A 55311-nucleotide genomic window follows, 5' to 3' on the forward strand; every position below is an offset into this window, starting at 1 on the left:
TGTTCCAATTCTAAAATTTCCAAGGATTCATTTAGAATCACAGATGAGTTATTGTCAACTGTTTGGGAATTGTTGTATTTGTGGTTTATCACAAAAAATTCAACAACATCTTGAATAACATCATCAAACAACAGTGATACAACATAGGTACCAGACTCCCATGAATCATCAAGTATTACTGGTACAAAATAGTCACCACTTGCAGATGTTCGTAGATGAGATTCTAGAATTTCTCCAGAAGGAGTTGCAATATCAACATCTAAAACATTGTCATAAGAAAAATTTGGAATATTTCCAGTTAAAGTAATTTCTTTTGATTCATATTGTGAAATTTCTATTTCTAATTTAGTAGAAAAATTTACAACTTGATCAGAAAAAATCATTTCCAAATTCATGACTTCATCATTTGAGGAAAAAATTAACGATTCATCAAAAGTGAATGTTTTTGTATCCACAATGTCTTGTTTAACAAATGCATTAATTTCATATTCGGTATTCTCCCAAGACATATCTTTTTCATAATCATATAGCAAAATGTTATCATAAAAATTCCCATCAGATATTGGCAAATCAGACTCATAAATGATAGAATCATTCGTATTTATGATTAGTTTAATTTCTGAATCATTGGTTCGGACATCTCCATTAATTTTTAAAATTACATGTTGATCAAATTTTTCAAAACTTAGATCAAAGGAACCCTCTGATTCTTCAGCATACATGTGAGTTTCAGATAAACTAGATAAAACAACGTCATTTTCAATAATAAACGATGTAGAAAATTGCTGGTCCAAGTAATTTACGATAATTTGATATTCTCCAGGCATCCAAAATTTGTCAATTCCAATTATAGGAATTTCAAAATAATCAGTATGGCTATGATAAATTTTTCCAATATCTTCAATAGTGCCATCTGGATGATATAGTGAAAATTTTATTTCGTTACCAAATTGAGAACTAGCTAGATTTCCAGAGATCCAAATTGTTTCATCAGAATTGTTTTCTAAAACTAATTTATCGAAATCTAATTCAATAAAAGATTCAAGAGTCTCTGACATATTTGGATGAGTTTTTATTTCCTTAACAACAACATTGTCTCTGATAATTGTAAAAGATTTTGAATCTAAAATTTCATTTTCATACTTTAAATTTACAACATATTCACCGTGAGACCAATTTTTATCCAATCCAATTATAGAAAAAATAGAATTTTTGTTTGGAAATACTTTTACAGTTTGAAAAACTACATTATCAATCATGATTTCCAGTTTAGGGTAATAGACATAGTCAAAAATCTCCCCAGTTACTGAAAAATTTACCACACTTCCATCACCATATAACACAAATTCATTTTTTTCAAGAAAAATTTCTCCAGATGTTGCAAAAACACTTGGAACCATAACTCCAATCATGGCAACTGCCACTAGTGCAATAAGAAATACAGGTGTCAATAATAATAATATGATCATTGAGTGATTTATCGTTTGTGTTGTGATTGTTACATTTGAGAATTACAAATTATTTTCTGATTTTAAAAAACGAGCATTACATTGTCATATGTGATAGGGCGGAATGAGTTTTTTTCATTCTAAAAAAGACCAATTCTAGGTGTGAAATATTTAACTAAAGTATTTGTTGAGTTTCTAACATGGTTGCCAAGTCTCATGTATTGCATCATAGTGCTGAGATAGAATAACTCAGTGCCGAGATTTTGGCGTTGACTGATTTCTCAGCAACCATAGTAGTATGAGGAAATTAATAAAATTTGGAGATCATTCCCCAAAATAGGTCTGCCATAGTTTACGTATTGGTACTAGAATTGGTTCCTACTTACCATTGCAACACTAAATCACAAAATAATTACAACTCCACAACTAGAATTGGTTTTAATTCAAAACTAAAATTCAAAATCACAGCATCTCAGAGATATTACCACTGAGGCTCATCAGTCATTTGTAATTGCCCATCAATTACTTCAAATCCCATTATCTTTAGTGTGGTTTGTGCAGTTGGAGAATTCTTTTTTAGAATCTTTTTTGCCAAAATCATTCTATCATTGCGATTCATGTGCTGACCAATCTTGTATTTGCCATGTAGTGATGTAGGTGTCACCTTTATTACAGATACAGCATCCAATACACGCATATCAGATTTAAGCGGGTCATAGAATCCCTCAGGTTGGTATTTCCCCATTAATCCATTAAGTGCTAGTGTTTTTTCTTCTCTATCTGAAATAAAAGAAGCAACTCCCTTAATTACAACACTGATGTATAACGTATCAGCCAAAGCTGCGTTGTGAGGGTCCTCAAAGTATGAAGGCAGAAATTCCAATTCCCTATCTGCTTCAAACCCAACTTTATCATTATTAGAGATGTTATCTAATTTTTCACCTTTCACATGTGAATGCATATACACAGCATCATTTAGAAAAACAAAATTCATAGGAATGATTTGTGGAAAGCCATTTACATCAATACTAGAAATTCTACCAACATGTTCATCGTTAAGAAATTCTTTAATTTTTTCATATGATTTTATTTCAAGTGCACCAACGAGTTGCATGGATTAATTTTTTTAAAATTATATTATAAATGAAGATCAAATTCTATGAAAAAATACCTAAAATACAAGAAAGATTCAGAATTCTCATGGATGACCCATATCTAAATGAGTTGAGAGGAGAATTCAACAGTTATTCAAATCAATTAAAAAAATTAAAAAAGAAACTCCTTAAAACAAATTCAATAGAAGAACAAGAAAAAATTATCAAACAAATTGATTCTACTGCAAAAAAAATGGAAAACAATCAAAAACAATCTGTTAAAGTGACTAAATCAAGATTAAAAGAAAGAAAGAAAAAATCAAAAAGATAGAATTATTGAGAATCCATGTCTTCGGATAATTCCTTAATTTGTAATATCTTGCACCCAAATTCAGAGCATTCAGTCTTCATTTCTTTACTCATATTATATCATTACAAAAATAACCAAAAATGCACAACATTCTAAAAATTGACTTTATTGATTCAAACTTTTCATTAATGTAAATTGCTAAATTTAACACTAAATTGATTAAAATCAATGGAGTACAATGAAGAAACTGAAGAGGCCACAAATCAAGTAATCAACCTTTTAGAAGAATGGGGCTCACAATCCAAATTCATATGGTTTAGAGAATTACACAGAATTACAGATATCGATAAAGGGTTACTTCGAAACATTCTCAATGAGTTAAAAAAATCCAGAGAAATTAAAGAGATGCACGGTACCAATAACAGAATATTTTTTTGTCTTAGAAGGTATTATATCAAATGTAGAGACGTAGAATTCAGATTCAAAGGAAAAGAAATTATGTTAAGGGATGGAAGCAAAACGAAAATTATTCAAGGCTCAACAAATTCCACTGAAAGAACAAGAAAAAGATTGCTTAAACAAGCAACTAAAAGAAAATCAAAACAATCTGCAAAAAAGAAAAATCAACACAATTCTCGAAATCGCTAAAAGTCTTCAGATTGCCGCATCATAAATTTTGATTCAGCACGTTTAATTTTTTCAGATTCTGCAACATCTTCAGTCATATCAAATAGATGATGTAATTTCATGTCAGGAACCAATTCATCATTTTTTTCGTCATTCAAATCTATTTCAATATCAGATAAGATTTCTAAATTTTCATCTAAAATGTCAAGACATTTTTTTACAGTATCAGGTAAATCATCAGTCATTATAATACGTAAAAATTAACATTACAAATTATGTTATAATAGTTTAGAATTAACCGAATTTTTGCTTGTTTTTCTCTCGCAATACAGGCATTACATGACTTGCAAATTTATCAATTGAGCCAAAGTAATTCTTTCCCCAGAATCTAATTACAAAGTGATTAACACCAGCATCCATGAATCTCTCGAAAACTGGAATCATGTCTTCAGGAGTACCAACTGCAGTAGATGAACGTGCAATAGGATCTGGTATTTTGGTTGCAGCCTCTCTCATTTTGACAATCCAACTTTGGTCAGACATTGAATATTCTGTAAAGTATTTGACGAAATCAAATCCTTCAATTTCTTTTAATCCATGGACTCGTAAAATTTCAGGTTTAAACAAACTAACTTTAACAGCTTCTTTCATTTTTGCCCAAGAGGCTTCTGCATCATCAGAGAAATAGACATCAATGTCTAATGCCATTTGGAAATTATCCTTATCTTCTTGGGTTCTATTATTAGCATCCATTGAGACTTCAATTTGCTTTCTATGGTCTTCAAATAATTCAGGAGTATAACCAATTGGTAACCAACCGTCACCGAGTTTACCAGTTAATGCAAGTGTACGTTTACCACCTGATGCCATGTAAGTAGGTGGATGTGGCTTTCTAATTGGAGGTGCTTGTAAACATGCACCTTCAAGTTGATAGTATTTTCCAGCATAATCTACAGTATTATCAGGAGTAGAATGGTATAGTGTTTTAATAACTTCAATTTGTTCAGCCCATTTTGAGACTGGTTTTTCAAATGGAATACAAAATTCTTTTAGGTTTTGTGCCTCACCAGCACCAATGCCCAAAATTGCTCTACCTTTAGAGATTCTATCTAAGGTAATTGCAGCTAGTGCGATGTTTGACGGATGTCTTCTGATTGCATCAGTGACACAAGTTCCCAACTCAACATTGTTTGTAACTGCAGCAATAGCAGATAACATTACCCAAGGATCTAAAACAGTTGCATTTTTCCATTGTGGGACATTTGTATGGTCCATATAGAAAATTGAATCATATCCAGTTTTATCAGCAAGCATGCATGCAGTAAGGATCTGGTCTTCTGTGTATCCTGCTCTGGCTACATTTAGTCCATTTTGAATACCAAATTTGAGTTGTTTTGATGCCAAGTACATTTACAAAATCATATAACAATAAAAAGTTTGGCGAAGCTGCCAATTTCGTAGTTGTGTAAATAAAAGAAAAAAAGGTAAAAAATTAGAGATTGCCTGCTTTGATATCTTCAAGACATTTAACGACATCATCTTTTGATATTGGTATTGGATTTGGATCCAAGTGTCCTTTATCAGTCATGACGGTGTCAGCAGCTTCAGAAACATCAGTTTTGAGTTCTAATTTATCAAAACCAAGTTTGTCCATTGCTTCTTTGAATCTATCATAGAAGATTGATTTGTTATGTTTGTGTGCAACTGTAGTACAAGATGATAAGGAATAACCATGAGGTACACCTTCATTTGAGAAAACATAAGACAAAGCATGTCCCAATGTTGTTGAACAATTTCCGAATCCCATTCCAGATAACATTGATCCATATGGATAATTTTCTGGTTTGTCATTCATGATTGCATCATAAAGAATCTCAAATGCTTGTTTACAAAGAGTTCTAGTCAAGTCATTACCAAGTTTACTATCGTATCCTTCAGTAGCTTGAGCACATGCATCACAGACAGAATTTTTGATAACTTGTTCTGGAGTTCCATCCATAAAGTAGGAATCAACTACAGCCATGTCAGCTAAGAATCTGTCTTCACGTAACAATTTCTTTTTTCCATCAAATTTGAGAACACAATAAGTTGTCATTTCAGCTCCAGTTCCAAATGTTGTTGGAATTAGAATTTTCTCTTTATTCATTTCAGGTGCAGCATATTTTACTACATCCATAGAACTTCCACCACCCAGTCCGATTAAAACTGAAGGGTTTTTGTCTTTGAATTGAGAGATGACAGTATTGACATCATCAATTGATGGTTCAGGTTTTACTTGATCATACAACATATAATCCTGAATTCCCATTCTTGCCAACCATTTGTCAGACAATGCTGGCGGAACGGTTGTTACAACCAGGGCATTTTTTGGATATTCTGTTTCACCAAGTGCGTTTTCTCCAAAATTAATAACTTTTGGAATGCGTACTGTATGCATAAAAAAACACCATTGGTTTGTTTATTATATCTTACAGTAATGTAGATCATATGATTATTCAGAACTTTGAAGAATTAGCAATTACAGAAAAGAAAAAGGATTGTTTAGAAATTTTAGAATCGGGTCTTCAAGCAGCAAATCCTCACAACATATTACCAAACTATGTTACACCAAAAGAAATCAGATTAAATGGAAAAATCATAGATATTTCAAAATATTCAAACATTTACACAGTAGCATTTGGAAAAGCAGGAGATTCTATGACCAGAGCAATTAATTCAATAATTTCCATTAAAAGCGGCATCATAGTAATTCCAAAAGGTTCAAAAGCAAAAATCAAAGGTAAAAAATTTCAGATTTTTAATTCAAGTCACCCAAAACCAGATAAAACTAGTGTAAAAGCAGCAAAAGAAGTTATAAAATTTGTAGAAAATAAAAAAAATAATGAATTAATCATTTTTCTTGTCTCTGGAGGAGGGTCATCATTACTGGCAATGCCAGATGAAATTACATTAAATGATAAAGTCCATGTTACAGATGTATTGCTAAAATCAGGTGCGACAATTCAAGAGTTTAATTGTATTAGAAAACATCTTTCAAAAATTAAAGGTGGAAAATTATTACAAAATATGAAATGTGATGGAATAAGCTTGATTATGTCTGATGTTGAAGATGATGATTTATCATCAATTGCTTCAGGAACAACATACATGGATAATACAACTTATCAAGATGCAATGGACATCATAGAAAAATATAGATTGAAAAGAAAAATTCCCATCGAAGTTTTACAAGTATTAGGAAATGGCCTGCATGATCAAAAACCAGAAACTCCAAAAAAATCAAAAATTGAAAATTTTGTTATTGCAAATAACAATAATTGTTTAGAGTCAATGGAAAAAATAGCAAAATCAAAAGGATACAAAGTTACAAAAATCCAAAATTATGGAGACATCAAAACAGTGGTTAAAAAAATCTTAGAAAATATTTCTGAAGAACAAAAAACTTGTTTAATTTTTGGGGGAGAACCAACTGTAAAAGTATTAGGAAAAGGACAAGGAGGCAGAAACCAAGAATTAGTTTTAAGAATATTAAAAAATACACAAAAATTGAAAAAAATCACCATTGCGTCTATGGGAACTGATGGGATAGATGGAAATTCTAATTTTGCAGGGGCAATAATTGAAAACATCAAAATGGATTTGAATGTCATGAAAGAATTTTTAAAAAATAGTGATTCAGCAAGGTTTTTTCAAAAACAAAAAGGCAATATCAAAACAGGGTATACGCACACAAATTTAATGGACATAGGCATAATTTTGAAATAAATTTTCAACGCTGTCTTTCATAAAATTCCACAGGATGATCAAATTGACGATTGTAATCGACTTCTATCCAAAATTTTTCTTCATCGATTTCTTTGCCTTCAGAAATCCAGACATTTAGAATTTTTTGCATGAACATTTGAGTAGTGTTGTCAATTTGAGGTCTAACTCCAGTTTCATTTTCTATTCGATCTCGTTCTTGTTTGAATTTAGTCAGTAATTTTTTGAGATGTTTTCCATTGATATTTGCGGCTTTGTTTCTTTTAGCAATTTCTAAATCTTTTTTAAAATTGGATAAAAAACCCATATCTAAACTAGAATAGTTTTTTTAAAAAGATTTTCATAAAACAGTTTTTTTAAAAAATCATTCGATTAACCGATTATCTTCTTTAATTGTATTTAATACAAGATGGGTTAATGTATTTTCAACATTAGATATTGCAGATATTTTTTTGATGAAATCACTTAAAAATTCACGAGTTTTGAATTTTGCAATAATTATCATATCAGCATCTCCAGTAATATCATAAACTGCAATTACACTGTCATTTTTTGCAATTTCATTTTCAATATCTAACATTTTACCTTTGTTAGTTTTAATTTCAATTATTGCAGTAATATCAAATCCAAGTAATTCATGATTTAGGCGAACTGAATATCCTTTGATGATTTTTTCTTCTTCTAGTTTTTTTATCCTAGAAAGAATGGTTACAGTTGATACACCCAATCTATGAGATAATTGTCGTGCAGATTGTCTACCATCCACAGAGAGATGTTTCAAAATTTCAATGTCTTTATCATCCATATTAGATAATACATACAACAAACAAATATTTAACAATATGGTATGAATTTAAAAGAATTTCATTAAAAATTAAAAATTTGTCACTAAAATTAAATTAAAAATGATAATTAGTTAAATAGGTTAAAATGAATATCGTATTATGTTTGGAGTTGTAATTTAATGTCTACAGCATATGTTCTCATAAATTGTGATTTGGGTTCAGAAGAATTTGTTATTTCAGAGCTTAAGTCAATTGAGGGAGTAACTGAAGTTCATGGAACGTTTGGTGCATATGACATTCTTGCAAAAGTACAAGCAGAATTAGTTGAAAAATTAAGAGAAACAATCACATGGAAAATTAGAAAAATTGCCAAAATCAGATCAACATTAACACTAATGGGTATTGAAGGACAAGAATAATCAAACATTAGGAAATAATTATTAAATATAAATTCAAAAAAACAAATATTTTTTTATTATTTTACAATGATATCAAACAAAAATTAGGAAAAGCCATAAGATACTTTAAGTTTGATAATAGCCATATTTGACTATGAGCTATTGTGTAGAGTGCTTTGAAACTGCAGATGTCTGTTTCTGTGAATTGGAAAAAGTGATTCTTAGCGAATACGTAGACGGAATGAGAGAGTGTTCTGAACTGAAATGTTATTGTAAGAAACACATTCCCAAAAGGTGATTTTTTGGAGATCATTTCAAAATTCACCAATTGTTTAATTTGCGATACATCATTTGAAGAATGTATTTGTAAATGTAATTTTTGTAATGAAAGAGATTCTTGTGAATGTGTATTATTTGATTCCATGACAGGAGGATAAAGTTCAAAATAAGAATGTAAAAAGATCAGCCTTTTATTTTATTATTACATAGTATGTGATTAAGCCAACACAGTACCCATTGTCACAAATTCCCCATCGTGTTACTGGGGTAAGCCTACCTGCTACATTACGTAAAGGGTGTGATTAGTTGGCTTAGTTTTCCGTTGTTAAAAATTTAAAAAAAGAATGAATGAATTTTCATTTTTATCTAGAAATAATTTTAATATAATTTATGAGTAGTAAGTAGTTGAAAACTTCAGATAGGTAATAAGAATTGAATAAGATATTCACATTAATCAATTCTAATTATCTATCTAATGACGGTTCAAAATCATATTTTGTTTAAAATCAATTTTAAATATTTGTGAATAATTTTTTAATTATTTGAATAAAAATTAAGAAAAGAGATAGGACTAGTTAAATGTCATTTTGACAAATTATGGTTGGTAATGTCTACCAATCCATTGTTTGTTAGGACACTCTGATGGTGAAGGACAATACAACAAGGGAAACGTGGGAATATAGAAATTGAAAGAAAAACTGCGTTTTCCAATTCTTTATCACCATTTTTTTAAAATTTTGTAAAAAATTAAACAGATGTTAAGAAAAAAACAAGAGAATTTGAAATATCATAATCATGCACAATATGTAATGATGTTCCAAATTCAAGAATCATGTAAAAAGCGAAAATGTGGTTGTAAAGACCATGAAAACCAAAAAACTAGGCGTGGAAATATGAGAAAATAATTGTTAGAAAAACAATTTGATCCAAATTTTGTGTATAATGGGATTGTTCATTTTTACATGGATAAAAAAGGATATTCAAAGAAAAAGGCCAATGAAATAGCTCAAGCAATTGTCAAAAGAGAAATTCAAAGAAGAGTTTGTAAAAATGAATCATGTAAACATTTCTCTTATGACCACATTAGAAATGAGGAAGTTTGTCTAGTAGCAGATTGTAGATGCAGGGAATTCACTAAGTAAAATCATCTAAAGAATTTCTTACAAGTGGTTGAGCATTGATTCCCAACTTATTCAAATGTGCTGCAAATTCATCAACAAAACCATGAATAGTGTAAACTTGTTCTGCACCAGATTCAATCACCATATCTACAAGTTCATTAAAATCACAATGATCACTCATAGTAACTGAATAATCAGCACGTCGACCAAAAGAAAATTTTTTGGATTGTGCCCAACCACTGAAACCAATAGTTACTGCACCATATTTTGATTTCATTTCTTGGAGAAATTTATTTTTTGATGACAAAACAGGCGTAATCATTACCCAAGGCTTTTTTTCTAACAGACCATTTTTTTGAGCTTCAGAATGACCAAGGCAATCCTTTAAAGAGATTCCAAATTTTTGATGTAAAGTATTCATTTCTTTAATTGAGTCATGAACATAGAGAGGGTCCCAATTACCAAACATTTGTGTTAGAGTTTGAGATTTTCCAAGCTGATAGCCCATCAAAATTACAGGGATTCCCTTGGCATAAAGATCACCAATTAATTGATTTACCTGATTTTGAATTTCACCCATTTGAGGAAATGAAAATTCAGGCAATCCAAAAGTACATTCTGTAATCAGGGTCTTACATTTAGGAATCTTTGCAGCTTTTAGAAACCCCCTCTCACGAGTACAGATATCTCCAGTATAGAAAATATCATCAAACAACAATCCCTTAGAACCTAACACGTGTCCACTATCAATTAAAGAAAATCCATCAAGGGATTCAACGTGATTTTTCATGGTAAACCCACGGAGTCCAGAAATCTCATTTGTCTCAATTGAAGACAAAATGGTACCGCCATTTTTTGATGGCAAATGATCAGAATGAGCATGAGAAACAAAATTGATTCCATCCAAATCAGTTTTTTTGGGATCCAGGTAAACTGTTGCATTTTCAGTCTCACACAGAATCCCATTTTTTGTCATCCTGACTTTGCTAGGCAATAAAAGAAAAAATATTTGGATTTGATATAAATTGCAGGTTTGATCCATCATTGACTAGTTGCTAAATCTCGGAATTCTAATCTCAGGGCGTGGAAGCAATATGGAATCCATTTTAAAATCAATCAAAACAAAAAAAATTCCAATTAACCCAGCAGTTGTCATTTCAAACAAATCAGATGCAAAGGGTTTGTCAATTGCAAAAAAAATGGGAATAAGTGTGGAAGTAATTGAAAGTAAAAATTTCAAAGGAAGCAGAGCAGAATACGATAAAGAAATCATGAAAATGTTATCAAATTATAGAGTAACTCCAAGAAACGGACTAGTATGTCTAGCAGGATTTATGAGAATAATTAGTCCAGAATTTGTGAAAAAATATAAAAATAAAATTATCAATATACACCCAGCACTATTACCAGCATTTCCAGGATTAAATTCACAAAAACAGGCATTAGATTATGGTGCAAAGTATACAGGATGTACAGTTCATTTCGTCGATGCAGGAATGGATACAGGTCCAGTGATAATTCAGTCAGTTGTAGAAATTAAAGAAAAAGATACGGAGAAATCATTATCGAAAAAAATTCTAAAAGAAGAACACAGAATATATCCAGAAGCAGTAAATCTAATTGCTAGAAAAAAAATTAAAGTTTTAGGAAGAAAAACTCACATTTCTTAAGAATCAGGACCGCCAAAAAAATACAAAACTTTGAGTTCTCTTGAATTAGAATGAAAATGATGAGGAATTCCTTTTCCGACAAAAAATAATTTATCTTTTAAAACAGGATAGTCTTTATTTTTGATTCTCAAGAATCCATTACCTGAAATTACATAATACACTTCATCACTTGAATGTGGTGCTTGAGTGTCTTCTTCTCCAGATTGTAAAACTAAAAGACCTACAGCAAGACTATCTCGATTAATAAAAGTATGAAAATAAGAAGTGCTTTTTTCAATCTTCTTTAGATAAGAAGATAAATCAAAATCTAGTTTCAATTTTATTCAGCAGCTACTGTGTAGGTTTTTCTTTGAGGTGGTTCACTCATAAAAGCATGTCCAGCAGGATGAATTTTTTCATGTTCAGGACTATTATGCATTTTAATGAAAGTTTCTTTACTTTCATGTTCCACAATTATCCTATAACTTCCATCATTAGATTTTAGAAACTTTCTTGATACAAATCCAGGAAAACCTGACAATACCTTGTTTGATTCTGAAAACCAACTTTTGAAATCATCTTCTGCACCGTCTTTGAGTTGAACGTCTGCGATCATTACAAACATGTTAAAAATTAGAAAATAGCCATTTAATTTCTTTTCTAAGATTTTCACAAAATATTCCAAGAATTAAATATCAACAAATTGTAAAATGGTCATGACTGGAACCAAGATTGATGGAAAAATTATTGCTCAAACAGTTAAAGACAGAGTCAAAAAATCAACAGATGAATTAAAAAAAGATGGCATCAATCCTTGTTTAGCCACAGTTTTAGTCGGAAATAATGCAGCTTCTGCCACATATGTAAAAAATAAACATAAAGCATGTGACGAAGTAGGGATAATCACCAAAGATCACAAATTAGAGGAGAATACCACTCAACAGCAACTTAACAGCATTATTGATGAATTAAATCAAAATTCTTCAGTTCATGGAATTTTGGTTCAATTACCACTTCCGCAACATTTGAACGAATTTGAAACAACCTCACGAATTTCACCATTAAAAGATGTAGACGGCCTTACACCACATAATGCAGGATTATTAGCAATGAAAAAAGCAGTACTTGTTGCATGTACTCCATCAGGAGTTATGGAAATGTTTGATTATCACAATATTGAATTAGAAGGAAAAAACATAGTTTTGATTAACAGAAGCAACCTAGTTGGAAAACCACTATATCATTTGTTGTTAGAAAAAAATGCAACCGTAATCACATGTCATTCTAGAACAAAAGATATTGAAAAATTTTGTCAAGAAGCTGACATAATTATCACGGCAGTAGGAGATAGAACAAAATTCATTCTTACTCCAGAAATGATAAAAGAAGAATCAATTGTTATAGATGTGGCAATTTCAAGATTTGAAAATAAATTAGTCGGAGATTGTGATTATGAAAGAATTATTGAAAAGGCATCATTTGCCACTCCAGTTCCAGGAGGAGTAGGTCCAATGACAGTTGCAATGTTATTAAAAAACACAATTACTGCGGCATCACTTGGAACTCAAATTGGAAGACAATAATAAAAAATCTCTAAGAGAACTTCTTTTAGAAAGAAGAGACAACACATCTTTTGATTTATTAAAAATTGCAAGTAAAAAAATGCAGAAAAGAATTAACAAAGTATATGCATTCAAAGATGCTGAAAAAATAGGGCTCTATTATCCAATTGGAAGTGAGATTCTTACTCAAGACATAATTCAAGAATTGATCAGCAAAGGAAAAGAAGTGTTTTTGCCAAAAGTAATAGGAGAAAACATGGAGTTTAGAAAAATCGAAGATTTTGGGAGCCTAGAAATGGGCAAATTTGACATCATGGAACCTAAAGATGATTGTCCAGTGAATAATGAGTTAGATGTCATAGTAGTTCCAACAGTAGGAATTTCACCATCAGGGGTAAGATTAGGATACGGTCATGGATTTTATGATAAATTTTTAGAAAATAAAAACACCATAACAATTTCTCTAGTTTTAGAAAAACAGATCATCAAAAATATTCCAAAATCAGAACACGACATAAACATGGATTGGATAATTACTGAAGATAGAATGTTTCAAACTCAAAAATAAGATAAACCTTTTTTTCCAATATCAGTTCGACAAAATTTGTTAGACCAAGTAATTTTTTCAATTTCAGAATATGCATTACTAATTGCAGAATCCAAAGAATCACCTAATGAAGTGACTCCAAGAACACGTCCACCATTAGAAAAAATTTTTCCATCAGATTTTTTTGTTCCAGCATGAAAAACATTAGTACCATTAGAAATAGAATCGAATCCAGTTATTTCATCATTTTTTGGATAAGAGCCAGGATATCCATCAGAGGCTAAAACTACACATACAGCATATTGATCTTTCCAAGAAAGTAACGGCATTGAAGATAATTTTCCATCAACACTTGCAATAAAATAATCATACAAATCAAAATCCATTCTCATCGTAATTGGTTGACATTCAGGGTCACCCATCCTAACATTATATTCTAAAACATATGGTGTGTTATCTTTTATCATTATTCCCGCATACAAAAATCCCTTAAAAGAAATTCCTTCATTTTTCATTGCTTGGATTGTTTTTTCAATAACGTCTTTTTGAATGGTTTTTGCCAAAGCATCAGTTACTATAGGAGTTGGAGAATAAGCACCCATTCCGCCAGTGTTGGGACCTTTATCATCATCAAATACTCGTTTATGATCTTGACTAGATGCCATTGGAAGTGCCACATTTCCATCAGATAGAGCAATGTATGAGGCTTCAATTCCATCAATTCTTTCCTCAACAATTATTTTATTTCCAGCATCACCAAATGTCTTTTTTACCAAAATTGTTTCAATAGCAGAAATAGCATCATCAACATTATTACAAACAATAACACCTTTTCCAGCAGCTAGCCCATCAGCTTTTACTACAACATTGAAATCAACGGATTTCACATATTCGATGGCCTTTTGAGCATTATCAAATATTTCAAATTGGGCAGTAGGAATATTATTTCTCTTCATAAAATTTTTTGCCCAAATTTTACTGGATTCAAGTTGGGCAGCTGCTTGAGAAGGACCAAAAACTTTGAGATTCAATTGATTGAATTTATCTACAATTCCAGAAGCAAGAGGATCTTCAGGACCAACTACAGTAAAACAATTATTTTTTTGTGCAAATTCAGCTAAACCATCTAAATCATCAACATCTATTGGAACATTATTCTTAGTACCGCCATTTCCAGGAGCAGTGTAAACTGTTTCAACTTGATTACTTTGAGATAATTTCCAAGATAATGCATGTTCTCGACCACCAGAACCAACTACAAGTACATTTACCAATAAAAAATATCGATTACCCAATAATATAATCCAATTCTCAGGAAATCTGTTTATCTTTATAATGCCACAAACATATCAAAATCCAGATGGAATTAGATTCAAAATTTGATGCAAAGGCAATAGAATCAAAAATTAAAGAATATACAAAATCCATAGATGTTGAAAAACTAATTTTTGCTTCTGAGAAACCTGAAAAAATCAGATTCATTGAAGGACCACCTACAATGAACGGGATTCCGCATGCTGGCCATCTCAGAGGCAGAGTAATCAAAGATTTATGGTATAGATTTAACACATTACAAGGTAAAAAAATCGAATTCAATGGTGGCTGGGATACTCAAGGACTTCCTGTGGAATTACAAGTTGAAAAAGAATTAGGAGTTACAGGCGGTAAAACTGAGGCAATCAAAAAATTTGGAGTTGAAAAAATTGTTTCTGAATGTAAAAAAGTTGTAGAAAAATTCAACAAAACATGGGTTGAAGTTGATGATTCACTTGGAATGTCGTTTAATCATGAAAAAGCATATTGGACATTTAAAGACGAATTCATTGAAAGAGAATGGCAAGTTCTCAAAAATGCACATGAAAATAATATTTTGGAAGAAGACTTTACAGTAATTGCATATTGTCCAAGTTGTCAGACATCATTAAGTCATGCAGAAGTAAATCAAGGATATGAAGAAGTGAAGGATCCATCACTTTACTATAAAGTGAAATTAGTGAATGAAGATGTATTTTTGATAGTGTGGACTACAATGCCATTTACATTAGTTACAGATGCAATGGTGGGATTGAATCCTGATGAAGATTATGTTTATGTCAAAGTTGAAAATGAAACATGGGTAGTTGGAAAAACAAGATTAGAAGAATTCATGTTAGAAGTTAAAATTGAAAAGTATGAAATTCAAAAAACAATCAAAGGATCTGAGTTTGAAGGAAAAAAATACATTCATCCATTATTAGATTTAATCCCAGAATTAAATGAATGTTCAAAATTAGACAATTACCATATTGCAGTATCAGAGTCATTTGTAGATGCTAGTACGGGTAGTGGATTAGTGCACTTATCACCAGCAAACGGTGAAGAAGACATTAAAATTGCTAACAAACGAAAAGTGAAAATTTTTAGTCCAATTAATGATGAGGTAAAATTCACATCTCAAGCAGGAAAATATGAAGGAATGTTCGTCAGAGATGCAGATAGACCAATAGTTGAAGACCTAAAAGAATGCAATGCATTAGTGAGAATTGGAAAAATTAAACACAAATATCCACTTTGCTGGAGATCGCATCATCCAATTGTTTGGCTAGCAAGAAAAGGATGGTTTTACAAATTAGATAGGCTAGATAACAAAGCAATTGATGCAGCAAAAAGTGTAGAATACTTTTTTGAACAACCAAAAAACAGATTTTTAGGAATCATTAAGGAAAAACACCCATGGTGTATTTCACGAGAAAGAATATGGGGATGCCCATTACCTGTTTGGAGTTGTGAAGATTGTGGTGAAAAAAATTGGTTTTTTTCTAGAAAAGAAATTGTAGAATCAGCAGACAAATTACCAGACGGACCAAATTTTGAGTTACATAGACCTTGGATTGATAACATAACAATCAAATGTAAAAAATGTAATAGTGTAAAAACAAAAAGAGAAGAATATGTTTTAGATACATGGCATAACAGTGGTTCTGCACCATTTTCATCACTAACAAATGAAGAATATCAAAATGAAATTCCAGCACCATTTTTTACAGAAGGAATTGATCAAACAAGAGGATGGGCATACACATTACTAATTGAAAACGTAATTCTAAACAACAGTGCATCTCCACCATACAAATCATTTTTGTTCCAAGGGCATGTTCTTGATGAAAAAGGTGGAAAAATGAGTAAGAGTAAAGGCAATGTGTTAGAAGGAGCAGAACTCTTAGAAAAATATCCAGTAGATTTGATAAGATTTTACTTTATGTGGAAAGCAAGTCCAATTGAACCACTTAGTTTCAGTACAGATGAATTAATGTCCAGACCATATCAGGTTATCAATACATTATTCAACCTACATCTTTACTTTAAACAAAATAGTCAATATGATAATTTTGATAATTCAAATTCAATTGAATGGGCAAAAAATAATGGCACTTTAACATCTCCAGATATTTGGTTATTATCTAAACTTCAAAAATTAATTCAAAAAATTACAGAAAAAAATGAAACGTGTAAATTTCACGAAGGAGCAAAAGCAATAGATGACTTTATCATCAACAACCTTAGTCAAATTTACATTCCAATTACCAGAGGAGAATTATGGGATGAATCTGAAGAGAAAAAAGACAGACGTCTAGCAATTTATGCAGTATTACATGAAGTTCTCAAAATATTAGATATTTTGATACATCCATTTTGTCCATTTACAAGTGAATATCTCTACCAAACAGTGTTTGAAGGTAAACAAAGCATCCTATTGGATAAATGGCCAGAGTATCAAGAGTCATTAGTTAATGAAGAAATTGAAGAATCATTTGACATAATGAAAGACATAGTATCAATTTCATCAGCAGCCAGAATGAAAGGGAAGTTAAAAAGAAGATGGCCATTAAGTGAAGCACAAATTTGTGTTATGAAAAATCAAAAATCAAAATTAGAGACATTGTCAGATTTATTAAAATCGCAATTAAATGTAGAAAAATTCAACATAATAGAAATTGAAAAAGCAGAAGGCCTAGAACAATTTTTAAAATTAAAAGAACTAGGATTACCAATAAAACCCACAATAGAATTAGAAAGAAAAAGGATTGGTCCTAAAGCTAAACAACACATGGGAAAATTAGTAAACAAATTTTCTGAAACAAATGCAGATGAAATTATTTCATCATTACAAAAAGAGAACAAATATGATTTTAAAATAGAAGAAGAAATAATTTCTTTAGATAAAGAAGATTTTGTTGTAGATTTTGATGCAAATGAAAATTTTGCAGTTGCAAATAGAGATGAATTTACAGTATTCATTTCAACATCCAGAAATAAAGAAATGATGGCAAAAGGATTGGTAAAAGATGTTGCCAGAAGATTACAAACTCTCAGAAAAGAACGAGGATACAACCCAACAGATGTTTTAGAGGTAGCATCAATTTTAGAATTAGATGAAGAATCATTAGAAATGATTAAAGAAAAAAGCGAAGAATTAGCATTTTTAGTCAGAGTGAAAAAAGTAAATTTTGAAGAAACTTGTAAAAAATACAAACAAGATGATATTGACGGTCAAAAAATCAAAATCTCTGTTGAATGAGAGTTAATCAATATTTTTATGTGAACCATGCTTCCACAAAAAAATATCTGATTCAAAACCAAATGTTGTTGAAATTAACATTTTAAAACAAAACGGCTTGGATGTGGATGAATTAGTAAAGGAATTAATCAAAAATGCTGCCGTAGAATTTACAGTATACTATTACTTTACCAATCTCAGAGCACATTGTACAGGCATGGAAGGAGAAGGCCTGAAAGGAATTATTGAAGATATAAGATTGGAAGATCTTAGTCAATTGAATCATGTATCGAAAGAATTTACCAATTAGGGGGGTCTACCAAATGATGTCAACTGAATTCATCAAGATTTCAGGTTGTGAATTTTTACAACTTCCACCAAATCCAACAGATCATAAAGCAATTCTAGAAAAATTCCTCAAAGCAGAACAAAGTGCAATAGTCAATTGGGATAAAATTTGCAAAATGACATTAGGTAAAGATCCTACCACATACGATATTGTAAAAGACATTCTTGCTGAAGAAATCGAACATGAATCATGGTTTTTAGAATTAATCTATGGAAGACCATCAGTACACATGAGAAGAAAATATGCAGGTGAAAGACATCATACAAAAAAGCATTCTAGAGTATGGGATATAACATAATTGCCAAATCATTTTCTTTCTTTATTGAAAATTTGTGATTTCATTGAAGACAAATAGTTAAGATGATTTGTTTTATCACGGTTATATAGAAAAATCACATAATACAATCATGGTAAAACAGATTAGTCTTGATGCTTGGCAAATTCAACAATTATCAGATTTATTGAAAAAGGGATCAGATATTGTTGCAAAAACAAACAAACCAATCATTTTGTACAGACAAACTCTTGATGAGGAGGATGAATCTTATGAAGAAATTGTATGTAGTCTTACCAAAGGATTTGTTATTGAACAAATGGTCACCTCAGGAGGAATTCTTGTTCCAAGCTTTCATCAACAATTTGTTTTCAGAATTGAAGAATATCCACAAGAATTGTTAAGAAAAAGCAAAGATCGCTTTTTAGAAATGATTGATTTTCTTCAAGAGCAATTAAAATAGCCTCATAAGTATATAAAGACCGTAAAATCCATCACTCTTGCATGCAACTTTTAGAATTTCAAGCAAAAGAGCTTTTCAGAGAATATGGAATCAATTTGTTAAACAGCATCTCATCAACAAATATTGAAGAAGGTAGAAAACATGCTAAAGAATTAGGATATCCATTTGTAATTAAAATTCAAGTCCCCGTTGGAGGCAGAGGTAAAGCAGGAGGAATTCAAAAATGTCAAAATGATGATGAATTTGAATTAAAATATCCACAAGTAATGGATTTAGAAATTAAAGGAGAAAAAGCCAGAGCAATCCTCTTAGAAAAAATGGCAGATATTAAAAAAGAATTGTACCTATCCATTTTCCTAAATCGTTCAAAAAGATGCTATACAATCATCGCATCAGCTGAAGGCGGAGTAGAAATTGAATCAGTTAAAAATCAAATAATTAAAGAAATAGGATTAGGAGAAGTTTCGGATGAAGTTGCAAATGAAGTTGCAAATGAAATGGGACTAGAAGGAAGTATTGCAGAGGGAGTGGCAGACACATTAAAAAAATTATCAAAATTAACAATTGAAAAAGAAGCTGAATTAGTAGAAATTAATCCACTTGCAATAATGCAAGATGATTCAGTAACAGCACTTGATGGTAAATTTGTTACAGATGACAATGCAAATTTCAGACATGATGAATTACAAAAATATCAAGAAAAATCAGAAATTGAAGAACAAGCAGAAAAAAGTGGATTTTCATTAGTAGAGTTAGATGGAGATATTGCAGTTGTAGGAAATGGAGCAGGACTTGTAATGTCAACACTAGATATGTTATCAGATAATGGTGGAAAACCAGCATGTTTCTTAGATGTTGGTGGTGGTGCAACTACAGAATCAGTTTATGAAGCATTAACTTTGATTAGTAAATTAGACAGAGTCAAAGGAATTTTAGTTAATTTGTATGGAGGAATTGTAAAAACTACAGTAGTAGCAGAAGCATTTCTAAAAGCATATGAAAATAATTTGATTGACTTACCAGTATTTTCAAGATTAAAGGGAACAGAATCAGAAAAAGCAAAAGAAATGCTAGAGGGTTCTAGAACAAATATTTTTGATTCAGTTGAAGAAGCAATTAATGCAGCAGTTATGGGAGTAAAAAAATGACAGATATTTTTGGATTATTGAAAGGAAAGCCTGAAGATTCAGATTATGAAAATAAAGGAGTAATAGTTCAAGGAATTACAGGAGCATATGGTTCACTACATGCAAAACAAATGATTGCATATGGAACCAATGTAGTTGCAGGAGTAACTCCAGGCAAAGGTGGACAAAAATTTGAAGAGAAAGTTCCAGTATACAATACAATGCAAGAGGCAGTAGATGCAACAAATGCAAAAATTTCAATTGTCTTTGTTCCAGCAAAATTCTTCTTGCAAGCAGCAAAAGATGCATTAAATTCAGGAATTAAGTTACTTGTAGCAATTCCAGAACACGTTCCAGTAAGAGACACAATGGAAGCATTAGAATTAGCAAAACAAAAAGATGCAGTAATCATTGGACCAAACACACCAGGATTAATGATTCCAGAATTAATCAAAATAGGAATTATGCCACCAATGCCATTCAAAGCAGGTAAAATTGCAGTGTTATCAAAAAGCGGAACATTACTTTATGAAATTTCTGATGCATTAACTAATGCAGGATTTGGACAATCAATTACAATTGGAATTGGCGGAGATCCAGTAAACGGTACCAGACTAATTGATGCATTTGACATGGTCAAAGACATACCAGATTTGGAAGGATTGGTAATAGTAGGAGAAATTGGAGGAGATTCAGAAGAAATGTTAGCACAAAAAATTATTGATTCAGGATTTAACAAACCATCTGTTGCATATATTGCAGGCAGAGCAGCTCCAAAAGAAAAGAGAATGGGCCATGCAGGTGCAATTGTAATGGGAACTTATGGTTCAGCAGAATCCAAAGTTTCAATGTTTAACAAAGCAAATATTCCAGTAGCAAAAAGACCAGCAGAAGTACCAGTCTTACTAGCAGGAAAAATGGAAAAATAGATTAGAATAAAAGGAAGAGATTGAGGAGAGAATTAAATGCCAATTACAGACCCTGAAAAGAAACGAATTGCACAACAAGCACGATTAGTAATGAGAATTTGCTTCAAATGTGGATGCAGAAATGATGTAGGGGCAACAAGATGTAGGAAGTGTAGAAATCCATACTTGAGATTAAAGAATAGAAATCTCGGGGTTAAGAAATAGAATTAAGATAACATCAATCTTTCACGATATTCTCGAATTGCATATTTTAAAGCAGATTCATTATTTTTTACAAATGATTTTGCTTCATTTGGATCATCAATTTCTTCAAAGGATAATTGTAGATCATCAGGCAACTCCTCATTCATTTGAAATAATATTTTGACAGATGTTGTGAATTGACCTAAGTTATTTGCAGAATCTAGAGCCAAAGTCATTCTATCAATTAAAGTATCAAATTCTTTTAAAGTTATAAAAAATATTTTCATTTTTCATACAAAAAGGTTAGGTAATTACGAAATATCAACAATGTAAAGATAGAAAACCATGTATGTTGGTAAATTATTTGGACTGGTCGTCTAGTTTGGTTTGGATGACGCACTCACACTGCGTAAGGAAGAAATTCCCGCAAAGGTCGTGGGTTCAAATCCCATCCGGTCCATTAATTAAAATTAATTTTTGGAAAATTTCTAAAAAAGTAAATTCAAAATAACTATATGTCATAATTTAATATTTAAAAAAATGTCATTTTATAATCACATTCCAATAAATTTCAAACAAGCAAAATTAATTGAAAGAGATGATGGGCATTATTATCAAACACCGTCAGGCGAAATATATCCATCAATTACAACAATTCTACATCAAACAATGTCTGCAAGAAAAAAAGAAGGTTTAGAAAATTGGAAAGAACAAGAAATTGCAGCAGATTACATCACACAAGAAGCAGCAATTATAGGCACAGAAACTCACAAATTAATTGAAAATCACATTAACGAAGTAAAACAAACAGATGAAGTAAGATTACTATCAGTAGCACATTTTAACAATCTGATTCCATTTTTACAAAAAATAAATGATGTCCATGGAACTGAATTAAGATTATACAGTAACAAAATGAAACTTGCAGGAACGTCAGACTGTATTGCAAATTATGATGGAGAATTATCAATAATTGATTACAAAACAAAAAGAAGCAATCAAAAAGAAGAATGGATGACAGATCATTTTATTCAAGGTACAGCATATTCACAGATGTTTAAAGAATTAACAGGAATTGAAATTAAACAAGTTGTAATTTTGGTAAGTAGTGAAAAAAATTCAAGAATGGAATTTGTGAAAAAAACTGAAAATTACAAAGATTTGTTGACGCAACGTCTCAATCAATATTATGATGTTTTAGAATAACAAGAGAATCTAGTAGAAATTAATAATAAATTATTTAAACAACTTTGAAATTACATTCATCATAATGAATAAAAAAATTAGCTTACTTGCAATGACATCAATAATTGTAATGTTAGGAATAATGATGGTTCCCAATACAGTATCTGCCGAAACAAATCAGATCAACGTTACACCAATTAATGAAAAAGTAAGTCTAGAAACTACAATTACAACACTTACAGTTCCTGAAAATAACACATTACCTTGGGGTACAGTTTATGGAGCAGCATCGGATGTAGTTGAAAGGTATCCAGTAATTATCCAATTCTACAAAGGAAACGAACCAGTACATATTGCACAAATTGACACAAAAGGAGATGGCTCATACGAGTATAAATTCAGAGTTAGAAACCTAGACCAACAAACGGGACAATTTACAGACATATTTCAAGGAGAATATACTGTAAAAATATTCAAAGTCATTCCAAACACCAATCCCCTAGTTTGAAAATAAATTCTATAGAATCATATACTAAGCATTTATCAGAACAGATGTAAAATGAGTAAAAATTTTTGGCACGATATTGAGACAGGAACAGATGTTCCAGAGATAATTAATGCCATTGTAGAAATTCCAAAAGGATCTATGAACAAATACGAATATGACAAGAAAAATAATTTAATTAAATTAGATAGAGTGTTATTTTCTCCATTTCACTATCCAGGAGATTATGGACTAATTCCACAAACATTGTCAGAAGATGGCGATCCATTAGATGCATTAGTTCTTGTAACTAATCCAACATTTCCAGGCATTTTGATTGAATCAAGACCAATCGGATTACTACAGATGAAAGACGATGGAGAACCAGATGACAAAATCGTTTGTGTTTCAACAAATGATCCTAGATATCTTCATACAACAGATATTGAAAATATAGATGACCATCACCGTTCAGAAATTGCTCACTTCTTCCAGGTATACAAAGAACTAGAAGGAAAAAAAGTAGAGATTATTGGATGGAAATCAGCAAAAGACGCTAAAGCAGTAATTATTGATTCAATAAAGAGATACAAAGAGACTTTAAAAAAATATTAAAAAAATGCAAAAAGAATGTGAGCATTTCAAACAAAAAAAAGAAAATGTTTCTCCAAACACAATAAAGTGTGAAGAATGTGAAAAAGAACACTTACCAACTGTTGCACTTCGAATGTGTCTTACATGTGGACATGTAGGATGTTGTGATTCATCAATTGGAAAACATGCAACAAAACACTTCAAAGATACGGGCCATCCAGTTATGAAAGCAATTCCAGAAGATATTTGGAAATGGTGTTACATCCATGAAGAGTATTATTAATAATATCTATGAAATAAATAAAAAAATTACTTATGAAAGATTTTATGCTAAAAATGCATAAACTTTTAGATGATTGATAAATCCCAACCCTACTTTGAAAAATCTTTGTAAGATACCACAAGTCAAAGAAGCAGACATAGTTTTCGGATATTATGATGTAATTTGTAGAATAGAATCAGCTAGTGAAGAAGTTTTACAAGATGTAATCACCAGAGCGATTAGAGGGTTGCCAAATCTCAAAACCAGTATGACATTAAACATAATCAAAGAGCAAGAATCAAAATAAAAAACAAAAAGCTATTCATTTTTTAATAGTTGTAAAATAGAAAAAATATGGTACAGTATGAACTAGGGGAATGGGATTTATCAGAATTAGCAAAAAATCCAAAAAGTTCTGCATTTCAAAAACAGATTAAAGATTTAGAGAATCAAGCAAAAAAATTTGAAAAAATAAAATCAAAACTAAATCCAAAAATGTCATCAAAACAATTTAAAATGATTTTACAACAGGTAGAAGAGATTTCTCATAATATGAGTAAAATTGGAGGTTACGCATCATTAGCATATTCATCAAACACCCAATCAGATGAAGCAACATCACTTATGACTCAAATGTCAAAATTAGGTTCAGAGATTTCAAATAAAATTTTATTTTTTGATTTATGGTGGAAAACACAAGTAGATGAAAAAAATGCAAAAAGATTGATGAAGGAAACAGGAGAATTAAAAGAATATCTTACATACAAAAGACTATTTGCAAAATATGCATTAAGCGAATCTGAAGAAAAAATTATCAATACATTAGACGTTACAGGAATTTCTGCACTTGTGAAATTATATGATAAAATAACTAATGCCTTTGAATACAAAATGAAAGTTGGAAATAAAACTAAAGTAATGACAAGAGAAGAATTAACAAATTATGTTAGAAGTACAAATCCAAAAATAAGAGAAACAGCTTACAAAACGATTCTTACAAAATATACAGAAAATAAAGGAGTAATTGGGGAAATTTATCAAAATATTGTTCTAAATTGGAAAAACGAAGGTATCGAACTTAGAGGATACAAAAGTCCAATCTCAATGAGAAATATCGGTAATGATGTTGATGATAAAACCATAGAATCACTTCTAAGTATTTGCAAAAAAAATTCACCTGTTTTTCAGAAATTCTTTGTTCAAAAAGCAAAAATGTTAGATATGAAAAAATTACAAAGATATGATCTATATGCACCAGCAGCATCAAAAATTAAAGAAAAAAATTATTCATATGATCAGTCAGTCAAACTAGTGTTTGAATCATTAGGAAAATTTAGCAATACATTAGAAGAATTTGCCAGAAAGGTTTTCAATGAAAATCACATTGATTCATCAGTTAGACCAGGTAAAAGAGACGGGGCATTTTGTAGTACACTTACTCCAAAAATTACACCATATGTTTTAGTTAATTTCACAGGTAAATCAAGAGACGTATTCACTTTAGCACACGAATTGGGTCATGCAGTTCATAGTCAAGCAGCACAAGATAAATCAATATTAGTTCAAGATGCACCATTACCATTAGCTGAAACAGCATCTACATTTTCAGAATTATTACTTTATGATAATTTATCAGATAAAATTTCTGATGATCAAAAAAAGATAATGTTAGCAGAAAAAATTGATGATTTGTATGCAACAATTCTCAGACAATCATTTTTTACAATTTTTGAAGTCGATGCACATAATTTGATTAGTAAAGGTACAACAATTGATAAAATTTCAAAATTATATTTACAAAATTTAAAGGAGCAATTTGGTAATTCAGTAAATCTTTCTGAAGATTTTGGAATAGAATGGAGTTGTATTCCTCATTTTTATCACACTCCATTTTACTGCTATGCATATTCATTTGGAAATTTGTTAGCATTATCACTATTTCAAAGATATAAAAAAGAAGGAAAAGATTTTGTTAAATCATATATTGATATTTTGTCTGCAGGAGGATCAAAAAAACCTGAGAAATTGTTATCAGAACACGGACTAGACATAAGATCACCAAAATTCTGGCAAGAAGGTTTTGATTATGTCAATCAACAAGTAAAAACACTATCATCATTAAATTAATTCAAAATTAAATCATCAATAAAATTAATCATCGTTGTTTTTTTCGGGTAAAGTGTAACTAGAAATTATTTTTTCAATATCAATAACTAGACTATCTTTAATTTTTTTTAAGGAATTTTCAGGATTGTCAGATTGAGAAATTAAATAATTTAATTGGTCCAATACAGCATGTTTAACACGTAAAACTAACAATTCAGAAATACTTTTTTCACTAGTAAAATCAGCTTCTGTAATATTGACGGCCTGGTTTGCCATCTGAAAAGTAAAAGAAGAAGAATACCCACCCCTACTAAATGCAATGTCCCTAAGTACCAATTTTTTTACCTCATCAGGATTTCCCATTCCTGAACGTCCAACCATATCATTCAATTGGTCCAAAATTGCATATTGTACTCTAGTTTGCAACAATTCAGGAATTGTTTTAGCATTTTCAATTTCAGTAATACTTACTTTTTCATTACCAATTGTGATAATTTTGTTCATAATCGAAATTAGAATTATTTTGTGTATAAAGTATTTCTAAAAATTAGTTTTGAATCGTTTAGAATAATGGGGCCGACAGTCCAACGCATGGACTGCCGGCTTGTTCCCCGAACGGTTTGAATTCGATGTCACAAATTATTTGGAAATATATCATTTAAACCTTTGAAATTATTTTAAATCCAATTTAGGAGGTCTAATTTTTCGAAGGGTTCCAAAGAGAACTCCGATTGTCACGCCCAACTGATAAAGAAAATACAACAATACTTCAAAAGAACTAGGAGTAAGATCTGTGAATCGACTTAATGCAGTAAATATCAATAACAAGCTACTAAAGAAGAAAACAAATCCTTTTACAATTCCATGTAAATTTGTAAATTTTAAAATCACAAAAGTCATAACCATAATTGAAAAAGCAAGAACAGTCAAAAATCCAGTATTCATTCCAAAAATCATAAAAACAGTTGAAACAAAATCATTAGGATTTGTTACAGCCAAATTAGTAAGATCAATTTTTTCAGGAGATTGAAAACGAGGAACACTAAGAATTGTATTTATTAAAAATAAAACAAATAATGACACCGATACGGTTTTTAGATGATTTTGTAAGCGTGGAAATCTTATGAGAATTGCCCTACCTAAAAAAATTCCCTGAGATAAACCAATTCCAAACGTACTCAGTATTACAATGAATTGGATTAAAGGATCATTGAAATTTTCAGCAAGAATAGGGAATAAAGCCATTAATTTGAAAATGTAAGACAATAAAATATGAGTTTCCCATGAGAGATGTTTTAAAAAACATAAAACAAAAAATAAGTAAATTTAATATCTCATATACAGAAGTCGAAAATATGCTGAAGATAATGTTCATAGTACTTTTAATTGGGTTTGTAGGAATTTCAGCTGAACAAGCATATTCACAAGAAATTGGATTATCTACTTTTCAAGAATCAGCTCAAGTCATTATTGATGAAAAGATTTCAAAAACAAATATTGTATCAATAACTCTACTTAGTACTAACATTCAAGAAATTAGAATCCCAATGGAATTAGAAGAGAAAATTAGAAACAATGAAAGAATTGAGGCAATAATAATTACAAATGAAAATAATTGTGTACTAGGAGTTACAGATCAATCATGTATTTTGATCAACATTGAAAGAAATCCAGAAGACAAAGGAATCAATGCCATACAAGAGTCATCAAAAGCGATAGGAGAATCATTAATTGATGAAATTAATCAAGTGTTTGATACCAATGCAAAATTTTTCCAAGTTTATATTCACAGTAATGCCGAAGCAAATGAATTGTTAGACACTTCAGGGGTTGTTTCAGGTACAGGTACCATTTCAGCAGTATATACAATGTCAATGGAAGATACCGATTCAATGTATGGAAAACTATCATCAATGCTCATATCTAGTAGCATTAGAGAGAATGGAGGATTTTATGATGTTGCAAAAACTCTATCCACAGATGAAAATGCAAAAATGTCATTTTCTATAATTCCAACAGAATCAAAATCGCTGTTACAGTTAAGAGTTGCAACAAACAGTCCAATTGAAAATGAAATTAAATCAGGCATAGAAATTAATCCATTGGAATTTTTTAAAATCAATGAACTTACTAGATCAAACTACTTTTCAGATGGCAATTATCCACTAAATTCCTTATTTCAAATAATCATATTATCAGATGAAGAAACTAACGTATCAGACGTTAAAGGAAACATCATACCAACTCAAAATATTGATGGAATAGAGATGCCAACAGAGCTTACAAATGAAGGATGGATTTTTGATCCGCAGAAAGGAGAACAAATTCAAGGCAAATTTATTTTTGGAGAACGTGATTCAATTAATGAAGAGGAGTTAAAATTTTCATTAGGCGGGGATAGGATCAAACATGAAGAAATACAATCAGATGAATCAATTATAGTTGTAGTAATTATTGCAGTAATTTCAATTGGTGCAGCAATTTTTTATCTTAAAGGCTACAAAAAATAATCAAACTAAAAGAACTGCAGCTGCAAAAACAGTTGTCCATTTTCCATCTTTGTCACCTTTTGTAGATTGAGTGATATTATGAGTATTGTAAATTTCTCCAGAGATAGACCATTGTTGTCGTTTTTCATCCCAATCTTTGTCAGCATCGAAAGGAATTCCTAATGAGGATGCAAGCATTTGAGCTGCAATATCCTCTGCATAATCACCAGCTTGAACCTCATTTTGACCAAATGATTCATACTCTGACAAATAGCCATAGCGTTCCTTATCTTTTGGTTGAGCAATACCTACAGAAGCAGCACATACTCTATGAGGTTCTTTTGTTTGATTTTTAGAATAAATTGTAAATAAAATCTGTCCTGCTTTGATTTTTTTCAAACCTTCCTTTCGGGTAATCAGTTTAGCATGTGGTGGGAAAATACTAGAAATCAATACAAGATTTGTTCCAGCAATTCCTGCATCTCTTAAAGCATATTCAAAACTAGTGAGCCTATCTTCATGAACACCTTTACCTCTTGTGAGGAATAATTCTTTGGCAACTAAGTCTAACATTTCTGAATTCCTGATAGAGAATTATTATTTATACTTTAATTCTTTGAAATGAGATTTACTTGTCAGATTTTGATTTTTTCTTTTTCTTTCTTTTGTCAGGTTCAGATTTAATTTGAGTAAGATAGATGAATGTAAAGAATGCTCCCAAGCCCACATTGATCAACCCCAAAAAGGTTATCATCATTTTGAGATTTGGAGGAGTAATAGCAGACAGTCCTATCAGAATACCGACAATTCCGGTTGCAAAAAACATCATCATGAGAACCTTAACTCGAGTAGGTTCAATGTATCTCATAACAAATATCAAAAACTCAATGTTATAAATTGAAAGGTGTGGAGATTATTTTAAAAAAATACAATACTATCTCAGGTAACACTTTAAACCTTCAAAAAATTCAATGTATTTCGTGCCACTGTAGCTCAGCCTGGTAGAGCAACTGATTTGTAATCAGTAGGTCATGGGTTCAGATCCCGTCAGTGGCTTTTAATTTTCAATGAGATGCAGGTATTTACAATACGAATAAGTAGACTAAAATGAGAAATATTCTATGGATGAAAATTCTTTTGTAGAGAATATTAAAAAAGATGAAAAAGTAATAAAAAAATCAACTTTCAATTCATTGATTATTGGAATCATTATCATAACAGGAATTGCAGCATTTTTTGCAGGATCATTTGTTTCAAATTTAAATTCTGAACAAGTATCACAAAAAGAATTCGAAAATGCAATTGCAGAATTAGAATTAAAAATGCTTGAAAAGCAATTACCTACAAGTCAACCAAATCCATCACCAAAAATATCTGCAGACGATGATCCAGTAATTGGTAATCCAGATGCACCAATCACAATTATAGAATTTTCAGATTTTCAATGTCCATTTTGTGCTAAGTTTCACATACAAACACTTCCTGCAATAATGGATGAGTATATTGAAAAAGGAACTGTCAAACTAGTATTCAGAGATTTTCCAATACAGAGCATTCATCCTAATGCAGTTCCAGCATCTGTTGCCGCAGAATGTGCAAATGAACAGGGTAAATTTAAGGAAATGCACGACATCCTATTTGAAAAACAAAATCAATGGAGTAATTTAGAAACAATCTATGCAATAGAATTGTTTAACCAATATTCATCAGAAATCCAATTAGAACAAGAACAATTTAGTTCATGTTTATCAACTGCAAAATACGTTAAAGAAATTCAAAATGATCTAAATGATGGAAGAACATATGGAATATCAGGAACACCAGGATTTTTTATTGGAAATGAACAAATAGGATTTACAGAATTAAAAGGAGCTCAACCATTTGAAAGTTTCAAAAAAATTATCGATAAACAGTTAGGAAATTAAAATAACAAGCGTTTATTAGACCTGAAACAACGATTTGGAATATCGGAATAATGACGAACAGGCAATGAGCTTTATCGTCATTGCTTAAGAGAAGAAAACAAAATGACAAAATTTAAAGAACTAGGATTAAAAGAAGAAGTACTTAGAGGAATTACTGACCAAGGTTTTGAAGAGGCTTTTGAGATTCAAGAAGCTGTAATTCCAGTATTGCTTTCAGGAAGAGATGTTGTAGGTCAAGCCCACACAGGTTCTGGAAAAACAGCAGCATTTGCATTATCAATGTTAAACGATATTACACCAAAACAAGGAATTCAAGGACTAATCATGGCACCTACAAGAGAATTGGCAATACAGATCAGTACAGAAATTAAAAAAATGGGCAAATATACAGGAATCAAAACTGCAACTGTTTATGGAGGTCAAGGAATGGGAATTCAATTAGATGCATTACAAAGAGGAGTTGAAATTATTGTTGCAACTCCAGGTAGATTAATTGATCATCTCAAAAGAGGTTCAATTGAATTAGGAGACATCACCCACATTGTACTTGATGAAGCAGATACCATGTTGGATATGGGATTCATAGATGACATTCAGTTTATTTTAGATTTATCACCAGAAGACAGAGTAATGTCTTTGTTTTCAGCAACAATGCCTACAGAAATTTTAAGGTTATCTGAAGATTATTTACACAATCCAAAACAATTCTTATTGGATGCAGATGATCTAAGTGGTGAAGGTATAGACCAAGCATATTTAGTTATTAAAGACAGAGACAAATTCAAGTACCTTTTAGATTTTATTAAAAAAACAAAAGGACAATCAGTAGTATTTTGTTCAACAAAATACAGAACAAGAGATGTTGCAAAATTTCTCCACCAAGAAAAATACAATGCAGTAGCTATCGAAGGTGACATGTCACAGAGTAGAAGAGAACAATCAATGGGTAAATTTAGAAGCGGTAAAGCAGATATTTTAGTTGCAACAGATGTTGTTTCAAGAGGCATCGATGTTCCAAAAGTAGAATTAGTAGTCAATTATGATGTGCCAAACCAAGAAATGGCATACTTTCACAGAATAGGTAGAACAGCTAGAGCAGGAGCTGAAGGAAAAGCAATCACATTTGTATCATATTCATCAGTAGGAGATTGGAACATCATTAAACGTCAAATCAAAGTTCCATTACGTGATCTTAATCAAGAAATGAATATTGAAATTTCAATTCCAGATCCGCTAAAAAGACAGTCATCACCACGAAGATATGGCGGAAGTGGCGGTTCTAGATCAAATTATTCTAGAGGAGGTAGCCGAGGCGGAGGCTACGGTCGAGGCGGAGGCTACGGTCGAGATAGCAGAGGAGGTAAAAGAAGAGATAACGACAGGGGCGGTAGAAATAGCTACGGTGGACGTAGTAGATGGTAATATTACAAAAATTTAAAGACAAGAACCACTATACTAAAACAAGGTAAAAGAATGCACAAAGGATTCATTTTATTAAATTGCGACTTAGGGGCAGAAGAATACATTGTTGATGAATTAAAACAGATGCCCATTATTAGTAATGCATACTTAACTTTTGGTGCATATGACGTAATTGCAGAAATTGAAACAGAGGATCAAGAAGGTTTTGAAAAAGTAGTTGCAACCATAAGAAAATTATCAAGAGTTGTTAGTACAATGACATTAAATGTAATTGATACAAGTAAATAGATCGAAATCACAAATTAAAGTAAAATTATTGTTTATCTAATTTCTTTTGAAGTTTAGAATTTTCTTTTTCCAATATCTTAACTTTTTTTACAACTTTTTTTAATTCTAAATTCATTTTTTTTAAATCTTGTTCGACTTTTAACAGATTATTTAATGAACGAGGTACTTTTTTAGTACTAAGTTCTTTTGAAGATTCAATTTTTTCTTTCAATTCTATGAGTTTCAATAGAGTTCTTTTTAGATCTTTCTAAAAAATCAATGACTATGTATCTACATCATTTTTAGATTCTAATTCTTTTAGGACTTTATCGTATGCCTCAGGATCGATTTCTTTTAACTGAGCTAATATATCAAAAAAACTTTTATCAACATCATCAGTCATGATATATCAATTATTGTTCTACCTAAAATAATTGCTATTTTTTACAAAAACATTGGATTTATTGAATCAAAGTTAAGAGATTTAATAATTATCAATCCTAATTTTCTTCACGAAGTAAATAAAATTCAAGGAAGTTCTGACAGAGTGAGATTAGGAATGTTTTTTGGAATTAGTAATAAAACTAAAAAGATCTTTTTCTGGGCATGATTTTTGTTAAATTCTTACAAATTAAGAAAAAAGAGCATAAATTAACAAAATAAGTATCAGTAAGGGATTAATTGTTATATGAGTAAATTAGGATTGTTTCAAATTGCAGAAAATTGAATATGAAGGAACAGTATGGGTACTGAATTACAATAATCCTAAACCACTTTTAGATCACTCAATTCACATGTTAGAAAAACATGGAATAAAACGAGAAGATATGGAAATTACAGAAACACCAAAAGCAAAAGTAGGAGCAATTGTCGTAGAAATATGGCCTTATGAGTTAGTTGTAGCAAGAGTCAGAACAACTAGAAATGATTCATTTATCAGTGGTACTGAATTAACTATTGAATTAAAACTAGATGAAAATGGAAATTACACAGATTACCTTTGAAAAAAAAGAAAATTCAAAACATCATAATTCTTAGTATTGCAGTCATAATCATTGGCGGAATAATTTCATATAATTATTCAGTAGATATTACAAAACAAAAAGGATTACAGTTTGGAAATGAATTAAGTCAAATTGAAAATCAAGTTTCAGAAATTCAAAATAAATTTTATTCTGAAAAAACCAAGTGGTCAGAAGGAGACGTTACAAAAGAAAAATTATTTGAATTTTATGATGAACATATAGAAAATTTTCAAGAGATCATAACAAAATACGATGAGTTAACGCCACCAGAATCATTTCAAAGTTCAGTGGTGTTATTAAAAATGTCAGCTGAAACTCAGCTTGAAAGTGATGTACAATTAATTGATTGGATTAAAACAGGTAATGAGGCATCAAAAATTCGTTCAGATGCATTAATTCAAGAAGCATATGAATATCAAAACTTAGGGTTAGTTGAATTTCAAGCAGCAAAAGTAGGGATAAAACATTATGTGGGAGGCGAAAAATTTGAAGAGCCTCAAGGAGTTTCACCACAAAAAGTTTCACAAGTTTCAGAAAAAATGAAAGAGCGATGTAATGAGCAATTTAGAAACGAATCAGGAGGATTTGATTCTAATGAAATAGAAATTGAATGGTTTAATTGTAATAATAAAGCTGAAGATTGGAAAATGGAACACATGCCATAAATAAAAATTTAGATTACAATAATTCACAGGTTTCCAATAAATCCAAAGTAGGAGAAATTTCTTTAATTAAATAGGATGTATCAAGAGGAGTGGGTTCAGAAAATTTTACAGGAAATGTTATTGTTAACATATCTTGATCAGTATGAGAAATTCCAATAAAATGTGAAGAATTATTTATTTTGGACAACAGAGAATCCCATTTTTGAAGATGTGTAGAGACTCTAGACACATTTTGTTGAACATTAGATAAAGTAGTATTCAAATCAGTGTCAAATAATCTGAATTTAACAAGAGGAATCATAATCATTCCACCAGAAATTTTTTCATGATTTTGGATTTTTGATAAAATCACATCATCAGGATTTTTAGACAAAGATAAATCACCGTAATCAGGATCAAAATACCCAGTAATTAATTTGGAAGAATCAAATATTCGATAATATCCATCTTCAAAATCTAATTTCCAATTTCCCAAGAAAATCATTCAATTAAACCAATTACTAAACTTTTATTTGAAAATAAAACGTGGTTGATGTTTATCACAGAAATGAAAAATTAATCATCATTTTCTAACATATCTAATGCTTTTTGTAATGAGAGTTCAAGTTGGTGAATTCTATTTCTGAGTTCGATATTTTCATCTCTTAAAGAATCTCTTTCTTTAGTAAGAATTTCATTCAAAACCATATCAAAACTAAGAACTAATACTATTTTTACATTACAGTTTACAGAAATGAGTAAATTTTTTTAAAATCACATAGTATGAGAATCAACCAAATTCTCATCTAAAGATTTTACTTCAAAAATATCTTTTAAAAAATATTTTTGTTTAGAATGATAATTACAAAGCAGTACAGAAGATTTTGAATCGCCAACATGAAATACAGTTAGATTGATAGGTTTGTTGATACAACATATTTTATCCACATTAATTCCAGTTTGCTGAGAAGCCATTTCTAACCATATTAATTTTTGAATTTTATTTAAATTACGAATAGATTGCAATGCTAAAGTTTGTTTTTTGATTTGTCTCAAAGTTTTTCGAAGTTCAGGAGATAGATTTTCCAACAACATAAAAGATAAAATTTCCGTTTACATAAATTTATCATATAAAAAAAGATAATTAAATAAACTAGGAATCAAAATAAGATTATGACAATTGCTAAGGAAAATAAAGAATTCATCAACAGTTTGATTGAATATTACATCAGCGAATCAGAATCATATAGAGAAATTGCAGAGAAATTTCGTCCAGAAATAGAATCAGTTCCAGACACGGCATTTGGAATAATTACAGGATGTGTATATTCAGGATTTCTTCAAGCTTATCAAAATCAACAACAAACAGCAAGTCTAGAAGATATCAAAGAATTTAATGAAATGATAAAAACAAAAGCATCTCAAATTAAAAAAGCAATTTCATCCCCAATAAAAGCAAAGAACCAATCAAATGAAAAAACAAATTGAGGAAAAAATTAGGCATAAAAAAAGACAGAAATCAAAAATTAGCAACAAAACAACAGTACAGTTTAATTTGAATCAAAAAGGGTAAAATTATGAAAATTGATGGCGGTAAGATCATATTTGGTCTAGGAGTAACATCTGCAGTGGCAACAGCAGTAATAGCACTCTATTTTTCAATTCGTTAAAGATAAATCATTAAGATTAAATGAACAATCAGTGTCTGCAACTAATGAATTTAAAATTACACAGATAGTAGATAACGGACAAATGATACAATTAACATTAATTGAAAATGTATCAACAGAACCAATTTCACAAAAACAATTAATCATTGAAAATGTATCTAAGAAATTAGATTCAGAAACAAAAGAGCAAGTTATGCCATTATTAGAAGCAATTTTGCAAGCACAACCAACGGTAAATATGAAATCATATCAACAAACACAAATTACAATTGCCATGCCAAAATCAAGATATGATGGGATGGGAAGACCACAAGTTGGAAATACCATAAATGTGGATTTAAAAAAAATCTAAAGTTTTGAATTTACTTCATCTAAAGTATGTAGTGGTAAAGAACAAGAAAAATTTTTACAGATAAAAACAGAAGTCTTATCTTCAAAAGTTTTTCCAGAAAAGAAAGGATAAGTTGAAAGGGAATTTAGTTGTTCAGAATTTTTAATATTTACCATGATAGAGTTAGGCAAATACGAAGTAAATAGAGAATTGCAAAGTTCTGAATTTTCAGAATTTATAATAGTGATTTCGATAGGTTTTTCCAAATACATAGAAATGGTGTTTAAGAGACATCCAAATCCAAATGGATTTTCTGCTGCCATTTGTGCCTGAGATTCCATAATTTTTAGGGAAATATCAAGAAATGACTGTTCTTGAGACAAATGATATAATCGCAACATTACAAATGAAGAAACAGAATTTCCAGATGGTAAAGATAAATCATAATTGCTTTTTGGGCGAATAATTAATTTTTCGTGATTGTCAGAAGTCATAAAGAAGCTATTATTTTCTGAATCCCAAAAATGTTCTATTAAATGACGACCCAATTTTAATGCAAGTTTAAGATATTTTTCATCAGGTTCGATTTCAAATACGTCCAATAGTGAATTTATAAAATATGAGTAATCTTCAAGATATCCATTAATTTTCGCAGTTCCATTTTTGTATGTCCTCAATAATTTATCATCAACGTAGAGATTTTTTTCAATAAAAGAAATACAATCTTTTGCGGCATCAAGATATCGAATATCATTTGTTACACGATAGCCTTTGGCAAAAGCTGTGATCATTAATGAATTCCAAGAGACTAGAATTTTATCATCTAATCCAGGTGAAATTCTTTTTGAACGTACTTCCAATAATTTTTTTGAGCAAGAATCTATAATCTCATGAACTTTTTGTTCAGATATTCCAAAATTAAATGCAATTGTGGAAGGATTAAGATTATTACAAAGAATACTACTGCCCTCCCAATTTCCACCACCTGTTACATCAAAATAAAGACAAAATATTTCAGTATCATTACCAAGAATTTCTTTGATTTCAGATTTTGTCCAAACATAGAACTTACCTTCCACACCTTCAGAATCTGCATCATAAGCAGAATAAAATCCTCCTTCAGATGAGGTCATTTCACGTAAAACAAAATCAAGTGTTTTTTTTAGTACATCTAGATAAAACGGATCTTTGGTGATTTGATATGCTTCACAATAATTTACAGGCATGAGGGCATTATCATAAAGCATTTTTTCAAAATGGGGAACCAACCATTTTGTATCAGTGGAGTATCTATGAAAGCCCCCTCCAATTTGATCAAAAATTCCACCATTTGCCATTTTTTTCAAAGTTTTTAATGCAAATTCATTGAATTTTGATAAATTTGCAATTTTTGCATAACGAAATAAAAATGAAATATTTGCCGCATTTGGAAATTTAGGAGCTGAACCAAATCCACCATATGTAGGATCACCAAGTTGGAATAGATTCATTGCTGCTTCATCAAGTAAAGTTCGTTCTAATTTCGTAGGGTCTGAAATTTTTTCAGTTTTATGTAATGCGTAAATGAAACTTTCAGCAGATTTTTCAATATCCTTAGGTTTTTCTTTCCAAGCTTGTGCCAATTGTCTGCAAATACTTCCAAATCCTGGGCGACCATAGGAATCCAAAACTGGAAAATAGGTTCCAACATAGAATGGTTTTTGATCAGGAGTAAGAAAAATACTCAATGGCCAACCACCTTGACCAGTAGCTATTTGACAAACTTTCTGATAAATATCATCTATATCAGGACGTTCTTCACGATCAACTTTGATGTTTACAAAATGTTCATTCATAAATTTAGCAACATCATCATTTTCAAAAGACTCATGAGCCATTACATGACACCAATGACAGGAACTATATCCAATACTCAAAAAAATAGGTTTATTCTCATCTTTTGCTTTTTTTAGTGCTTCATCATTCCAGCTATACCAATCCACAGGATTATCAGCATGTTGAAGTAAGTAAGGACTAGTTTCATGAATTAAATGATTTCCAACCATAATTAATCAAAAGAGTTTTGAATATTTGTACCCAGATGGAATTAACCCCATATTCCCTTACCTTCAGTTAATTCATAAATTCGTACATTAATTCTCTTAAGAAATTTAGTTTTTGATTTATCTGCTTTTTTATCATGACTGTAATCTTTTTTCTTGAGTAATTCTTCTAATCTTGCCAATTGTTCTAAAGATAGTTTATCAAATTCATGTTTTGAAGAAGATATTAGAGTCAGTAATTTTATCCTTTCACGATCTTCTGAAGAAATATCAGCCATACACTAACTTACATTATTTTTAAAATAAATCTTATCGTAATTCCAATTATTTATCAGAAAAAAATTAAAACAGTATATTAAAATTCAATGAAATTTTTTTTTGTTTATGGAAAAAATGCGTGCAATGGTACTTTCAGAATGTGCAGAAATTGAAACTAAGCCTTTGAAATCAATTAAAATAGATAAACATGAAATTGAAAGATCAGATGAAATTTTACTAAAAATCGAAGCTTGTGGAGTTTGTCATTCACAACTTCATGGAATTGAAGGAGATTGGCAACATATTGGAATTCCAGCCACATTACCAATTGTTCCAGGACACGAAGTGGTCGGTAAAATAATTGAGATTGGAAAAGATGTGACCAAATTCAAAGTAGGAGAAAGAGCTGGAATTACACCATTGCTTGAAGCATGTAAAAATTGTCAATATTGTGATGAAGGAAAAGAATACCTTTGCGAATCATCAAAAATTACTGGAGAGACATTGAAAGGAGGATATTCAGAATATATTACCGTTAGACAAGATTTTGCAACTAAGATTCCAGATGAAATGAAATCAGAATACGCAGCACCATTATTTTGTGCAGGGATTACCGCATACAAGGCAGTTAAAGCAGCAGAACCAAAAACGGATAAAAAAATTGGAATTTTTGGAATTGGGGGAGTAGGTCACATGGCAGTGCAATTTGCAAAAATAGAGAATGCCAAAGTTATTGCGTTTTCAAGATCACAAAATCATTTGGATGTTGCAAAAAGATTAGGAGCAGTAGACACTATGATTTTTTCAAAAGAACAAAAAGAATTTTTAGATAACTTAAATCAAAAACATGAATTATTAGATGCTGCAATAGTATTTGCTCCAGCAGATATCGTAACAGATACTGCAATAAAATCAGTCAAGAAAGGAGGAACAATTGTCATTGCAACAATTGGAGAAAGGCCAGAATTCATTGCATTTGAAGAAAAAACAATTAGGGGTACGTTGATTGGATCTACAAAAGATATGGAACAAGTAATCAAGATATGTAGTGAAAATGATATCGAAGTAATTTATGAAACATTTCCTTTAGAAGAAGCAAATGAAGCTTTAATGAAGTTAAAAGATTCAGAGATTGACGCACGCGCAGTTTTAGTTCCAAGTATTTAGAGGTCTGATAAGAAAAATGAACTGTAAAAGATGTCACCATACAGACGAAGTTCATGTTCCAGATGAAGAAAGTAAATTAATGATAAAGTTAGGAAAATGTAAAATTCCAACATGCACGTGTTCGCAATATATCAATCCAATTCAAGAAATTGATGAAGATTTATTGTAATATAAAAAAACTCTAGAAAATTCCTAAATCATTTAATTCTTTTTGAATTTCTGAATCAACTCTAGCACCAGAACCGCATTTACTACACATTCCAGTTTCATCTGGGTCCTCAGACATTTTTCTCTCACACTCTACACATTTTTCAATACCTTTTTTGAATCCCATACATATTGTTCAATTATTTCATTTAGATAAACATTTTCAAAAAAACAGTTTATTAAAAAATTAGAGTAATAATTCATATACGAAAAAAAAATCTGAATTCTATGGATAAACACAAGCCATCAGATGAGATGATAAAAGATCTAGATAATTTATTATCAAAATTAAATGGAATGGAAATTATAGCATCAGACGATTTTCAAAAAAATTCAATTAAAGTAATGAGAGCCCTCATTGAAGGACAAATGCATTCAGTTAATGAATTTCAACATATGAAAAAGGCATTAGATTTACTAACTTTACAGTTATTTGATGTACAAAACAAAGTTAAGAATTAAGTCCAGTATCACTTATTCCACAATTATTACAATGATATAGATTAGATTTTTCCAGTTTCTTTTCTAAATTGATTTTATTTCCATATCATGTACAAGAAATCTTTTTCAGAGTCATTATTCAGGTTTATCTGATTCCTCTGAATCTTTATCTGATTCCTCGGATACCCTTACAACATAATCAGGTTTTGGTTCAGAAATTTCATCAACATTACAAGGAGGTTTGTACTGAGCTAGAATTTTTTGAATTACATTATGTCGTTTTTCATCACTTGCTTCAAACATTGGAAAAATTGCAAGGTACAAAGATTGTTCAGAACCAGATTTCTGTAACCAACATTTGAATTGTTCATGAGATGTAAAAAATGACTTTTCATCAGTTTTTTGACAATCCCCAACATAGACCATGTCAAATTTATCTTTGGTTCGAGATAAGATCAAATAGACTAATTTTTCCATAGGAGGACCCCATTCTGATAAAGGAATTGGCCCTAGAAACTCATATTGAAGGATTTGAATGCTCAATGAAAGTTATTTGAAGTACTTTCTTTTCTTTTTATCGGAAAAAAGACTCTAGCGATAAGAACTAACAAGAGACGACTTGAAAAGATTAAATTCAAGCCTTATCGATTTCACGTGAATGAAAAAATCCAGAAATTTGAGACAAGTTGGGTATTCCATGATCTTGGTATCAGCCAGTTTGTTAGCAGTTTTAGTAGTGGGATTAGTCATAGGTGAGGATGTATTATATGCAGATAACATGTCAAGAGATGCTACAGCTCATTTCAACGAGTGTAAAGCAAATGATTTCAAAACAGATGGCTGTGAAATTTACTGGGATAGAATAAATAATGAAATTTCAGGAATTTATGTAGATCTAGAAAACTAGTTATCAATTATTAGTGAAAACTAGAAATTAATTTTAACATCATTAGCCTTATTTTGATAGAATTTTGCCTTATTTTCATCATTTAATTCATTTAGATAAATATCTGCTAATTGTTGAAGCGGATAAAAATCTTCAGGCAAAATAGAAGTTAATTTTTCTAGACATTCAATTTTCTTTTTAGAATTTGATGTTCCAACATAACATGTGTATAATTCAAACAAAATTTTAGAATCATCTGGATGTGATTCAAGTTTCTTTGTTAATTCCAAAATTTTTTCTTCTGTTTTTTTAAGTGACGAAATATTTGGAGTACTTTGTTTTAATTCAATATTTTTTTTTATTTTATCGAGAAATCCCACAAACGTTAGAGGATACTAGAAATTAATAATGTTTGTAAAAATGAAAACTAGTATTTAGTATCCATTAGCAAAATCAGATATCATATTCTTGTCTTTAGTTAATCGATTCATTGCAAAAAATGCACCGCCAACAATTCCAGCCTGATAAAAAGTATATAGAAATATACCAGATGAAGTAGGATCTGATTTTGTAAAACTCAAAGCAAGAACAGTTACAAAAACAAATGTACTAGCACATGAAACTAATCTATTAAGAAATCCCGTATCCAGACCAACAATTCTTTTTGTTGCAGCAGCCATTAAAGTAATACTTGAGATAATTAAGAAAGTGACACCACCGTTTGCCATTACAAATGTATGAACCCATGTTAACAAACCATCTTCAAAAATAGATACATCAGGCATTACACTTCCACCATTAATTGCAAAATTAACAGAACTAAACATTCCACCCATTACAAAAAAGAACAAGAATATTTTTACAATAGATCTTTTAATAGGACTATGAATTTCAGCTGGATTTACAGCTCGTTTAGTAATTTTAATTCCATAGAGAAATCCTACAGCCATTGCAGGAATAAACATCAAATTGATTAGAATTGGCGATTCTCGATTAATGGCGTCAATTTGAGGGTGAAATATCAAAAACAATAACAGAGCTAGTAAGGCTGAAGAAGAAAACAATATCAATCCAAGATATTTGTGCCCATCAGATTCAGACTGACCACTCCAATTGTACATTTTATGACATCATAAGAAAATGATTAAAAATACAGCCCGAAAATGATTTGCTAAATGAATCAATTCTGTTTACCCTTTTTAATGGAAATCATTCAAAAAAAGCATGAAAAAAGGGAATTTTGTCATAACAGTCGGGGCAATAATTTTCATTTTTGGTTTAATTTTTGATTTACAAGGCCAATCAGTGATAGGTCCAGAATCATCATTCATGTTTGCAAATCCAGATTGGGTCACATATGGAATTCAAATGATGTTTGTAGGAATAACAATTATTGTCATTGGGACATTATTGAAAATTCTAAAAAAATGAATCCATCAAAATCCAGCATTAAGAGGATCATTGGGTTTCATAATTTCTCTTAACAAAATGGTGGCAAAGGATCCTCTAGACAATGAAAATTCAACTCTATTTTTCTCAGACATATAATCAGTACAATGAATTGCAGCTTGTCTGAATCCTCCCTCACTACTTACTTCTTGCATTTCTTTAATGAAAAAATCTTTGGGAGTAATTTCTTCGTCAACCAAAATTTTAGAAATAGAATAGTCAAATCTTGTCTTTTTGTAATAAGAATATCCAACAAATGGTAATGCAAGATATTGTTCAACCCCATCTTTGAATTTTCCAATAATACTTTTAGAATCAAAACACACATCACCTGATTGAGATTCGAATAGATTTTCACCATCTAAAAATGCAGTACTAAGAGATTTATTGAAAATATATGATTCGTATGCTTGAATGTAAAATCTTCTTAAAGACAAAGGAATTGCACGTATTGCACGAATAGAATCATCATGGCCAATCATTTCTTTTAAAACAATCTTTTCAATATCCATTTGAGATGGAACTTTATCAAAATATTTTTTATAATTAGCCTTATCAGAAAGTTTTTCACGAATTTCAGTATTTTCAGCTGAATCATATGAAGAAGTGAATGAAAGAATCAAATCAACAGCCATATCAAAATCCCTTTGTAAAATTGCCTTTCCAATTAAGTGAGTCACAGGTCTTTTAGATCCAAATCGTTGATATCCATAAAAATTCAAAATTTGGTTATGTTCGTCAAAGGAAGTTAAATTTTCAGAGCAATCAGAAATTTGAATTTTAAAATTATTGCCAATCATATCTTTTTTAGATAAGGGTTTTTTTGTAAATCCAATTTTTCTAAGAGAATATTTTTCAGTAGAAAAATCTTCAATAGGTTTTCCTTTGTGAGGTGAACCAACAAATTGTTCAGTTACAGCAGAGGCATCCTTTAGTCCCAAAGATTTTAGACGAACACCAGTTTTTCTAAAAATCCCCGATAAAGCATGATTAGTGTCAATTTTTTTCTTTTTTAGTTTGTAAACAGCATAACCACTCTCAGGAGTAATAGAATTTGTGGCATGTTTAGAAATTAATTCAGATACTTCAAAGTCTTCAGGATCATTTCTAATTTTACCACCTATACCAGAAAATTTTGTAGTATAAACAGAAATTCCTATTTGTGAATCAATTTCAGGTATCACTCTATAATCACTGTGAGATATTTACTGATTGCAATATCTGAAGTTTGTGCACCCAGTAAAATTTTGTAGGTTCCAGGGATAGCTTGTTCTGAAGCAGAAATTTCAATATTTTGAGAATCAATAGATTCAACAACTAGAAAATCATGAGTAGTGGATACAATAGAAATAAGGTCAACAAGATCATTTTCAGACTGAGAAATAATGAAATAGTTAGTAGTAGATTCACCTGGAGAAAGGGTTACTTCATCAAATTCAAGTTGAATGTCAAATGGTAATGGTACAGATGTATCCACAACACCTATTTTATTTTCAACCCATTCAGTAAACCAAATCTTTTCACCAGAAATAGCAAAATCAAAAATTTGTGCAACGCCACAGTTTTCCATTACTTCAATTCCAGAATCACAGTCAGCCCAATTAGGATTTTTTGAAGGAACATGGTATTCAACTAGAGTTTGTGTTTTTGGATCCATTACAGAAATATTATTTGCTGTTTGTGCATTAAATACAAGTCTCCCTTGTTCATCATTTTCAATCCAATACGGTCTAGATAGAGGAGATTTAACAATGCCTGTTTGATTTCCAAATGTTTCAAGAATTGGATCAGCAGTGACATATTGAATAAATTGTTCAGTAGAAGGATCAAAGCTAAAGAAGGATGAAGAAGTGGTATCTGCTAACCACAAGGTACCATCATCAGAAAAAGTTACACCATTTGGAGTAAGTAGTTGTACAGGTAATGGGTAACCATCAATGTAATCAATTAATGGTAAGTATAGTTGTCCAGTAGTTGTAACATCATCAAGATAATCATTTTGATTAAACTGTACTAAAATTCCGCCTTGTTGATATAACCAATTAGTATACCAGATATTGTCATTTCCATCTATTGCAAAGTCAGCTGTGACAGAATCATCTACAGGTGATGGAATACTCAAATAATTTACTTCAGTATCAGTAGGATTTACATCCAAAATTGTTAATTTGTTTCCAGTAAAATCATTAATTATAATTTGAGAGCCATCAATTCGAAGTTTTTGAGGTAATGAATTTCCTTCAGAAGGATATGACAATCGCTCATATTCTTCTTCAAAGGTTGAAAATTTCCAAACAGAGTCATAAGTTTCATCAGTAAACCAAATTGATCCATCAGGAGCATAATCTATACCCCACATCATTGAACGAGCACCATCAGGCCATGTAGGATTTTCAAATTCAGTGAATGTTTGAGTTGAAGGATCAAATTTTGCTAGGTTACCAGTATTAGTTTGAACAAACCAAACATTACCATCATAATCAGAAGTAATAGCTAATGGGTTAGTACATTCAGTGGGTATAACAAATTCTTGAACAAACTTAGTTGATTTTGCAATTTTATCAGAACTACAAAATTGATTTCTTTGTTCATCAGGATAATTATCAGCAGGTGTTCCAGTAATCGTTAATTCAGGATCATTCATTGCTGCATAATCCACTTGTTCATCATATCCAGGAATGGCAATTAAAACACCAGAAGTCAACATAAGACCTCCTAGAAAACCAAATGCCAAAATTCCCTTAGTCTGTTTTTTCACAGATTTTTTTGAATATCACTGTTAATATCTCATTCCCAGTAAATCACAATAATTTCAAATCACCAGTGATTTTATCAATCAAATTTTCAGGTGCGGGACCAATAGATATGCATGTCGTAGTTCCAGGAGTTAATTGGGTGTGACCTGCATCAGAAATTTCAGACCAAGGCAAGTTCAAATCAATTGCATGCCTTTTTACTTCTTGTAGTTCTTTAATTCCTGAGACTTTAACGACAACTTTCTCTTGTCCACCCCACCATTCAGACCACCATTCTGGATGAGATTTTCTGACATGTTCTGAACCCATTACACATGCATGACCTACTTGAGCAGCAATCTTACCTTTACCCATACCCAAGTCAGATCTAACCGCAATTACTTGTTTAATTTCACCCATACCATTTTTAGAAATAGGCACAATGAAAAACTTTGGAAATAAATAATTGACAAAGAACCAAAATCTGTGTACTATGATACAATTGTAGCAGGTGGCAGTATTGCAGGATTATTAACAGCTAGAGAAATTTCTTCAGAAGGATTTTCAGTATTAGTAATTGAAGAAGATTATGAAATTGGAACACCAGAACATTGTGGAGGATTGGTAAGTATTGCAGGTTTAGAAGAATTAGGAATTATTCCATCTAGAAAAACTTTTGAACATATGATTGAATCTGCAAAGATTACATCACCAAATGGAGAAAATTTCACAATTAATTCAAAAAATCAAAAAGTAGTAGAAATCAGTAGAAGAGAATTAGACAAACAAGTTGCATTTCAAGCTCAAAAAAATGGTGCAGTAGTAAAAGTAAGAACCAGTTTTCAAGAAATTACAAAAACAGGGATTAGAACAAATGAAGGAAAAATTGATTGTAAAATTTTTGTAGATGCAAGAGGGGTTTCATCATTAATTCATAAGGATCGAACAGGAATTTTATCATCTGCACAATATGAAATTTATGCAGACTGGATCAAAAAAGGAAAAGTAGAAGTGATTTTTGATCAAGAAAAATACCCAGGTTTTTTTGCATGGATAATTCCATCTGATGAAGGGAAAGGAAAAGTAGGAATTGCAGGAAAAGGAATTAACGTCTCAGAAACATTAAACGAATTTCTTAAACAAAAAGGAGAATTTTCAACAATAAGGAAGATTTTTGCTCCAATATGGATCAAAGGACCAATCAAAAAATTTGTTGAAGAAAATACAGTAATTGTAGGTGATGCAGCTGGACAAGCAAAACCAACAACTGCAGGAGGAATTTTTACAAGCGGAATGGGAGGAGTGTATGCCGGACAAGCCATAGCCAAGTTTTTAAAAACAAATGAAAGAGAAGAACTTGAAAATTATCAAAAAAAATGGATTGAAAGATTTGGTAAAGAATTTGAAAAACAATTGTTAGCAAGAAAAATTTTAGAAAGAATTGACAATCTAACGATCAATAAATTATTTGAATCAATTACTCCAGAAATTGTCAATGAGATTTCAGAAAAAGATGATTTTGATTTTCATACAAGTTCAATTATCAAATTATTAGGAATTAAAGGATCATTGAAAACAGTTCAGACATTAGTTAGTAGTGAATTGAAAAAAATCTTGAGTTAAGTACAACTAATTTCTAAGGAAACTATAAATGATGTTTCCGGAAAAATTGAGCATGTCATCTACTATATCACTGCCGACATGCAGTTGTTGTCATAGAGCAATTATGCCTAATGATAAATGTGTTAAATTCAATTGTCCGGACTGTGATGACGGTGATCTTATTTGGAGATGTGAAAGTTGTAGAGAAGCAGCAAGAACCTATACCTGCTCTTCATGTAACTTTACGGGGCCTTAAACAAATGACCGATATTGTATTAATTGCAAAAATTCTTCCAACAGGAATGGAAGTTGATTTAGATAAATTAGCAGAAACTGTAAAGACATCACTAAAAGATGGAATTACTTTGAATAGACATGAAAAAGAACCATTAGCTTTTGGATTAGAATGTCTAAAAGCACAATTTGTATTAGAAGATAAAGAAGGACAAATGGATTCACTTGAAGATACTGTTAGAGCAGTTGAAGGAGTCAGTGAATTTGAAGTACTTAGTATGAGTCGTAATTAGCATAACAGTAATTAGCATAGCAAGGATTAATTGGTTTTATGGTACGCAAAGAAGAGCCTTTGCAGATGAGAATCGGCGAAGCAAAACAAAGAGACGTAGGAAAAAAGCGTGCAAGAGTAGGTCCAAAAGCAATGGATTTCCTAAAAGCAGAACCAGGTGACATTATTGAAATCATGGGTTCAAGAACAAGTTGTGCAGTAGTTTGGCCCGCTGATGAAGATGAAAAATTCCCAGACATAATTAGAGTAGATGGACAAACAAGAAAAAATGTCGGAGGAACACTAAATGACCTAGTAAAAGTTAGAAAAGTTATTTCAAAAATTGCAAAAACAATTACACTGACACCACTAAATGACGCAGTAACAATCGACAAAGAATTCACAGATTTTGTAAAAAACAGATTAAAAGGATTACCAGTAACTCACGGAGATGAAATTTCTGTGATGATATTAGGAAATTCCATGGATTTTAAAATAACAAAAACATCACCAAAAGGAATTATCGACATAGACCGTACAACTGAATTAAATATTTCAACAGAAACATCCATTGACAGAAAAGTTAGAGTGACTTATGAAGAGGTAGGGGGATTAAAAGAAAAAACAAAAGCAATGAGAGAAATTGTCGAATTACCGCTAAGACATCCAGAATTATTTTCTAGATTAGGAATTGAACCACATAGTGGAATTTTACTTTATGGTCCACCAGGATGTGGAAAGACATTACTTGCAAAAGTTATGGCAAGTGAATCAGAAGCTAACATGTTTCCAATTAACGGTCCAGAAATAATGAACAAATACTATGGAGAAACAGAGGCGAAATTAAGAGAAATTTTTAAAGAGGCAAAAGACAATTCGCCAAGCATAATTTTTATCGATGAAATTGATGCAATTGCCCCAAAAAGAGAAGAAGTATACGGTGATGTTGAGAAACGAGTGGTTGCACAATTGTTGGCATTAATGGATGGATTAAACGATAGAGGAAATGTAATTGTATTAGGAGCAACCAATAGACCAGACAGCGTAGATCCAGCATTAAGACGACCAGGAAGATTCGACAGAGAATTTGAGATCAGCGTTCCTAATGAAGATGGAAGATATGAAATTTTACAAATTCACACAAGAGGAATGCCAATAAATCAAGAAATTGATCTTAAAGAATTATCAGCAGAACTACACGGATACACAGGGGCAGACATCAAATCATTATGTAGAGAAGCTGCAATGAAATCAATTCGCAGATATTTACCAGAAATTGATCTAGAAACTGAAAAAATTTCTTCAGAAGTTTTACAATCAATGGAAATCAAATTAGTTGATTTTTACGATGCCATGCAAGAAGTTGTCCCTACAGCAATGAGAGAATTTTATGTTGAAAGACCAAAAGTTTGGTGGAATGATGTTGGAGGGTTAGACAACATTAAGAAAAGTTTGACAGATAATATAATTACAGCAGTTAAAGAACCTAGCAAGTTTACAAAAATGGGAATCAAACCCCCAAAAGGAGTTTTGATTTATGGTCCACCAGGATGTGGAAAGACATTACTTGCAAGAGCAGTTGCAACAGAAACTGGTGCAAACATGATTCTAGTGAGAGGTCCAGAAATTCTTTCAAAATGGGTCGGAGAATCAGAAAAAGCAATTAGAGAAATTTTTAGAAAAGCAAAATCATCATCACCATGTATAATAATTTTTGATGAATTGGATGCACTTGCAAGAACTAAATCAGGAGAAGGAGGATCAGGAGAAACTATACTTAGTCAATTATTAACAGAAATTGAAGAAGGAACTTCATCTCGCGTTGCAGTAATTGGAATTACTAACAGACCAGATATCATAGATAATTCATTATTGAGAACAGGTAGATTAGATTTAGTTCTGTATGTCACATCACCTGATGAAAAGAGTAGATTAGAAATTATCAAAATTTTAACAAAAAAAATGCCACTATCAAAGGATATTAAATTGCAAGAAATTGCAGTAGCAACTCAAAATTATACAGGCGCAGACTTGGCAGCATTATGCAGAGAAGCAGCAATTAGTGCAATGAGAAGTAAATCATCCAAAATTAGCAGCAAGGATTTTGCAAATAGTCTAAAACAAATCAAACCATCAATAACAACAGAAGTAGATCAGTGGTATAAGGCCATAAGAGAAAGTATATCTAATGTAGTACCCAAGACAGGAGAGAAAGCATTTTACGGTTAATCATGACAATCCCATTAAGAAATCAAATATTTGAAAAAATTAAAGAATTCAATTCATTAACAGATGTAGAGCTTTACAAGAGTTTGACAAAAGATGGATTAAATTTGCCTGAAGATAAGTTCAACAAACTTTTACTAGATTTAGAAATTTTAGGATTAATCAAAGTTGCATGGTTTACTAAAGATGAAAGAAGAATAGAAGTTACAATTGTTGAAAAAGAAGAAGATCCAATTGAAAAACAGAATAAAGAAGTAATGGAAAAAGATTATGAAGCAAGTTTTCCAGGATTGGATAAATAATTTAAAAATTAAGTATTGTAATTAACTGTCTCAAAAAATTAAATCAAAGGGAAATGAAATGCAGCATCTAATGCAACTGCAACAAAAATTATTGTCAAATAAGGTGCAGTAACTTTGTATGCTTTCCAAGCAAATTCAGACGTAGGAGTTTTTGTTAATTTATAATGATAGACAAGCATCAATCCACCAGAAACGGATGCAATGATTGCATAGACAAGGCCTAACCCATCAGGAATTATTACAAGAGCCAAAGAAAATGGGATTAAAATCAAAGTATTTCCTAAAATAAATTTAGATGTTTTTTGCATTCCAATTACAACAGGTAACATAGGGACTTCAGCTTGTGCATATTCATCTTTAATTTTCATTGCAAGACACCAAAAGTGAGATGGGGTCCACACAAACACCAAAAAGCCAACAAGAAAACCTAACAAATCCATACTACCAGTGGCAGCAGCCCATCCAGCCCATGCGGCAGCACTTCCAGCAATTCCACCAATTACAATATTTGAAGTATTTTTACGTTTTAACCAAACTGTGTAAATTATCACATACGAAAAGATTCCAACTGCAATAAAGAATGCAGAAACAGCGTTTAATGCAAAGAATCCATAAATTACTGAAACACAACTAACGATTAAACCATACAACAAAACATTTGATGGAGACATTCTTCCAGAAGGAATAGGTCTAGAACTAGTTCTACTCATTTTAGGATCAATATCTTTATCATAATAATGATTCAGAGCACTAGAACCAGCTGAAGCCAATGCTCCTGCAACTATGATATGCAAATAATCCATATAATCAAGTTGAGATGTACCTGTAACCAACTTACTAGCAGCATACATGGAGGTAACTGCAGTAATTACCAATAGAACAACTATTCTTGGTTTCGATATTTCGATTATTTCATTAATTCCCAATTTACTCTACCCAATTTCAAAGCCGTTTTATTCCTTGTTGTAGATCCATTATATTTCAAAAGGAATAAGTATCTCACTCTTACCAGCTATTTTAATGAGTAATTGGGATCTATTGATGCCAGGTATGGGCCTTACAGGCGTAGGGTTAGCAGGTCTCATTTTATCATATGCAGGCATAGCACACACATTCATTGATGGAATGCATGCATTGACAGGTCTAACAATGTTTGTAGGACTAATTTTCACAGCAGCAGGTATTTTGGACGGAGGAGTTTCAACTAGTAACAGAGCCAAGATTACAACTTTAGTAATTGTGGCAATTTCAATTGGATTTGGAATTTATGCATTAGCTACAATGAATTCTTCAGATTACACATTTTCACTAATTCTAGTTATTCTAGCAATTGCACTTCCATCTGCAGGAGTTGCATGGATAGCAATGAAAAAACCTGGAAGTATCAAACCAATTGGTTTAGTGTTGGGTTTAGCAGTTGCAAGTGGTTTAGTTATTTGGATAACAGCTGGTTCAATGAGTGAAAGCGAAGCAGAGTTAGCTGAAGAAATACATGATGAAGCAATGGAAGATGTTCCAGCAGGACCAATTTTTGAAATTGCAATTCTCAAAGATTCTGCACAAGAAGGAAATCCTGATTATGATCCAGACAGAGCAATTGTCACACAAGGTCATACTGTTGTATGGACAAATGTAGATGTTGCACCACACACAGTAACTAGTGCATCAGATTATGGTGAAACATTTGATTCTAGTTTAATGAGTGAAGGAGAAACATATTCTTTAGATACAACTAACTTAGATGTTGGTGAATACGAATACCTATGTATTGTTCACCCATGGATGATTTCAACTTTAGTAATTGAAGAACCAAAAGAAGCAATCAAAATTATAATTCCAGAGGGAGCAGCAATTCCAGAAGACGGACAAATTTACTATGAACCAGAAACAATCAACATTTCAGTTGGAACCCCAATAGAATGGGTCAATGAAGATAATGCAATGCATACTGCAACATCAGGAACTCCAGCAAGTGGACCTGACGGAGTATTTGATTCACAAATATTAAACTTGGGAGATACCTATCAATTCACATTTAGTGAAGCAGGTAATTTTGATTATTATTGCATATTACATCCATGGATGATTGGAACTGTTAACGTAGAATAGATTTGCAGAAAATTATTCTTTCAAAATTACAGCAAAAAATTCTCTTAGACCACACTTGTAAAGAAGAACCAAATGAAGCATGCGCAATCTTATACGGAAATAAGATCGAGGGAGGAAACATAGTTAAAGAAATATGGTTAACAAAGAACGACACCCCATCCCCAATAGAATTTACATTATCAGCTGAACAAACTTGGGAAATGGATCAAAAACGTAAAGAATTGAATTTAGAGATTATTGGAATTTTTCATTCACATCCAAAAGGAGAGGCATTTCCTTCAAATACAGATAAAAAATTTATGCAAAATAATCCATATGTATGGATAATTTATTCAGGAATTAACAAAAATTTTAGAGCATTTATTCTTGAATCAGATAGTGTAGAAATTCCAATTGAAGGAAAATAATAATTTCAAAAATTCAAGCACATAGAATCATCTTTGGGATTAAATACCCCCTTTTGTTACAAAAAATATGGAAATTCACGTATACGACACTTATGTCAAAGCAGCAGACGGTCATACCATGCACTTTGATGTAATTACAGGTGAAAAAGATCATCCCAAAGCCATTGAATACGGTAAAGAATGGTTAAAGGAGATAGGAGAAGGAGAAGCACAAATGACACAAAACGAATGTACATTTTGTCACTCACAATCTTGTCCAGAGCCTGTTGAACAGGCAATTAAGGAAAAAGGTTATTTCATTCAAAAGATGGAAGGCTGTCCTTAAACATTTTTTCTTTTTTAAAAAAAATCTTTTTTTAGAGTAAATTACAAGTTAGTTTATGAGTGAACAATATTCAAAAGGAACAATTGAAGGAGATAAAAAAACAGAATGGATTTGTGGATGTTTCCAAACTACAGATAATTATTTCAAATTTTGCAGTACACATAATCTAACATTACAAAAAGCAATTCAAGATCAAGTTGACGAATTAGATATGACTACAATTGTGGAAGAAGAATCAAATTGAAAGTATTGCTACAAAAGCAGATACAAAGACAATTGCAATTGTATTAAGTAATTTAATTACCGTGTTTAATGCAGGTCCGGCTGTATCCTTGTAAGGATCACCAATGATATCACCAACTACTGCCACTTTATGAACTTCAGAACCCTTTTCACCTTTCATTTCAACTAATTTCTTTGCATTATCCCATGCACCGCCAGTATTTGCTAAATGATATGCTAACAAAATTCCAGTCACCACTGCACCCATTAACAAACCAGCAACAGCAGTGGGTCCCAAAATAATTCCCAAAATAATAGGAGCAGTAATTGCGACAATTGCAGGTTTCCATAGCTCTCTAATTGAAGCTACAGTTGCAATATCTACACATTTTGCATAATCAGGTTTTGAAGTTCCTTCAAGAATACCAGGATCTGCTTTGAATTGTCTTCGAACTTCATCAACCATTTTTCCTGCAGCTCTAGATACACCGTTGATTAATTGGCCAGTAATGATAAATGGAATAAGACCGCCAACTAACAATCCAACAATAATTGCAGGATTTGTTAAACTATAATTTAATTCCAATACACCTTCAAAGATATGGGCTGCCTCAAATTGAAAAGCTTGAATCATTGCTAATGCAGCTAATGCAGCACTTGCTATTGCGAATCCTTTTGTTACAGCCTTTGTAGTATTACCAACTGCATCAATTTCATCAGTGACTTTACGATTTTCTTCTCCCATTCCAGTCATCTCCACAATACCTCCTGCATTATCAGCAATAGGACCAAACGCATCAATGCTAAGAACAATTCCTGCAAGACTCAACATAGACATTGCAGTCAAAGAGGTTCCAAAAATTCCATAGAGAACTGGATCAGCACCTTCAGGGGCAGCTGAAGAAGCAATAGAATAAGATATGATTATTGCGACAACTAGTGCAATCATAAACGGTCCAGTTGATTGCATTCCTTTGATAATTCCCATTAAAGTTAGTGATGCATATCCCCATTTTGCAGAATCTGCAATTTCTTTAACTGGTCCTTTTTGATAACTGGTATAATTATCAGTAATTTTTTGAATTACAGGAACTAAAATTACACCAATCACAGTAGTTCCAAACAAAGCATATGCTGCAGTTGTTTGTTCAATAAATTGTGTGATAAAAAAATAATTTAATCCAATTGCAATTGCAGCTGAAACATAGAAGGAACGATTAAGAGGTTTCATAACATCAGTTACACCTTTTGAACCAACAATTACAACACCGATAATTGATGCAATCATTCCAGATGAACCAATTAAAATTGGGTATAGGAAATAGTTTGGAGCGCCAATTAATGCTGCAATTAATAATGCTGCAAGGATAGTAACAATATAAGATTCATAAACATCAGAACCCATTCCTGCAGCATCACCAACATTATCACCAACATTATCTGCAATAGTTGCAGGATTTCTAGGATCATCTTCAGGAATATTTGCCTCTACTTTTCCTACTAAATCAGCACCCATATCAGCAGCTTTTGTAAAAATCCCACCACCGATTCGAATGAATAATGCAATTAGACTAGCTCCAATCCCAACGCCTGCAATTGTTATTGGATCAGGATAAATCAAGTATAATCCAGTAATTGCCAGAAGAGCCATTGCTGGAACAGCTAATCCCACAGTAGCACCACCTCTAAAAGCCATAGCAAATGTTTTTCCAAGACCTTCGCTACTCAGATTTGCAGCTCTAACTGCTGCTTTGACTGTAATTTTTAATGAAATTATTCCTGCAACTGCAGATAATGCAGCACCTACTGCAAATGCAATTCCATTTGACGGAGTCAAGAAAATTGCAATAATTAATGACAATGCAATTGCTACAGGGACAATGATTTTCATCTCACGTTTTAAAAATGCCGAAGCTCCTTCTTTGACTGCATTTGAAATTTCCATCATCTCTTTACTACCAGAAGGTTGTTTAGTGATCCAAGCAACTAAACCCCCAGCTACCAAAAAAGATGCAATACCAGATATGAAAGGGAGAACCTCAGAAATATCCACAGAGTATTAAGTTAGTTCAATCTTAAAAGTATTAGTCAAAAAGAAGGAGTTTTACATCTTTTTTTATAAGGAGAAAATGTTTTTCCTCGCAATCCCTGTCTAACCAATTTATTGAATCTTTTTCCGTGTGCCAAATAAGGGAATCGCATATGAATTAATTCATGGACAAGAGTATTTTCAAGAGTTTTCTCATCAGGAATTTTTCGAATATTTAAAAAAACTAAATTATGTTGTAAATAAGCAACACCATAATATTTGTAAGCAGACGTACGTCTACCTTCAGTCATTTCTCTAGGAGCATCAAGAACTTCTTTTGTAGTTAACAGAATTACAGGTTCAGGAATAGAAAATCTTTGAGAATATATTCCAACTTTTTCTAAAATTTGTAACTTTAGATCATCATCTAGTTTCATAGTTAGTCATCAAGTAATCTATCTTTATCTTGAAATGTCAATTGTTGTAAGCAAATGGTCAGCTTTTCGTTAACTCTTAAAAACAACCATTAACGAAAACCTACAAATTTCTGT

General features: G+C 31.3%; 75 protein-coding genes and 2 tRNA genes. 46 read left to right on the forward strand and 31 right to left on the reverse strand.

Annotated features, from left to right (window positions below; translation table 11 throughout):
* Together AW732_RS03150 and AW732_RS03155 are read right to left on the reverse strand one after the other, a co-directional pair.
* On the reverse strand, positions 1 to 1451 hold a 1451-nt coding region (locus tag AW732_RS03150), incomplete at its 3' end, for a hypothetical protein (protein WP_156416060.1).
* 478 nt (positions 1452 to 1929) lie between these two features.
* Positions 1930 to 2562, reverse strand: coding sequence for a pyridoxamine 5'-phosphate oxidase family protein (locus AW732_RS03155; RefSeq protein ID WP_067958412.1), 633 nt, complete (start codon positions 2560 to 2562; stop codon positions 1930 to 1932).
* Between the two features lie 86 nt (positions 2563 to 2648).
* On the opposite strand from AW732_RS03155, the gene AW732_RS03160 reads away from it, so the two are divergent.
* Both AW732_RS03160 and AW732_RS03165 read left to right on the forward strand, forming a co-directional pair.
* Positions 2649 to 2873 (forward strand): hypothetical protein, encoded by a 225-nt coding sequence (locus AW732_RS03160; RefSeq protein ID WP_067959021.1) that lies wholly within the window; start codon positions 2649 to 2651, stop codon positions 2871 to 2873.
* Between the two features lie 207 nt (positions 2874 to 3080).
* On the forward strand, positions 3081 to 3500 hold the full coding sequence (locus AW732_RS03165; protein WP_067958415.1) for a hypothetical protein: 420 nt from the start codon (positions 3081 to 3083) through the stop codon (positions 3498 to 3500).
* Here AW732_RS03165 and AW732_RS03170 read toward each other — a convergent pair.
* The 3 genes from AW732_RS03170 to AW732_RS03180 all read right to left on the reverse strand — a co-directional run bounded on the left by AW732_RS03170 (position 3497) and on the right by AW732_RS03180 (position 5916).
* Positions 3497 to 3724, reverse strand: coding sequence for a hypothetical protein (locus AW732_RS03170; protein WP_067958418.1), 228 nt, complete (start codon positions 3722 to 3724; stop codon positions 3497 to 3499). The genes AW732_RS03165 and AW732_RS03170 overlap by 4 nt on opposite strands.
* A gap of 49 nt (positions 3725 to 3773) precedes the next feature.
* A complete protein-coding gene (locus tag AW732_RS03175; protein WP_067958421.1) occupies positions 3774 to 4889 on the reverse strand; it encodes an LLM class flavin-dependent oxidoreductase in 1116 nt (371 codons plus the stop codon).
* Between the two features lie 82 nt (positions 4890 to 4971).
* On the reverse strand, positions 4972 to 5916 hold the full coding sequence (locus AW732_RS03180) for an iron-containing alcohol dehydrogenase (protein ID WP_067958424.1): 945 nt from the start codon (positions 5914 to 5916) through the stop codon (positions 4972 to 4974).
* Positions 5917 to 5966: 50 nt separating this feature from the next.
* Between AW732_RS03180 and AW732_RS03185 the strand changes: the two genes are divergently transcribed.
* Complete coding sequence (locus AW732_RS03185) at positions 5967 to 7244, forward strand: DUF4147 domain-containing protein (RefSeq protein ID WP_067958427.1); 1278 nt, start codon at positions 5967 to 5969, stop codon at positions 7242 to 7244.
* A 4-nt stretch (positions 7245 to 7248) separates the two neighbouring features.
* Here AW732_RS03185 and AW732_RS03190 read toward each other — a convergent pair whose 3' ends face one another.
* Both AW732_RS03190 and AW732_RS03195 read right to left on the reverse strand, forming a co-directional pair.
* Positions 7249 to 7548: a hypothetical protein gene (locus tag AW732_RS03190; RefSeq protein WP_067958429.1), complete on the reverse strand. Its 300-nt coding sequence runs from the start codon at positions 7546 to 7548 to the stop codon at positions 7249 to 7251.
* 57 nt (positions 7549 to 7605) lie between these two features.
* Positions 7606 to 8046 carry an Lrp/AsnC family transcriptional regulator gene (locus AW732_RS03195; RefSeq protein ID WP_067958432.1) on the reverse strand — a complete coding sequence of 147 codons (441 nt, stop codon included), beginning with the start codon at positions 8044 to 8046 and terminating at the stop codon, positions 7606 to 7608.
* Positions 8047 to 8205: 159 nt separating this feature from the next.
* On the opposite strand from AW732_RS03195, the gene AW732_RS03200 reads away from it, so the two are divergent.
* The 3 genes from AW732_RS03200 to AW732_RS03205 all read left to right on the forward strand — a co-directional run bounded on the left by AW732_RS03200 (position 8206) and on the right by AW732_RS03205 (position 9845).
* On the forward strand, positions 8206 to 8445 hold the full coding sequence (locus AW732_RS03200) for an Lrp/AsnC ligand binding domain-containing protein (RefSeq protein ID WP_067958434.1): 240 nt from the start codon (positions 8206 to 8208) through the stop codon (positions 8443 to 8445).
* A 1013-nt stretch (positions 8446 to 9458) separates the two neighbouring features.
* Positions 9459 to 9608, forward strand: coding sequence for a hypothetical protein (locus AW732_RS08535; protein WP_156416061.1), 150 nt, complete (start codon positions 9459 to 9461; stop codon positions 9606 to 9608).
* On the forward strand, positions 9609 to 9845 hold the full coding sequence (locus tag AW732_RS03205) for a hypothetical protein (RefSeq protein ID WP_067958437.1): 237 nt from the start codon (positions 9609 to 9611) through the stop codon (positions 9843 to 9845).
* Here the strand turns inward: AW732_RS03205 and AW732_RS03210 are convergent.
* Positions 9838 to 10800, reverse strand: a complete 963-nt coding sequence (locus AW732_RS03210; protein WP_067958440.1) for an exonuclease — start codon at positions 10798 to 10800, stop codon at positions 9838 to 9840. The two genes, AW732_RS03205 and AW732_RS03210, sit on opposite strands and share 8 nt — an antisense overlap.
* Before the next feature lie 76 nt (positions 10801 to 10876).
* Here AW732_RS03210 and purN point away from each other — a divergent pair, with 76 nt between their 5' ends.
* Entirely contained in the window at positions 10877 to 11494 is a 618-nt protein-coding gene (gene purN / locus AW732_RS03215) for a phosphoribosylglycinamide formyltransferase (protein WP_067958443.1), read from the forward strand.
* Here purN and AW732_RS03220 read toward each other — a convergent pair.
* Together AW732_RS03220 and AW732_RS03225 are read right to left on the reverse strand one after the other, a co-directional pair.
* Entirely contained in the window at positions 11491 to 11811 is a 321-nt protein-coding gene (locus AW732_RS03220; RefSeq protein ID WP_067958445.1) for a cupin domain-containing protein, read from the reverse strand. The two genes, purN and AW732_RS03220, sit on opposite strands and share 4 nt — an antisense overlap.
* Before the next feature lie 2 nt (positions 11812 to 11813).
* Positions 11814 to 12098 carry an antibiotic biosynthesis monooxygenase gene (locus AW732_RS03225; protein ID WP_067959023.1) on the reverse strand — a complete coding sequence of 95 codons (285 nt, stop codon included), beginning with the start codon at positions 12096 to 12098 and terminating at the stop codon, positions 11814 to 11816.
* A 91-nt stretch (positions 12099 to 12189) separates the two neighbouring features.
* Here AW732_RS03225 and AW732_RS03230 point away from each other — a divergent pair, with 91 nt between their 5' ends.
* Both AW732_RS03230 and AW732_RS03235 read left to right on the forward strand, forming a co-directional pair.
* Complete coding sequence (locus tag AW732_RS03230) at positions 12190 to 13056, forward strand: bifunctional 5,10-methylenetetrahydrofolate dehydrogenase/5,10-methenyltetrahydrofolate cyclohydrolase (RefSeq protein ID WP_067959026.1); 867 nt, start codon at positions 12190 to 12192, stop codon at positions 13054 to 13056.
* Positions 13043 to 13603: a 5-formyltetrahydrofolate cyclo-ligase gene (locus AW732_RS03235; protein WP_067959029.1), complete on the forward strand. Its 561-nt coding sequence runs from the start codon at positions 13043 to 13045 to the stop codon at positions 13601 to 13603. The genes AW732_RS03230 and AW732_RS03235 overlap by 14 nt, the downstream gene beginning before the upstream one ends.
* Here the strand turns inward: AW732_RS03235 and purD are convergent.
* Positions 13594 to 14856 (reverse strand): phosphoribosylamine--glycine ligase, encoded by a 1263-nt coding sequence (gene purD, locus AW732_RS03240; RefSeq protein WP_067958448.1) that lies wholly within the window; start codon positions 14854 to 14856, stop codon positions 13594 to 13596. The genes AW732_RS03235 and purD overlap by 10 nt on opposite strands.
* 86 nt (positions 14857 to 14942) lie before the next feature.
* Here purD and ileS point away from each other — a divergent pair, with 86 nt between their 5' ends.
* From ileS to AW732_RS03270, 7 genes are all read left to right on the forward strand, one after another.
* Entirely contained in the window at positions 14943 to 18140 is a 3198-nt protein-coding gene (gene ileS, locus AW732_RS03245; RefSeq protein ID WP_067958453.1) for an isoleucine--tRNA ligase, read from the forward strand.
* A gap of 103 nt (positions 18141 to 18243) precedes the next feature.
* Positions 18244 to 18429 carry a hypothetical protein gene (locus tag AW732_RS08885; RefSeq protein WP_253805549.1) on the forward strand — a complete coding sequence of 62 codons (186 nt, stop codon included), beginning with the start codon at positions 18244 to 18246 and terminating at the stop codon, positions 18427 to 18429.
* Between the two features lie 13 nt (positions 18430 to 18442).
* Positions 18443 to 18766 (forward strand): ferritin-like domain-containing protein, encoded by a 324-nt coding sequence (locus AW732_RS08890; protein ID WP_253805550.1) that lies wholly within the window; start codon positions 18443 to 18445, stop codon positions 18764 to 18766.
* Between the two features lie 109 nt (positions 18767 to 18875).
* On the forward strand, positions 18876 to 19205 hold the full coding sequence (locus tag AW732_RS03255; protein WP_067958455.1) for a hypothetical protein: 330 nt from the start codon (positions 18876 to 18878) through the stop codon (positions 19203 to 19205).
* A 41-nt stretch (positions 19206 to 19246) separates the two neighbouring features.
* Positions 19247 to 20353 carry an ATP-grasp domain-containing protein gene (locus tag AW732_RS03260; protein WP_067958457.1) on the forward strand — a complete coding sequence of 369 codons (1107 nt, stop codon included), beginning with the start codon at positions 19247 to 19249 and terminating at the stop codon, positions 20351 to 20353.
* Positions 20350 to 21261, forward strand: a complete 912-nt coding sequence (locus tag AW732_RS03265; RefSeq protein WP_067958459.1) for a CoA-binding protein — start codon at positions 20350 to 20352, stop codon at positions 21259 to 21261. Before AW732_RS03260 ends, AW732_RS03265 begins: the two co-directional genes overlap by 4 nt.
* Positions 21262 to 21297: 36 nt before the next feature.
* Complete coding sequence (locus AW732_RS03270) at positions 21298 to 21465, forward strand: 50S ribosomal protein L40e (protein WP_067958461.1); 168 nt, start codon at positions 21298 to 21300, stop codon at positions 21463 to 21465.
* 2 nt (positions 21466 to 21467) lie between these two features.
* Here the strand turns inward: AW732_RS03270 and AW732_RS03275 are convergent, their stop codons facing one another.
* Positions 21468 to 21731 carry a hypothetical protein gene (locus AW732_RS03275; RefSeq protein ID WP_253805551.1) on the reverse strand — a complete coding sequence of 88 codons (264 nt, stop codon included), beginning with the start codon at positions 21729 to 21731 and terminating at the stop codon, positions 21468 to 21470.
* Positions 21732 to 21810: 79 nt separating this feature from the next.
* On the opposite strand from AW732_RS03275, the gene AW732_RS03280 reads away from it, so the two are divergent.
* From AW732_RS03280 to AW732_RS03310, 7 genes are all read left to right on the forward strand, one after another.
* A tRNA-Val gene (locus tag AW732_RS03280) sits at positions 21811 to 21904 on the forward strand.
* 80 nt (positions 21905 to 21984) lie between these two features.
* Positions 21985 to 22650, forward strand: a complete 666-nt coding sequence (locus tag AW732_RS03285; protein WP_067958464.1) for a PD-(D/E)XK nuclease family protein — start codon at positions 21985 to 21987, stop codon at positions 22648 to 22650.
* A gap of 64 nt (positions 22651 to 22714) precedes the next feature.
* Positions 22715 to 23137: a hypothetical protein gene (locus AW732_RS03290; RefSeq protein ID WP_067958467.1), complete on the forward strand. Its 423-nt coding sequence runs from the start codon at positions 22715 to 22717 to the stop codon at positions 23135 to 23137.
* 51 nt (positions 23138 to 23188) lie between these two features.
* The gene (locus tag AW732_RS03295) at positions 23189 to 23728 is read left to right on the forward strand and encodes an inorganic diphosphatase (RefSeq protein WP_067958470.1); all 540 of its coding nucleotides are present in this window, start codon (positions 23189 to 23191) and stop codon (positions 23726 to 23728) included.
* Between the two features lie 4 nt (positions 23729 to 23732).
* The gene (locus tag AW732_RS03300) at positions 23733 to 23990 is read left to right on the forward strand and encodes a UBP-type zinc finger domain-containing protein (RefSeq protein ID WP_067958472.1); all 258 of its coding nucleotides are present in this window, start codon (positions 23733 to 23735) and stop codon (positions 23988 to 23990) included.
* A gap of 94 nt (positions 23991 to 24084) precedes the next feature.
* On the forward strand, positions 24085 to 24276 hold the full coding sequence (locus tag AW732_RS03305; RefSeq protein WP_067958474.1) for an Lrp/AsnC ligand binding domain-containing protein: 192 nt from the start codon (positions 24085 to 24087) through the stop codon (positions 24274 to 24276).
* A 47-nt stretch (positions 24277 to 24323) separates the two neighbouring features.
* Positions 24324 to 26096, forward strand: a complete 1773-nt coding sequence (locus AW732_RS03310; protein ID WP_067958476.1) for a M3 family oligoendopeptidase — start codon at positions 24324 to 24326, stop codon at positions 26094 to 26096.
* A gap of 24 nt (positions 26097 to 26120) precedes the next feature.
* Here AW732_RS03310 and AW732_RS03315 read toward each other — a convergent pair whose 3' ends face one another.
* On the reverse strand, positions 26121 to 26579 hold the full coding sequence (locus tag AW732_RS03315) for a hypothetical protein (protein ID WP_067958479.1): 459 nt from the start codon (positions 26577 to 26579) through the stop codon (positions 26121 to 26123).
* A 168-nt stretch (positions 26580 to 26747) separates the two neighbouring features.
* On the reverse strand, positions 26748 to 27320 hold the full coding sequence (locus AW732_RS03320) for a hypothetical protein (protein ID WP_067958480.1): 573 nt from the start codon (positions 27318 to 27320) through the stop codon (positions 26748 to 26750).
* Positions 27321 to 27430: 110 nt separating this feature from the next.
* On the opposite strand from AW732_RS03320, the gene AW732_RS03325 reads away from it, so the two are divergent.
* Positions 27431 to 28585, forward strand: a complete 1155-nt coding sequence (locus tag AW732_RS03325; RefSeq protein WP_067959035.1) for a hypothetical protein — start codon at positions 27431 to 27433, stop codon at positions 28583 to 28585.
* Here the strand turns inward: AW732_RS03325 and AW732_RS03330 are convergent, their stop codons facing one another.
* Complete coding sequence (locus tag AW732_RS03330; RefSeq protein ID WP_067958483.1) at positions 28586 to 29137, reverse strand: pyruvoyl-dependent arginine decarboxylase; 552 nt, start codon at positions 29135 to 29137, stop codon at positions 28586 to 28588.
* Positions 29138 to 29192: 55 nt separating this feature from the next.
* The gene (locus AW732_RS03335; RefSeq protein WP_172790386.1) at positions 29193 to 29432 is read right to left on the reverse strand and encodes a hypothetical protein; all 240 of its coding nucleotides are present in this window, start codon (positions 29430 to 29432) and stop codon (positions 29193 to 29195) included.
* 114 nt (positions 29433 to 29546) lie between these two features.
* On the opposite strand from AW732_RS03335, the gene AW732_RS03340 reads away from it, so the two are divergent.
* From AW732_RS03340 to AW732_RS03355, 4 genes are all read left to right on the forward strand, one after another.
* Positions 29547 to 29620 (forward strand) — tRNA-Thr (locus AW732_RS03340).
* A 65-nt stretch (positions 29621 to 29685) separates the two neighbouring features.
* Positions 29686 to 30489, forward strand: coding sequence for a DsbA family protein (locus AW732_RS03345; protein WP_067958488.1), 804 nt, complete (start codon positions 29686 to 29688; stop codon positions 30487 to 30489).
* Positions 30490 to 30591: 102 nt separating this feature from the next.
* The gene (locus tag AW732_RS03350; protein WP_067958491.1) at positions 30592 to 31911 is read left to right on the forward strand and encodes a DEAD/DEAH box helicase; all 1320 of its coding nucleotides are present in this window, start codon (positions 30592 to 30594) and stop codon (positions 31909 to 31911) included.
* Positions 31912 to 31962: 51 nt separating this feature from the next.
* On the forward strand, positions 31963 to 32199 hold the full coding sequence (locus tag AW732_RS03355) for an Lrp/AsnC ligand binding domain-containing protein (protein ID WP_067958495.1): 237 nt from the start codon (positions 31963 to 31965) through the stop codon (positions 32197 to 32199).
* 25 nt (positions 32200 to 32224) lie between these two features.
* Here AW732_RS03355 and AW732_RS03360 read toward each other — a convergent pair whose 3' ends face one another.
* Entirely contained in the window at positions 32225 to 32410 is a 186-nt protein-coding gene (locus AW732_RS03360) for a hypothetical protein (protein ID WP_172790387.1), read from the reverse strand.
* A 481-nt stretch (positions 32411 to 32891) separates the two neighbouring features.
* Between AW732_RS03360 and AW732_RS03365 the strand changes: the two genes are divergently transcribed.
* A complete protein-coding gene (locus AW732_RS03365; protein WP_067958501.1) occupies positions 32892 to 33182 on the forward strand; it encodes a hypothetical protein in 291 nt (96 codons plus the stop codon).
* Entirely contained in the window at positions 33179 to 33868 is a 690-nt protein-coding gene (locus AW732_RS03370) for a hypothetical protein (protein WP_067958502.1), read from the forward strand. The genes AW732_RS03365 and AW732_RS03370 overlap by 4 nt, the downstream gene beginning before the upstream one ends.
* A gap of 13 nt (positions 33869 to 33881) precedes the next feature.
* Here the strand turns inward: AW732_RS03370 and AW732_RS03375 are convergent, their stop codons facing one another.
* The 3 genes from AW732_RS03375 to AW732_RS03380 form a co-directional block, all read right to left on the reverse strand.
* Complete coding sequence (locus tag AW732_RS03375; protein WP_067958508.1) at positions 33882 to 34352, reverse strand: hypothetical protein; 471 nt, start codon at positions 34350 to 34352, stop codon at positions 33882 to 33884.
* Between the two features lie 71 nt (positions 34353 to 34423).
* Positions 34424 to 34555 carry a hypothetical protein gene (locus AW732_RS08980; RefSeq protein ID WP_256381637.1) on the reverse strand — a complete coding sequence of 44 codons (132 nt, stop codon included), beginning with the start codon at positions 34553 to 34555 and terminating at the stop codon, positions 34424 to 34426.
* A 66-nt stretch (positions 34556 to 34621) separates the two neighbouring features.
* Complete coding sequence (locus tag AW732_RS03380; protein ID WP_156416062.1) at positions 34622 to 34936, reverse strand: hypothetical protein; 315 nt, start codon at positions 34934 to 34936, stop codon at positions 34622 to 34624.
* Between the two features lie 84 nt (positions 34937 to 35020).
* On the opposite strand from AW732_RS03380, the gene AW732_RS03385 reads away from it, so the two are divergent.
* Both AW732_RS03385 and AW732_RS03390 read left to right on the forward strand, forming a co-directional pair.
* A complete protein-coding gene (locus AW732_RS03385) occupies positions 35021 to 35335 on the forward strand; it encodes a hypothetical protein (RefSeq protein WP_067958511.1) in 315 nt (104 codons plus the stop codon).
* A 213-nt stretch (positions 35336 to 35548) separates the two neighbouring features.
* The gene (locus AW732_RS03390) at positions 35549 to 35869 is read left to right on the forward strand and encodes a hypothetical protein (protein ID WP_067958513.1); all 321 of its coding nucleotides are present in this window, start codon (positions 35549 to 35551) and stop codon (positions 35867 to 35869) included.
* Here the strand turns inward: AW732_RS03390 and AW732_RS03395 are convergent.
* Both AW732_RS03395 and AW732_RS03400 read right to left on the reverse strand, forming a co-directional pair.
* Complete coding sequence (locus tag AW732_RS03395) at positions 35866 to 37893, reverse strand: thioredoxin domain-containing protein (protein ID WP_067958515.1); 2028 nt, start codon at positions 37891 to 37893, stop codon at positions 35866 to 35868. The two genes, AW732_RS03390 and AW732_RS03395, sit on opposite strands and share 4 nt — an antisense overlap.
* Before the next feature lie 41 nt (positions 37894 to 37934).
* Positions 37935 to 38168, reverse strand: coding sequence for a hypothetical protein (locus AW732_RS03400; protein WP_067958518.1), 234 nt, complete (start codon positions 38166 to 38168; stop codon positions 37935 to 37937).
* A gap of 106 nt (positions 38169 to 38274) precedes the next feature.
* Between AW732_RS03400 and AW732_RS03405 the strand changes: the two genes are divergently transcribed.
* The 3 genes from AW732_RS03405 (at position 38275) to AW732_RS03410 (ending at position 39984) form a co-directional block, all read left to right on the forward strand.
* Entirely contained in the window at positions 38275 to 39315 is a 1041-nt protein-coding gene (locus AW732_RS03405; protein ID WP_067958519.1) for an alcohol dehydrogenase catalytic domain-containing protein, read from the forward strand.
* A 16-nt stretch (positions 39316 to 39331) separates the two neighbouring features.
* A complete protein-coding gene (locus tag AW732_RS08700) occupies positions 39332 to 39484 on the forward strand; it encodes a hypothetical protein (RefSeq protein ID WP_172790388.1) in 153 nt (50 codons plus the stop codon).
* Between the two features lie 266 nt (positions 39485 to 39750).
* Complete coding sequence (locus AW732_RS03410; RefSeq protein ID WP_067958521.1) at positions 39751 to 39984, forward strand: hypothetical protein; 234 nt, start codon at positions 39751 to 39753, stop codon at positions 39982 to 39984.
* A gap of 114 nt (positions 39985 to 40098) precedes the next feature.
* Here AW732_RS03410 and AW732_RS08895 read toward each other — a convergent pair whose 3' ends face one another.
* On the reverse strand, positions 40099 to 40440 hold the full coding sequence (locus AW732_RS08895) for a hypothetical protein (RefSeq protein WP_253805552.1): 342 nt from the start codon (positions 40438 to 40440) through the stop codon (positions 40099 to 40101).
* A gap of 181 nt (positions 40441 to 40621) precedes the next feature.
* Between AW732_RS08895 and AW732_RS03420 the strand changes: the two genes are divergently transcribed.
* Complete coding sequence (locus AW732_RS03420) at positions 40622 to 40870, forward strand: hypothetical protein (protein ID WP_067958523.1); 249 nt, start codon at positions 40622 to 40624, stop codon at positions 40868 to 40870.
* Positions 40871 to 40890: 20 nt separating this feature from the next.
* Here the strand turns inward: AW732_RS03420 and AW732_RS03425 are convergent, their stop codons facing one another.
* Both AW732_RS03425 and AW732_RS03430 read right to left on the reverse strand, forming a co-directional pair.
* Entirely contained in the window at positions 40891 to 41229 is a 339-nt protein-coding gene (locus AW732_RS03425; RefSeq protein ID WP_067958525.1) for a hypothetical protein, read from the reverse strand.
* A 54-nt stretch (positions 41230 to 41283) separates the two neighbouring features.
* A complete protein-coding gene (locus tag AW732_RS03430; protein WP_067958529.1) occupies positions 41284 to 41970 on the reverse strand; it encodes a hypothetical protein in 687 nt (228 codons plus the stop codon).
* A gap of 103 nt (positions 41971 to 42073) precedes the next feature.
* Here AW732_RS03430 and AW732_RS03435 point away from each other — a divergent pair, with 103 nt between their 5' ends.
* Positions 42074 to 42280: a hypothetical protein gene (locus AW732_RS03435; RefSeq protein WP_067958531.1), complete on the forward strand. Its 207-nt coding sequence runs from the start codon at positions 42074 to 42076 to the stop codon at positions 42278 to 42280.
* Between the two features lie 5 nt (positions 42281 to 42285).
* Here the strand turns inward: AW732_RS03435 and truD are convergent, their stop codons facing one another.
* The 3 genes from truD to pth2 are packed head-to-tail and all read right to left on the reverse strand — an operon-like array spanning position 42286 to position 45453.
* Positions 42286 to 43482 carry a tRNA pseudouridine(13) synthase TruD gene (truD, locus tag AW732_RS03440; protein ID WP_067958541.1) on the reverse strand — a complete coding sequence of 399 codons (1197 nt, stop codon included), beginning with the start codon at positions 43480 to 43482 and terminating at the stop codon, positions 42286 to 42288.
* Positions 43479 to 45056, reverse strand: coding sequence for a lyase (locus AW732_RS03445; RefSeq protein WP_067958547.1), 1578 nt, complete (start codon positions 45054 to 45056; stop codon positions 43479 to 43481). Before AW732_RS03445 ends, truD begins: the two co-directional genes overlap by 4 nt.
* Positions 45057 to 45099: 43 nt before the next feature.
* Complete coding sequence (gene pth2, locus AW732_RS03450; RefSeq protein WP_067959038.1) at positions 45100 to 45453, reverse strand: peptidyl-tRNA hydrolase Pth2; 354 nt, start codon at positions 45451 to 45453, stop codon at positions 45100 to 45102.
* Between the two features lie 66 nt (positions 45454 to 45519).
* On the opposite strand from pth2, the gene AW732_RS03455 reads away from it, so the two are divergent.
* The 5 genes from AW732_RS03455 to AW732_RS03470 all read left to right on the forward strand — a co-directional run bounded on the left by AW732_RS03455 (position 45520) and on the right by AW732_RS03470 (position 49668).
* Positions 45520 to 46656, forward strand: coding sequence for an NAD(P)/FAD-dependent oxidoreductase (locus tag AW732_RS03455; RefSeq protein WP_067958548.1), 1137 nt, complete (start codon positions 45520 to 45522; stop codon positions 46654 to 46656).
* Between the two features lie 103 nt (positions 46657 to 46759).
* Positions 46760 to 46891 carry a zinc finger domain-containing protein gene (locus tag AW732_RS08900; protein ID WP_253805563.1) on the forward strand — a complete coding sequence of 44 codons (132 nt, stop codon included), beginning with the start codon at positions 46760 to 46762 and terminating at the stop codon, positions 46889 to 46891.
* A 4-nt stretch (positions 46892 to 46895) separates the two neighbouring features.
* Positions 46896 to 47162, forward strand: a complete 267-nt coding sequence (locus tag AW732_RS03460) for an elongation factor 1-beta (RefSeq protein ID WP_067959041.1) — start codon at positions 46896 to 46898, stop codon at positions 47160 to 47162.
* Positions 47163 to 47200: 38 nt separating this feature from the next.
* Positions 47201 to 49369, forward strand: coding sequence for a CDC48 family AAA ATPase (locus AW732_RS03465; protein WP_067958550.1), 2169 nt, complete (start codon positions 47201 to 47203; stop codon positions 49367 to 49369).
* Positions 49370 to 49371: 2 nt separating this feature from the next.
* The gene (locus AW732_RS03470; protein WP_067958552.1) at positions 49372 to 49668 is read left to right on the forward strand and encodes a hypothetical protein; all 297 of its coding nucleotides are present in this window, start codon (positions 49372 to 49374) and stop codon (positions 49666 to 49668) included.
* A gap of 38 nt (positions 49669 to 49706) precedes the next feature.
* Here AW732_RS03470 and AW732_RS03475 read toward each other — a convergent pair whose 3' ends face one another.
* Entirely contained in the window at positions 49707 to 50594 is an 888-nt protein-coding gene (locus AW732_RS03475) for a heme o synthase (protein ID WP_067958554.1), read from the reverse strand.
* A 94-nt stretch (positions 50595 to 50688) separates the two neighbouring features.
* Between AW732_RS03475 and AW732_RS03480 the strand changes: the two genes are divergently transcribed.
* The 4 genes from AW732_RS03480 to AW732_RS03495 all read left to right on the forward strand — a co-directional run bounded on the left by AW732_RS03480 (position 50689) and on the right by AW732_RS03495 (position 52753).
* Positions 50689 to 51777 (forward strand): plastocyanin/azurin family copper-binding protein, encoded by a 1089-nt coding sequence (locus tag AW732_RS03480; RefSeq protein WP_067958557.1) that lies wholly within the window; start codon positions 50689 to 50691, stop codon positions 51775 to 51777.
* A 2-nt stretch (positions 51778 to 51779) separates the two neighbouring features.
* On the forward strand, positions 51780 to 52184 hold the full coding sequence (locus AW732_RS03485) for a M67 family metallopeptidase (RefSeq protein ID WP_067958559.1): 405 nt from the start codon (positions 51780 to 51782) through the stop codon (positions 52182 to 52184).
* 67 nt (positions 52185 to 52251) lie between these two features.
* A complete protein-coding gene (locus AW732_RS03490) occupies positions 52252 to 52509 on the forward strand; it encodes a DUF2024 family protein (protein WP_067958563.1) in 258 nt (85 codons plus the stop codon).
* 55 nt (positions 52510 to 52564) lie between these two features.
* A complete protein-coding gene (locus AW732_RS03495; protein ID WP_067958565.1) occupies positions 52565 to 52753 on the forward strand; it encodes a hypothetical protein in 189 nt (62 codons plus the stop codon).
* Here the strand turns inward: AW732_RS03495 and AW732_RS03500 are convergent.
* Both AW732_RS03500 and AW732_RS03505 read right to left on the reverse strand, forming a co-directional pair.
* Complete coding sequence (locus AW732_RS03500; protein WP_067958567.1) at positions 52745 to 54784, reverse strand: sodium-translocating pyrophosphatase; 2040 nt, start codon at positions 54782 to 54784, stop codon at positions 52745 to 52747. The genes AW732_RS03495 and AW732_RS03500 overlap by 9 nt on opposite strands.
* A gap of 35 nt (positions 54785 to 54819) precedes the next feature.
* Entirely contained in the window at positions 54820 to 55197 is a 378-nt protein-coding gene (locus AW732_RS03505; protein WP_067958570.1) for a hypothetical protein, read from the reverse strand.
* Between the last annotated feature and the right edge of the window lie 114 nt (positions 55198 to 55311).

It is taken from the genome of Nitrosopumilus sp. Nsub (assembly GCF_001541925.1).
Classification (GTDB): Archaea; Thermoproteota; Nitrososphaeria; order Nitrososphaerales; family Nitrosopumilaceae; genus Nitrosopumilus.

Bases quoted from the DNA above. Each gene is read 5' to 3' on its own strand.
- AW732_RS03155 (WP_067958412.1), bottom strand. From the start codon at position 2,562: ATGCAACTCGTTGGTGCACTTGAAATAAAATCATATGAAAAAATTAAA.
- AW732_RS03160 (WP_067959021.1), top strand. From the start codon at position 2,649: ATGGATGACCCATATCTAAATGAGTTGAGAGGAGAATTCAACAGTTAT.
- AW732_RS03165 (WP_067958415.1), top strand. From the start codon at position 3,081: ATGGAGTACAATGAAGAAACTGAAGAGGCCACAAATCAAGTAATCAAC.
- AW732_RS03170 (WP_067958418.1), bottom strand. From the start codon at position 3,724: ATGACTGATGATTTACCTGATACTGTAAAAAAATGTCTTGACATTTTA.
- AW732_RS03175 (WP_067958421.1), bottom strand. From the start codon at position 4,889: ATGTACTTGGCATCAAAACAACTCAAATTTGGTATTCAAAATGGACTA.
- AW732_RS03180 (WP_067958424.1), bottom strand. From the start codon at position 5,916: ATGCATACAGTACGCATTCCAAAAGTTATTAATTTTGGAGAAAACGCA.
- AW732_RS03185 (WP_067958427.1), top strand. From the start codon at position 5,967: ATGATTATTCAGAACTTTGAAGAATTAGCAATTACAGAAAAGAAAAAG.
- AW732_RS03190 (WP_067958429.1), bottom strand. From the start codon at position 7,548: ATGGGTTTTTTATCCAATTTTAAAAAAGATTTAGAAATTGCTAAAAGA.
- AW732_RS03195 (WP_067958432.1), bottom strand. From the start codon at position 8,046: ATGGATGATAAAGACATTGAAATTTTGAAACATCTCTCTGTGGATGGT.
- AW732_RS03200 (WP_067958434.1), top strand. From the start codon at position 8,206: ATGTCTACAGCATATGTTCTCATAAATTGTGATTTGGGTTCAGAAGAA.
- AW732_RS08535 (WP_156416061.1), top strand. From the start codon at position 9,459: ATGTTAAGAAAAAAACAAGAGAATTTGAAATATCATAATCATGCACAA.
- AW732_RS03210 (WP_067958440.1), bottom strand. From the start codon at position 10,800: ATGACAAAAAATGGGATTCTGTGTGAGACTGAAAATGCAACAGTTTAC.
- AW732_RS03225 (WP_067959023.1), bottom strand. From the start codon at position 12,098: ATGTTTGTAATGATCGCAGACGTTCAACTCAAAGACGGTGCAGAAGAT.
- AW732_RS03230 (WP_067959026.1), top strand. From the start codon at position 12,190: ATGACTGGAACCAAGATTGATGGAAAAATTATTGCTCAAACAGTTAAA.
- ileS (WP_067958453.1), top strand. From the start codon at position 14,943: ATGGAATTAGATTCAAAATTTGATGCAAAGGCAATAGAATCAAAAATT.
- AW732_RS08890 (WP_253805550.1), top strand. From the start codon at position 18,443: ATGATGTCAACTGAATTCATCAAGATTTCAGGTTGTGAATTTTTACAA.
- AW732_RS03255 (WP_067958455.1), top strand. From the start codon at position 18,876: ATGGTAAAACAGATTAGTCTTGATGCTTGGCAAATTCAACAATTATCA.
- AW732_RS03260 (WP_067958457.1), top strand. From the start codon at position 19,247: ATGCAACTTTTAGAATTTCAAGCAAAAGAGCTTTTCAGAGAATATGGA.
- AW732_RS03265 (WP_067958459.1), top strand. From the start codon at position 20,350: ATGACAGATATTTTTGGATTATTGAAAGGAAAGCCTGAAGATTCAGAT.
- AW732_RS03270 (WP_067958461.1), top strand. From the start codon at position 21,298: ATGCCAATTACAGACCCTGAAAAGAAACGAATTGCACAACAAGCACGA.
- AW732_RS03275 (WP_253805551.1), bottom strand. From the start codon at position 21,731: ATGAAAATATTTTTTATAACTTTAAAAGAATTTGATACTTTAATTGAT.
- AW732_RS03285 (WP_067958464.1), top strand. From the start codon at position 21,985: ATGTCATTTTATAATCACATTCCAATAAATTTCAAACAAGCAAAATTA.
- AW732_RS03290 (WP_067958467.1), top strand. From the start codon at position 22,715: ATGAATAAAAAAATTAGCTTACTTGCAATGACATCAATAATTGTAATG.
- AW732_RS03295 (WP_067958470.1), top strand. From the start codon at position 23,189: ATGAGTAAAAATTTTTGGCACGATATTGAGACAGGAACAGATGTTCCA.
- AW732_RS03300 (WP_067958472.1), top strand. From the start codon at position 23,733: ATGCAAAAAGAATGTGAGCATTTCAAACAAAAAAAAGAAAATGTTTCT.
- AW732_RS03310 (WP_067958476.1), top strand. From the start codon at position 24,324: ATGGTACAGTATGAACTAGGGGAATGGGATTTATCAGAATTAGCAAAA.
- AW732_RS03315 (WP_067958479.1), bottom strand. From the start codon at position 26,579: ATGAACAAAATTATCACAATTGGTAATGAAAAAGTAAGTATTACTGAA.
- AW732_RS03320 (WP_067958480.1), bottom strand. From the start codon at position 27,320: ATGGCTTTATTCCCTATTCTTGCTGAAAATTTCAATGATCCTTTAATC.
- AW732_RS03325 (WP_067959035.1), top strand. From the start codon at position 27,431: ATGCTGAAGATAATGTTCATAGTACTTTTAATTGGGTTTGTAGGAATT.
- AW732_RS03330 (WP_067958483.1), bottom strand. From the start codon at position 29,137: ATGTTAGACTTAGTTGCCAAAGAATTATTCCTCACAAGAGGTAAAGGT.
- AW732_RS03335 (WP_172790386.1), bottom strand. From the start codon at position 29,432: ATGAGATACATTGAACCTACTCGAGTTAAGGTTCTCATGATGATGTTT.
- AW732_RS03345 (WP_067958488.1), top strand. From the start codon at position 29,686: ATGGATGAAAATTCTTTTGTAGAGAATATTAAAAAAGATGAAAAAGTA.
- AW732_RS03350 (WP_067958491.1), top strand. From the start codon at position 30,592: ATGACAAAATTTAAAGAACTAGGATTAAAAGAAGAAGTACTTAGAGGA.
- AW732_RS03355 (WP_067958495.1), top strand. From the start codon at position 31,963: ATGCACAAAGGATTCATTTTATTAAATTGCGACTTAGGGGCAGAAGAA.
- AW732_RS03375 (WP_067958508.1), bottom strand. From the start codon at position 34,352: ATGATTTTCTTGGGAAATTGGAAATTAGATTTTGAAGATGGATATTAT.
- AW732_RS08980 (WP_256381637.1), bottom strand. From the start codon at position 34,555: ATGGTTTTGAATGAAATTCTTACTAAAGAAAGAGATTCTTTAAGAGAT.
- AW732_RS03385 (WP_067958511.1), top strand. From the start codon at position 35,021: ATGACAATTGCTAAGGAAAATAAAGAATTCATCAACAGTTTGATTGAA.
- AW732_RS03395 (WP_067958515.1), bottom strand. From the start codon at position 37,893: ATGGTTGGAAATCATTTAATTCATGAAACTAGTCCTTACTTACTTCAA.
- AW732_RS03400 (WP_067958518.1), bottom strand. From the start codon at position 38,168: ATGGCTGATATTTCTTCAGAAGATCGTGAAAGGATAAAATTACTGACT.
- AW732_RS03405 (WP_067958519.1), top strand. From the start codon at position 38,275: ATGGAAAAAATGCGTGCAATGGTACTTTCAGAATGTGCAGAAATTGAA.
- AW732_RS08700 (WP_172790388.1), top strand. From the start codon at position 39,332: ATGAACTGTAAAAGATGTCACCATACAGACGAAGTTCATGTTCCAGAT.
- AW732_RS03410 (WP_067958521.1), top strand. From the start codon at position 39,751: ATGGATAAACACAAGCCATCAGATGAGATGATAAAAGATCTAGATAAT.
- AW732_RS08895 (WP_253805552.1), bottom strand. From the start codon at position 40,440: ATGGAAAAATTAGTCTATTTGATCTTATCTCGAACCAAAGATAAATTT.
- AW732_RS03420 (WP_067958523.1), top strand. From the start codon at position 40,622: ATGAAAAAATCCAGAAATTTGAGACAAGTTGGGTATTCCATGATCTTG.
- AW732_RS03430 (WP_067958529.1), bottom strand. From the start codon at position 41,970: ATGTACAATTGGAGTGGTCAGTCTGAATCTGATGGGCACAAATATCTT.
- AW732_RS03435 (WP_067958531.1), top strand. From the start codon at position 42,074: ATGAAAAAAGGGAATTTTGTCATAACAGTCGGGGCAATAATTTTCATT.
- pth2 (WP_067959038.1), bottom strand. From the start codon at position 45,453: ATGGGTGAAATTAAACAAGTAATTGCGGTTAGATCTGACTTGGGTATG.
- AW732_RS08900 (WP_253805563.1), top strand. From the start codon at position 46,760: ATGCCTAATGATAAATGTGTTAAATTCAATTGTCCGGACTGTGATGAC.
- AW732_RS03460 (WP_067959041.1), top strand. From the start codon at position 46,896: ATGACCGATATTGTATTAATTGCAAAAATTCTTCCAACAGGAATGGAA.
- AW732_RS03465 (WP_067958550.1), top strand. From the start codon at position 47,201: ATGGTACGCAAAGAAGAGCCTTTGCAGATGAGAATCGGCGAAGCAAAA.
- AW732_RS03470 (WP_067958552.1), top strand. From the start codon at position 49,372: ATGACAATCCCATTAAGAAATCAAATATTTGAAAAAATTAAAGAATTC.
- AW732_RS03480 (WP_067958557.1), top strand. From the start codon at position 50,689: ATGAGTAATTGGGATCTATTGATGCCAGGTATGGGCCTTACAGGCGTA.
- AW732_RS03490 (WP_067958563.1), top strand. From the start codon at position 52,252: ATGGAAATTCACGTATACGACACTTATGTCAAAGCAGCAGACGGTCAT.
- AW732_RS03495 (WP_067958565.1), top strand. From the start codon at position 52,565: ATGAGTGAACAATATTCAAAAGGAACAATTGAAGGAGATAAAAAAACA.
- AW732_RS03505 (WP_067958570.1), bottom strand. From the start codon at position 55,197: ATGAAACTAGATGATGATCTAAAGTTACAAATTTTAGAAAAAGTTGGA.